50 protein-coding genes, 1 tRNA gene and 2 pseudogenes (2 of these 53 cut by a window edge) are annotated in these 57,671 nt (G+C 68.6%); 20 read left to right on the forward strand and 33 right to left on the reverse strand.

Annotated elements, in window-relative coordinates; all coding sequences use genetic code 11:
• On the reverse strand, positions 1 to 15 hold the start of the coding sequence (gene uvrA, locus A5756_RS13825) for an excinuclease ABC subunit UvrA (RefSeq protein ID WP_066953330.1). It extends 2,889 nt beyond the left edge of the window; the window shows 15 of its 2,904 coding nt (coding positions 1-15); it begins with the start codon at positions 13 to 15; its stop codon lies beyond the left edge, outside the window.
• 111 nt (positions 16 to 126) lie between these two features.
• Between uvrA and A5756_RS13830 the strand changes: the two genes are divergently transcribed.
• Positions 127 to 813 (forward strand): MBL fold metallo-hydrolase, encoded by a 687-nt coding sequence (locus tag A5756_RS13830; RefSeq protein WP_066953136.1) that lies wholly within the window; start codon positions 127 to 129, stop codon positions 811 to 813.
• Positions 814 to 818: 5 nt separating this feature from the next.
• Here A5756_RS13830 and A5756_RS13835 read toward each other — a convergent pair whose 3' ends face one another.
• Positions 819 to 1,262, reverse strand: a complete 444-nt coding sequence (locus A5756_RS13835; protein ID WP_066953138.1) for a universal stress protein — start codon at positions 1,260 to 1,262, stop codon at positions 819 to 821.
• 285 nt (positions 1,263 to 1,547) lie between these two features.
• Between A5756_RS13835 and A5756_RS13840 the strand changes: the two genes are divergently transcribed.
• Positions 1,548 to 3,119, forward strand: a complete 1,572-nt coding sequence (locus A5756_RS13840) for a glycosyltransferase family 39 protein (protein WP_066953140.1) — start codon at positions 1,548 to 1,550, stop codon at positions 3,117 to 3,119.
• 68 nt (positions 3,120 to 3,187) lie between these two features.
• On the opposite strand, the gene A5756_RS13845 is transcribed toward A5756_RS13840, so the two are convergent.
• The 3 genes from A5756_RS13845 to A5756_RS13855 all read right to left on the reverse strand — a co-directional run bounded on the left by A5756_RS13845 (position 3,188) and on the right by A5756_RS13855 (position 8,994).
• Complete coding sequence (locus A5756_RS13845; protein ID WP_066953142.1) at positions 3,188 to 4,597, reverse strand: MFS transporter; 1,410 nt, start codon at positions 4,595 to 4,597, stop codon at positions 3,188 to 3,190.
• A gap of 57 nt (positions 4,598 to 4,654) precedes the next feature.
• Positions 4,655 to 6,814, reverse strand: a complete 2,160-nt coding sequence (gene uvrB / locus A5756_RS13850) for an excinuclease ABC subunit UvrB (RefSeq protein WP_066953144.1) — start codon at positions 6,812 to 6,814, stop codon at positions 4,655 to 4,657.
• Between the two features lie 158 nt (positions 6,815 to 6,972).
• Positions 6,973 to 8,994 carry a serine/threonine-protein kinase gene (locus A5756_RS13855; protein WP_066953146.1) on the reverse strand — a complete coding sequence of 674 codons (2,022 nt, stop codon included), beginning with the start codon at positions 8,992 to 8,994 and terminating at the stop codon, positions 6,973 to 6,975.
• A gap of 283 nt (positions 8,995 to 9,277) precedes the next feature.
• On the opposite strand from A5756_RS13855, the gene A5756_RS13860 reads away from it, so the two are divergent.
• The 4 genes from A5756_RS13860 (at position 9,278) to A5756_RS13875 (ending at position 14,871) form a co-directional block, all read left to right on the forward strand.
• Complete coding sequence (locus A5756_RS13860) at positions 9,278 to 11,938, forward strand: FHA domain-containing protein (protein ID WP_197505773.1); 2,661 nt, start codon at positions 9,278 to 9,280, stop codon at positions 11,936 to 11,938.
• A gap of 75 nt (positions 11,939 to 12,013) precedes the next feature.
• A complete protein-coding gene (locus A5756_RS13865; protein ID WP_066953334.1) occupies positions 12,014 to 12,454 on the forward strand; it encodes a DUF402 domain-containing protein in 441 nt (146 codons plus the stop codon).
• A gap of 117 nt (positions 12,455 to 12,571) precedes the next feature.
• Positions 12,572 to 14,260: an HAD hydrolase family protein gene (locus tag A5756_RS13870; RefSeq protein ID WP_066953148.1), complete on the forward strand. Its 1,689-nt coding sequence runs from the start codon at positions 12,572 to 12,574 to the stop codon at positions 14,258 to 14,260.
• Between the two features lie 194 nt (positions 14,261 to 14,454).
• Positions 14,455 to 14,871, forward strand: coding sequence for a hypothetical protein (locus A5756_RS13875; RefSeq protein ID WP_066953150.1), 417 nt, complete (start codon positions 14,455 to 14,457; stop codon positions 14,869 to 14,871).
• Positions 14,872 to 14,877: 6 nt separating this feature from the next.
• On the opposite strand, the gene coaE is transcribed toward A5756_RS13875, so the two are convergent.
• From coaE to polA, 3 genes are all read right to left on the reverse strand, one after another.
• Entirely contained in the window at positions 14,878 to 16,092 is a 1,215-nt protein-coding gene (gene coaE, locus A5756_RS13880) for a dephospho-CoA kinase (RefSeq protein WP_066953151.1), read from the reverse strand.
• A gap of 12 nt (positions 16,093 to 16,104) precedes the next feature.
• On the reverse strand, positions 16,105 to 17,544 hold the full coding sequence (rpsA, locus tag A5756_RS13885) for a 30S ribosomal protein S1 (RefSeq protein ID WP_066953153.1): 1,440 nt from the start codon (positions 17,542 to 17,544) through the stop codon (positions 16,105 to 16,107).
• A gap of 207 nt (positions 17,545 to 17,751) precedes the next feature.
• Positions 17,752 to 20,412 (reverse strand): DNA polymerase I, encoded by a 2,661-nt coding sequence (gene polA / locus A5756_RS13890; RefSeq protein ID WP_197505777.1) that lies wholly within the window; start codon positions 20,410 to 20,412, stop codon positions 17,752 to 17,754.
• A gap of 145 nt (positions 20,413 to 20,557) precedes the next feature.
• Between polA and A5756_RS13895 the strand changes: the two genes are divergently transcribed.
• Together A5756_RS13895 and A5756_RS13900 are read left to right on the forward strand one after the other, a co-directional pair.
• Positions 20,558 to 20,998, forward strand: a complete 441-nt coding sequence (locus A5756_RS13895) for a Zn-ribbon domain-containing OB-fold protein (protein ID WP_066953157.1) — start codon at positions 20,558 to 20,560, stop codon at positions 20,996 to 20,998.
• Positions 20,998 to 22,194: a lipid-transfer protein gene (locus tag A5756_RS13900; protein WP_066953159.1), complete on the forward strand. Its 1,197-nt coding sequence runs from the start codon at positions 20,998 to 21,000 to the stop codon at positions 22,192 to 22,194. The genes A5756_RS13895 and A5756_RS13900 overlap by 1 nt, the downstream gene beginning before the upstream one ends.
• Positions 22,195 to 22,207: 13 nt before the next feature.
• On the opposite strand, the gene A5756_RS13905 is transcribed toward A5756_RS13900, so the two are convergent.
• Positions 22,208 to 22,825: an ANTAR domain-containing response regulator gene (locus A5756_RS13905; RefSeq protein WP_197505774.1), complete on the reverse strand. Its 618-nt coding sequence runs from the start codon at positions 22,823 to 22,825 to the stop codon at positions 22,208 to 22,210.
• A gap of 113 nt (positions 22,826 to 22,938) precedes the next feature.
• Between A5756_RS13905 and A5756_RS13910 the strand changes: the two genes are divergently transcribed.
• Positions 22,939 to 23,015, forward strand: a tRNA-Leu gene (locus tag A5756_RS13910).
• A gap of 337 nt (positions 23,016 to 23,352) precedes the next feature.
• Here A5756_RS13910 and A5756_RS25905 read toward each other — a convergent pair.
• Positions 23,353 to 23,541 (reverse strand): hypothetical protein, encoded by a 189-nt coding sequence (locus tag A5756_RS25905; RefSeq protein WP_156659506.1) that lies wholly within the window; start codon positions 23,539 to 23,541, stop codon positions 23,353 to 23,355.
• Positions 23,542 to 23,753: 212 nt separating this feature from the next.
• Between A5756_RS25905 and A5756_RS13915 the strand changes: the two genes are divergently transcribed.
• The 6 genes and pseudogenes from A5756_RS13915 to cydC all read left to right on the forward strand — a co-directional run bounded on the left by A5756_RS13915 (position 23,754) and on the right by cydC (position 31,725).
• Positions 23,754 to 25,094 (forward strand): adenylate/guanylate cyclase domain-containing protein, encoded by a 1,341-nt coding sequence (locus A5756_RS13915; protein WP_066953336.1) that lies wholly within the window; start codon positions 23,754 to 23,756, stop codon positions 25,092 to 25,094.
• Positions 25,095 to 25,123: 29 nt separating this feature from the next.
• Positions 25,124 to 25,714, forward strand: a complete 591-nt coding sequence (locus tag A5756_RS13920) for an HdeD family acid-resistance protein (RefSeq protein ID WP_156659508.1) — start codon at positions 25,124 to 25,126, stop codon at positions 25,712 to 25,714.
• 89 nt (positions 25,715 to 25,803) lie between these two features.
• Positions 25,804 to 27,276, forward strand: coding sequence for a cytochrome ubiquinol oxidase subunit I (locus tag A5756_RS13925; RefSeq protein ID WP_066953165.1), 1,473 nt, complete (start codon positions 25,804 to 25,806; stop codon positions 27,274 to 27,276).
• Between the two features lie 34 nt (positions 27,277 to 27,310).
• Positions 27,311 to 28,351, forward strand: a complete 1,041-nt coding sequence (gene cydB, locus A5756_RS13930) for a cytochrome d ubiquinol oxidase subunit II (protein ID WP_066953167.1) — start codon at positions 27,311 to 27,313, stop codon at positions 28,349 to 28,351.
• 98 nt (positions 28,352 to 28,449) lie between these two features.
• Positions 28,450 to 30,039, forward strand: coding sequence for a thiol reductant ABC exporter subunit CydD (gene cydD / locus A5756_RS13935; protein WP_066953169.1), 1,590 nt, complete (start codon positions 28,450 to 28,452; stop codon positions 30,037 to 30,039).
• A pseudogene (gene cydC / locus A5756_RS13940) lies at positions 30,026 to 31,725 on the forward strand (thiol reductant ABC exporter subunit CydC). The gene cydD and the pseudogene cydC overlap by 14 nt, the downstream one beginning before the upstream one ends.
• An 83-nt stretch (positions 31,726 to 31,808) precedes the next feature.
• On the opposite strand, the pseudogene A5756_RS13945 reads toward cydC, so the two are convergent.
• From A5756_RS13945 to A5756_RS13990, 10 genes and pseudogenes are all read right to left on the reverse strand, one after another.
• Positions 31,809 to 32,807: pseudogene (locus A5756_RS13945) on the reverse strand (bifunctional lysylphosphatidylglycerol flippase/synthetase MprF); the annotation flags it as partial.
• Positions 32,808 to 33,208: 401 nt separating this feature from the next.
• Positions 33,209 to 34,084: an acyl-CoA thioesterase II gene (locus A5756_RS13950; protein WP_156659519.1), complete on the reverse strand. Its 876-nt coding sequence runs from the start codon at positions 34,082 to 34,084 to the stop codon at positions 33,209 to 33,211.
• Positions 34,085 to 34,109: 25 nt separating this feature from the next.
• Complete coding sequence (pyk, locus tag A5756_RS13955; RefSeq protein ID WP_066953177.1) at positions 34,110 to 35,528, reverse strand: pyruvate kinase; 1,419 nt, start codon at positions 35,526 to 35,528, stop codon at positions 34,110 to 34,112.
• Between the two features lie 66 nt (positions 35,529 to 35,594).
• On the reverse strand, positions 35,595 to 36,026 hold the full coding sequence (locus tag A5756_RS13960; RefSeq protein ID WP_066953179.1) for a DUF2752 domain-containing protein: 432 nt from the start codon (positions 36,024 to 36,026) through the stop codon (positions 35,595 to 35,597).
• A 28-nt stretch (positions 36,027 to 36,054) separates the two neighbouring features.
• Positions 36,055 to 37,449: a prolipoprotein diacylglyceryl transferase gene (locus A5756_RS13965; RefSeq protein WP_066953181.1), complete on the reverse strand. Its 1,395-nt coding sequence runs from the start codon at positions 37,447 to 37,449 to the stop codon at positions 36,055 to 36,057.
• Positions 37,449 to 38,261 carry a tryptophan synthase subunit alpha gene (gene trpA, locus A5756_RS13970; protein WP_066953183.1) on the reverse strand — a complete coding sequence of 271 codons (813 nt, stop codon included), beginning with the start codon at positions 38,259 to 38,261 and terminating at the stop codon, positions 37,449 to 37,451. The genes A5756_RS13965 and trpA overlap by 1 nt, the downstream gene beginning before the upstream one ends.
• Positions 38,258 to 39,520: a tryptophan synthase subunit beta gene (trpB, locus tag A5756_RS13975; protein WP_066953185.1), complete on the reverse strand. Its 1,263-nt coding sequence runs from the start codon at positions 39,518 to 39,520 to the stop codon at positions 38,258 to 38,260. Before trpB ends, trpA begins: the two co-directional genes overlap by 4 nt.
• 74 nt (positions 39,521 to 39,594) lie before the next feature.
• Entirely contained in the window at positions 39,595 to 40,413 is an 819-nt protein-coding gene (trpC, locus tag A5756_RS13980) for an indole-3-glycerol phosphate synthase TrpC (protein ID WP_066953187.1), read from the reverse strand.
• Positions 40,414 to 40,526: 113 nt separating this feature from the next.
• Entirely contained in the window at positions 40,527 to 41,204 is a 678-nt protein-coding gene (locus tag A5756_RS13985; protein WP_066953189.1) for a TIGR02234 family membrane protein, read from the reverse strand.
• Positions 41,197 to 42,735, reverse strand: a complete 1,539-nt coding sequence (locus tag A5756_RS13990) for an anthranilate synthase component I (protein WP_066953191.1) — start codon at positions 42,733 to 42,735, stop codon at positions 41,197 to 41,199. The genes A5756_RS13985 and A5756_RS13990 overlap by 8 nt, the downstream gene beginning before the upstream one ends.
• Positions 42,736 to 42,788: 53 nt before the next feature.
• Between A5756_RS13990 and A5756_RS13995 the strand changes: the two genes are divergently transcribed.
• On the forward strand, positions 42,789 to 43,259 hold the full coding sequence (locus tag A5756_RS13995) for a peroxiredoxin (RefSeq protein ID WP_066953192.1): 471 nt from the start codon (positions 42,789 to 42,791) through the stop codon (positions 43,257 to 43,259).
• On the opposite strand, the gene A5756_RS14000 is transcribed toward A5756_RS13995, so the two are convergent.
• Positions 43,249 to 44,343, reverse strand: a complete 1,095-nt coding sequence (locus A5756_RS14000; protein WP_066953195.1) for a calcium:proton antiporter — start codon at positions 44,341 to 44,343, stop codon at positions 43,249 to 43,251. The two genes, A5756_RS13995 and A5756_RS14000, sit on opposite strands and share 11 nt — an antisense overlap.
• 265 nt (positions 44,344 to 44,608) lie before the next feature.
• Between A5756_RS14000 and A5756_RS14005 the strand changes: the two genes are divergently transcribed.
• Positions 44,609 to 44,965, forward strand: coding sequence for a WhiB family transcriptional regulator (locus A5756_RS14005; protein ID WP_082960034.1), 357 nt, complete (start codon positions 44,609 to 44,611; stop codon positions 44,963 to 44,965).
• Between the two features lie 30 nt (positions 44,966 to 44,995).
• Here A5756_RS14005 and hisI read toward each other — a convergent pair whose 3' ends face one another.
• The 8 genes from hisI to hisD are packed head-to-tail and all read right to left on the reverse strand — an operon-like array spanning position 44,996 to position 51,376.
• Positions 44,996 to 45,343: a phosphoribosyl-AMP cyclohydrolase gene (gene hisI, locus A5756_RS14010; protein ID WP_066953197.1), complete on the reverse strand. Its 348-nt coding sequence runs from the start codon at positions 45,341 to 45,343 to the stop codon at positions 44,996 to 44,998.
• Positions 45,340 to 46,125 (reverse strand): imidazole glycerol phosphate synthase subunit HisF, encoded by a 786-nt coding sequence (gene hisF, locus A5756_RS14015; protein ID WP_066953198.1) that lies wholly within the window; start codon positions 46,123 to 46,125, stop codon positions 45,340 to 45,342. The genes hisI and hisF overlap by 4 nt, the downstream gene beginning before the upstream one ends.
• Position 46,126: 1 nt before the next feature.
• Positions 46,127 to 46,930 (reverse strand): inositol monophosphatase, encoded by an 804-nt coding sequence (locus A5756_RS14020; RefSeq protein ID WP_066953200.1) that lies wholly within the window; start codon positions 46,928 to 46,930, stop codon positions 46,127 to 46,129.
• A gap of 4 nt (positions 46,931 to 46,934) precedes the next feature.
• Positions 46,935 to 47,678 carry a bifunctional 1-(5-phosphoribosyl)-5-((5-phosphoribosylamino)methylideneamino)imidazole-4-carboxamide isomerase/phosphoribosylanthranilate isomerase PriA gene (gene priA, locus A5756_RS14025; protein ID WP_066953202.1) on the reverse strand — a complete coding sequence of 248 codons (744 nt, stop codon included), beginning with the start codon at positions 47,676 to 47,678 and terminating at the stop codon, positions 46,935 to 46,937.
• A gap of 20 nt (positions 47,679 to 47,698) precedes the next feature.
• On the reverse strand, positions 47,699 to 48,319 hold the full coding sequence (gene hisH / locus A5756_RS14030) for an imidazole glycerol phosphate synthase subunit HisH (protein ID WP_066953204.1): 621 nt from the start codon (positions 48,317 to 48,319) through the stop codon (positions 47,699 to 47,701).
• Positions 48,316 to 48,936, reverse strand: coding sequence for an imidazoleglycerol-phosphate dehydratase HisB (hisB, locus tag A5756_RS14035; RefSeq protein WP_066953206.1), 621 nt, complete (start codon positions 48,934 to 48,936; stop codon positions 48,316 to 48,318). The genes hisH and hisB overlap by 4 nt, the downstream gene beginning before the upstream one ends.
• Positions 48,933 to 50,063 (reverse strand): histidinol-phosphate transaminase, encoded by a 1,131-nt coding sequence (locus A5756_RS14040; protein ID WP_066953208.1) that lies wholly within the window; start codon positions 50,061 to 50,063, stop codon positions 48,933 to 48,935. Before A5756_RS14040 ends, hisB begins: the two co-directional genes overlap by 4 nt.
• Positions 50,060 to 51,376 (reverse strand): histidinol dehydrogenase, encoded by a 1,317-nt coding sequence (gene hisD, locus A5756_RS14045; protein WP_156659521.1) that lies wholly within the window; start codon positions 51,374 to 51,376, stop codon positions 50,060 to 50,062. The genes A5756_RS14040 and hisD overlap by 4 nt, the downstream gene beginning before the upstream one ends.
• Before the next feature lie 115 nt (positions 51,377 to 51,491).
• On the opposite strand from hisD, the gene A5756_RS14050 reads away from it, so the two are divergent.
• On the forward strand, positions 51,492 to 51,914 hold the full coding sequence (locus A5756_RS14050; RefSeq protein ID WP_066953212.1) for a nitroreductase family deazaflavin-dependent oxidoreductase: 423 nt from the start codon (positions 51,492 to 51,494) through the stop codon (positions 51,912 to 51,914).
• Between the two features lie 88 nt (positions 51,915 to 52,002).
• On the opposite strand, the gene A5756_RS14055 is transcribed toward A5756_RS14050, so the two are convergent.
• A complete protein-coding gene (locus tag A5756_RS14055) occupies positions 52,003 to 53,031 on the reverse strand; it encodes a zinc-binding dehydrogenase (protein WP_066953214.1) in 1,029 nt (342 codons plus the stop codon).
• A 40-nt stretch (positions 53,032 to 53,071) separates the two neighbouring features.
• Here A5756_RS14055 and A5756_RS14060 point away from each other — a divergent pair, with 40 nt between their 5' ends.
• Positions 53,072 to 53,638 carry a TetR/AcrR family transcriptional regulator gene (locus A5756_RS14060; RefSeq protein ID WP_066953216.1) on the forward strand — a complete coding sequence of 189 codons (567 nt, stop codon included), beginning with the start codon at positions 53,072 to 53,074 and terminating at the stop codon, positions 53,636 to 53,638.
• A 5-nt stretch (positions 53,639 to 53,643) separates the two neighbouring features.
• Here A5756_RS14060 and nadC read toward each other — a convergent pair whose 3' ends face one another.
• Genes nadC through nadA form a run of 3 tightly spaced genes read right to left on the reverse strand, consistent with a single transcriptional unit; the run spans position 53,644 to position 57,115 of the window.
• Positions 53,644 to 54,495 (reverse strand): carboxylating nicotinate-nucleotide diphosphorylase, encoded by an 852-nt coding sequence (gene nadC, locus A5756_RS14065; RefSeq protein ID WP_066953218.1) that lies wholly within the window; start codon positions 54,493 to 54,495, stop codon positions 53,644 to 53,646.
• On the reverse strand, positions 54,495 to 56,069 hold the full coding sequence (locus tag A5756_RS14070) for an L-aspartate oxidase (protein ID WP_066953220.1): 1,575 nt from the start codon (positions 56,067 to 56,069) through the stop codon (positions 54,495 to 54,497). Before A5756_RS14070 ends, nadC begins: the two co-directional genes overlap by 1 nt.
• The gene (nadA, locus tag A5756_RS14075; protein WP_066953221.1) at positions 56,066 to 57,115 is read right to left on the reverse strand and encodes a quinolinate synthase NadA; all 1,050 of its coding nucleotides are present in this window, start codon (positions 57,113 to 57,115) and stop codon (positions 56,066 to 56,068) included. The genes A5756_RS14070 and nadA overlap by 4 nt, the downstream gene beginning before the upstream one ends.
• A 46-nt stretch (positions 57,116 to 57,161) precedes the next feature.
• On the opposite strand from nadA, the gene A5756_RS14080 reads away from it, so the two are divergent.
• Positions 57,162 to 57,671 carry the 5' portion of an NUDIX domain-containing protein gene (locus tag A5756_RS14080; RefSeq protein ID WP_066953223.1) on the forward strand. It continues 207 nt past the right edge of the window, so only the first 510 of its 717 coding nucleotides appear in the window; its start codon is at positions 57,162 to 57,164; its stop codon lies beyond the right edge, outside the window.

Here is a 57,671-nt window from a genome sequence, read left to right on the forward strand (position 1 = left end):
CAGGCGGTCAGCCACGCTGCCCTCTTTCAGTGGATCTTTTACGTACTGCAGCCGGTAATGCGCACGGCGCATTCCATGCTATGTGCCCGTACCGACAACAAACGTTTGACCAGTAACGTGGCCGCTATGACTGCCCCCGACAAGGTAAGCGACAACTACTCCGGACACGTCGACCCTGGCACTGCGGCCCGCCGGACCCTACCCGGCGCCACGATCCTAAAGGCGTCGGTGGGCCCTATGGACAACAATGCGTATCTGGTGACATGTTCCGCGACCGGGGAGACGTTGTTGATCGACGCCGCCAACGACGCGGACGTCCTGATCGGGCTGATCCGGCAGAACGCACCCAAGGTGTCGCTGATCGTGACCAGCCATCAGCACTTCGACCACTGGCAGGCGCTGGAGGCCGTGGCCGCGGCCACCGGGGCGCCGACCGCCGCCAACCAGATCGACGCCGAGGCACTGCCGGTCAAACCAGACCGTTTGCTGGCGGGCGGCGACACGGTGCAGATCGGCGAGCTGCAATTCAAGGTCATCCACCTGCGCGGGCACACGCCCGGCTCGATCGCGCTCGCCCTCGACGGGCCCGCCACGGGCGGGGTCACTCAGCTGTTCACCGGCGACTGCCTGTTCCCGGGCGGCGTCGGCAAGACATGGCAGCCGGGCGATTTCGCGCAGCTCCTGGACGACGTCACCACCCGGGTGTTCGACGTGTACGACGACGCCACCGTCATCTATCCCGGTCACGGCGACGACACGGTGCTCGGCGCCGAACGCCCTCACCTCGGCGAATGGCGCGAACGAGGCTGGTAGGCGAGCTACGAAGTGGTGTGGACGATCAGCACGTCCACCTTGGCGCGCCGCGACACGTTGGCGGGCACCGATCCGAGCAACCGGCCCGCGATGGTGCTCAGTCCGACGTTTCCGACGACCAGCAGGTCGGCCTTCTCGTCCTCGGCCAGCTTGACCAGCGCGTCGACCGGGGCGCCTTCGATCGGGCGCTCTTCGACGTTCTTGGCCCCGGCCTTGTGCGCCCGCTCCTTGGCGTCCTGCAGGATCGCATAGATCGGCGCGGTGCCGGACACCTTGTAGCTCTCGTTGCGCAGCGCGTCGGCGGCCCGGCTGTCCTCATGCTGGGGCAGGTATGCCGAAGCGACAATCAGCCTGGCGTCCGGCCCGGCGATCTGCGCCGCCTTGTCCACCGCACGCATTGACGAGTCCGAGCCATCGGTTCCCACCACCACAGTCTGATAGGCGCCCATTAACCCTCCCAGTTTCGGTTGGTCAGCCAACCCAAGACACTATCGCGTTTGCCCGGCGTAAAGGGAACTGATTAGCGACACCGCGTGGCGCGGCGTGTCGACAATTTGCGGGGCCGCGCCGCGCCAGCGGACAATATCGCCGATGGCGAAACAATCAAATGCTCAGGTCCGACGCGGAAAGCGTTGCATAACGCAGCTTTTCGCCGAATGCGGACGCGTGGCGCGAATGGCCGGGGCGCGATTTGTGAGCCGGCCCCACGACTCGGCTTTACAGTGACAAGCATCATGTCCATGCCCACCATCGAGCAGCGCGCCGCGGACGGAGTCGAGGAGCCCGCGCCCGCGCGTTCGTCCGGGCGGTTGCTCGATCCGTGGGCGATCGCCGTGTTCGCGGCCGTGGTCAGCGGCGCGTGGGCCTGTAGGCCCTCCCTGTGGTTCGACGAGGGGGCGACCATCTCGGCCGCCGGGAGCCGGACGCTGGCGGAGCTGTGGCGGCTGCTGGGCCACATCGACGCCGTGCACGGGCTGTACTACCTGCTGATGCACGGTTGGTTCGCCCTGTTCCCGCCGACGGAGTTCTGGTCGCGAGCGCCCAGCGCCCTGGCGGTGGGCGCCGCCGCCGCGGGCGTCACGGTGTTCACCAGGCAGTTCTCGACCCGGCCGGCCGCGGTTTGCGCGGGTGTCGTGTTCGCCATCCTGCCGCGCACCACCTGGGCGGGCATGGAGGCGCGGCCCTACGCCTTCGCGGCCGCCGCGGCGGTCTGGTTGACCGTATTGCTCGTCGTCGCCGCCCGGCGCAACAGACCGCGACTGTGGGTTTGCTACGCGCTGGCGTTGATGCTCTCGATTCTGCTCAATCTGAACATGGTGCTGTTGGTGCCGGTCTACGCCGTAATGGTGCCGCTATTGGCGCCCGAAAAGGCGCGCAAATCCGCGGTTATTCGGTGGGCGATCAGCTCGTCCGTCGCGGTCGCGGCCATGACGCCGTTCCTCGTGTTCGCCCACGCGCAGGTATGGCAGGTCAACTGGATTTACCCGGTCAGCTGGCATTACGCGTTCGACATCATCCTGCGCCAGTATTTCGACCACAGCGTCCCGTTCGCCATCCTGTCCGCCGTCCTCATCGTGGCGGCGGTCGCGGCCCGGCTGGCCGGCGTTCGGCCCCCCGCCGGCGACACGCGTCGGCTCTTGATCGTCTGCTCGGCGTGGCTGGTCATCCCCACCGCGCTCGTGGTCATCTATTCGGCGGTCAGCGAGCCGATCTACTACCCGCGCTACCTGATCTTCACCGCGCCCGCGATGGCCGTGGTCCTGGCCGTCTGCATCGTGACGGTCGCCCGCAAACCCTGGCCCATCGCCGGAGTCGTGCTGGCCTGCGCCGTCGCCGCGGTGCCGAACTACCTGTTCGTCCAGCGCTGGCCGTACGCCAAGGAGGGCTGGGACTACAGCCAGGTGGCCGATCTGATCAGCTCCCATGCCGCGCCGGGTGACTGCCTGCTGGTCGACAACACGGTGCCGTGGCGGCCCGGGCCGATCCGCGCCCTGCTGGCCACCCGGCCCGCGGCCTTCCGGTCACTCATCGACGTCGAACGCGGCGCCTACGGGCCGAAGGTGGGGTCGCTGTGGGACGGCCACGTCGCCGTGTGGCTGACCACGGCCAAAATCAACAAATGTCCCGCAATCTGGACAATTACCAATAAAGAACCATCGCTGCCCGACCATCAATCCGGACCGTCATTGCCGCCGGGACCTGCATTCGGGCGCGCCCCGGCTTATCGGTTCCCGAGTTATCTCGGTTTCCGCATTGTCGAACGTTGGCAGTTCCATTACTCCCAAGTGGTGAAGTCCACGCGCTGATTGCCGCTTTGCCGACGGCGTGAACCGCCAATTGTCGGGTAGTTGACGGGGCAAGAGCTCAGCGCGGACTAGCCGACCGGCAGCGCCTCGCGCACGCCGCGGGTCGCGCGGTAGGAAACCGCCACACCCGCGGCGCTCAGCGCGGTGAACACCGTGAACAGCCAGTGCGCCGCCATCCCGTCGCCGCCCTTGGCGGTGTTGACCACCACCCCCGCCAGACCGGCGGCGATCGCCGCGGAAATCAGCTGGACGGTGTTGATGGCCGCCGAGGCGGCGCTGCCCTCGGCGGGGTCGTCGACCGAGGCCATCGCGCGCGCCGACAGATGCGGCCAGGCCATTCCGATCCCGGTCCCGGCCACCAGCAGCGCCACGGCCCACAGCGCGGCCGTCCAGGGGGACGTGTCGCCGCGCCGTGCGACGGCGGCCAGGGCCAGGCCGGAAGCGGCGACGAGCGGCGCCGCCACGATCACCCGCCTGACCGTGCGCGGGCTCTCCAGCGACGCGCTGACGATCTCGCTGACCGTCCAGCCGAGCGCCAGCGCGGCTCCCAGGAACCCGGCCGCGATCGGGGTCAGATGCGCCAACCGCTGCCCGAACAGCGGCACGTAGGTGTTCACCATCGCGGCACCCATCAGCGCGCCCATGGTCAGGTAGATCCACTTCAACGGCCCGGGACCGAACACGCTGGGCGGCAATATCGCCGCGTGCGTCCGCCAGTCGACGACCACGAACACCCCGACAAGCGCGATGCCGGCGGCGAGCAGCGCGAATGTCGCCAGGGTGTCGCGCGGAATCTGGGCGACGCTGACCGCCAGCGCGGCAGCACCGATCAGCAGCAGCGACCGCACCGGCACCTTCTTCGACGGCATGGCGGTGCTGGGCTCGACGCGGGCCAGCGCGACCGGCACCAACATGGCCATCAGGCCGGTCAGCACCGCCATCGCCACGAAGGCCCAGCGCCAAAGGCCGAGCTGGGCGAACAGGCCACCCGTCGTGGGGCCGACCACCGTCGCCACGCCCCACATCGCCGACACCAGTGCGGAGCCACGCGTCCACAGCGCGCGCGGCAGGGCGGAATTGATCACGGCGTATCCGAGGCCGGCCAGCAGCCCACCGGCCACGCCCTGCAGGGCGCGCCCAGCTATCAAAACCTGCATGTTCGGCGCCGCCGCGCAAACCAGGCTGGAGACGCCGAACACGGCGAGTCCGGTCAGGTAGGACGAGCGCGCCCCCGCGCGCAGCAGCATCGGATTGACCATCGCCGCCGCGACCACGGACCCCACCAGGTACAAGGTCGTCACCCAGGCGTAGAGCCGGCTGCCGCCGATTTCGGCGATGGTGTTGGGCAACAAGCTGGTGGTCAGGAACTCGTTGGTGGCGTACAGCGCCACTCCGCCGGCCAGCAGGATGGAAGTCCTCAGATACCTGGCTCCCAGCAGCTGGTCCCAGCCGCCGGTGACGGTCGCGGTGTCGGTCACCCTTCTACCGTATGGGGTGTCGTGAGAGTGACGATCTGAGATCCGCTGCCAGCAAACTCATTTCAGGCCGGCGGCGTCCATCCCCCGCAGTTCCTTCTTCAGGTCGGCGATCTCGTCGCGGAACCGTGCGGCCAGCTCGAACTGCAAGTCACGCGCGGCGGCCATCATCTGCTCGGTGAGGTCCTTGATCAGGTCGGCCAGTTCGGCGCGCGGCATGCTGGTCGTGTCGCGGCCCTCGAACACGCCCGCGCTGACGGCGCGGCCCGGCTCGCCCTGGGCGCGCCTGCCCCGGGAGGAGTTGCGTCCGGAGCCGCCGATCCCCACCGTTTCGCTGTCGTCGGCCTCGCGATAGACCTGGTCGAGGATGTCGGCGATCTTCTTGCGCAGCGGCTGCGGGTCGATGCCGTGGGCCTCGTTGTAGGCCACCTGCTTGGCCCGCCGCCGTTCGGTCTCGTCGATCGCCTCCTTCATCGAGTCAGTGATGGAGTCCGCGTACATGTGCACTTCGCCGGAGACGTTGCGGGCGGCGCGGCCGATGGTCTGGATGAGGCTGCGCGAGGACCGCAGGAAGCCCTCCTTGTCGGCGTCCAGGATCGCCACCAACGACACCTCGGGAAGGTCCAGGCCCTCCCGGAGCAGGTTGATGCCGACGAGCACGTCGTACTCGCCCAGCCGCAGCTGGCGCAGCAGTTCCACCCGGCGCAGGGTGTCGACCTCGGAGTGCAGATAGCGCACCCGGATGCCCATCTCCAGCAGGTAATCGGTGAGGTCTTCGGCCATCTTCTTGGTCAGCGTCGTCACCAGCACCCGCTCGTCGGCCTCGGTGCGCTTGCGGATCTCGCCGATCAGGTCGTCGATCTGCCCCTTGGTCGGCTTGACCACCACCTTCGGGTCCACCAGTCCGGTCGGCCGGATCACCTGCTCGACGAATTCGCCGCCGGCCTGGCTGAGTTCGTACGGGCCGGGGGTGGCCGACAGGTACACCGTCTGCCCGATCCGGTCGGCGAATTCCTCCCACGTCAGCGGGCGGTTATCGCATGCGGAGGGCAGGCGGAACCCGTATTCGACCAGGTTGCGCTTGCGGGACATGTCGCCCTCGTACATGCCGCCGATCTGGGGCACCGTGACGTGTGACTCGTCGATGACGAGCAGAAAGTCGTCCGGGAAGTAGTCGAGCAGGGTCGCCGGCGGCGAGCCCGGTCCGCGGCCATCGATGTGCCGCGAGTAGTTCTCGATGCCCGAGCAGAAGCCGACCTGGCGCATCATCTCGATGTCGTAGTTGGTGCGCATCCGCAGCCGCTGCGCCTCCAGCAGCTTGCCCTGGCCCTCCAGCTCGGCCAGCCGTGCCGCCAGCTCCTCCTCGATCGTCGAGATCGCGTGGGCCATCCGCTCCGGGCCGGCGACGTAGTGGGTGGCCGGGAAGATCCGCAGCGAGTCGACCTCGCGGATCACGTCGCCGGTCAGCGGGTGCAGGTAGTACAGCGCCTCGACCTCGTCGCCGAAGAACTCGATGCGCACCGCCAGTTCCTCGTAGGAGGGGATGATCTCGACGGTGTCGCCGCGCACCCGGAAGGAGCCGCGGGTGAAGGACAGGTCGTTGCGGGTGTACTGCACGTCGACCAGCAGCCGCAGCAGGGCGTCGCGGGGCACCTCGGTGCCGACGCTGAGTTCCACGGAGCGGTCCAGATACGACTGCGGCGTGCCCAGGCCGTAGATGCACGACACCGAGGCCACCACGACGACGTCGCGCCGCGACAGCAGTGACGACGTCGCGGAATGCCTCAGCCGCTCCACGTCGTCATTGATCGAGCTGTCCTTCTCTATGTAGGTGTCGGTCTGGGCGATGTACGCCTCTGGCTGGTAATAGTCGTAGTACGACACGAAGTACTCAACGGCGTTGTGCGGCAACATCTCTCGCAGTTCGTTGGCCAGCTGGGCGGCCAGCGTCTTGTTCGGCGCCATGACCAGCGTGGGCCGCTGCAGCCGCTCGATGAGCCAGGCGGTGGTGGCCGACTTGCCCGTGCCGGTGGCACCGAGCAGCACCACGTCACGCTCCCCCGCCCTGATGCGCCGTTCCAGCTCGTCGATGGCGGCCGGCTGGTCGCCGGCGGGCGCGTGCGGGCTGACCACCTCGAAGTGGCCGCCGACGCGCACGACCTCGTCGACCGCGCGGTATTCCGAATGGGCGAGTACCGGATGTTCCGTGGCGAAAGCCATGCCAACAGGTTAGAACCGCGCACCGACAAGTGTCGCGTGCCCGGCGAGCACAGCCACATCCGTCACAGGAGTACCGGGGCGAATGGACAAGACGATCCGCGAACTTGCTAGCGCCGGTGATATCAGATTCGAAAGGCGGCTATTGGTGCGGACAGCCGCTATCCCGCGGGACGGGTCCACGTCCGCGTGACCGGGTCACACTGCAGCAGGTAGCCGTCGTTCGAGGTGGTCATGGCGAACACCGAGGTGCCCGGCCGGTCGCACGAGCTGCCGGAAGCGTGCACGCCCATCGTGATCGGGGCCTTGGCCCAGCTGTTGCCCTCGCAGACGATCTGCTCGCTGTTGGTGGGGTCGTAGGCCAGCTTGCCGACGTCGCCGCACACCGCGCCGAGCACGGGCGGCGCCGGGGCCGAGGCGGCCGTCGACGTGGCGACGGCCTGGGCGGGGTCGCCCAGGTTCACGCCGGCCGGCACGTCGCCGACCCGGGTCGCCACCACGGGCACCCGCACCACCGCGCCCTGCGCACCACACTCGTTGTTCAGCACGGTCTCGGTCACGGTGCCGCGCAACGTGCCGTCGGCCTGGGGCGCCAGCGACCACACCAGCGTCTCCTGCTGGGTCGCAGTGGCCTGGCCGTTGGGCGGCGTGCAGTCCATCCGCTCCTGTTGAGGCGCGCCCTGCCAGTAGCCGCCGACGAAGTGCAGCGTGTCAGTCTTGCCTCCGTCGGCCGTTTGGTGGGTGGCGTTGTCCAGCCGGGTCCCGGTGGCCGCGCATCCGTTGGTGGTGCACGCCGAGCTGAAAGCCCACCAGCCGGTGGCGGGGCCGTCGTGACGGATCGCGACGCCGTTGGTGGTCCGCTTGCTCTGGTCGTAGTCCAGCTTGTAGCTCCCGTTGAGTACCGGTCCGCCGGATCTTGCCGGCGCGGCACTCGGCGTGGGGACGGACGGCTTCGACGCGAGCGCCGGGTTGGCCGGCGGGGTGTCCGGCTCGAAGGAGTACAGCACCGACCAGGTGGCCGCCACGGCGATCAGCATCGCGCACACCAACCCGACCGCCCACCGCGTCCGCGCCGAGAGCCGGTGGTTCATCGCCGCAGCGACGGTGCGGGGCCGGGCGCGTGGGCCGGCTTGCGCGGCGCCGTCGGATCGCTCACTGACGGCGGCGGCGAACGCGCGGCACCGCTCGAACCTGTCCCCGGGTTGCTTGGCCAAGGCCTGGTGGAACACCTCATCGAGATGCGCCAACTCCGGGCGGTAATCGCTGAGCCGGGGCGGATCCTCGTGCAGGTGCTGGCTGATCACCGCGATCGGATTCGAGTGCTGAAACGGCGGCGCACCGGTGAGCAGATGGAAAGCCGTTGCGGCCAAGGCATATTGGTCTGCCCGCCCGTCGATGTTGGACCCGGTCAGCTGTTCCGGCGCGGCGTAGGCCACCGTCCCCACGGCGACGTTGGTCTCGGTGATCCCGCTGATGTCGCCCAGGTGACGTGCGACCCCGAAGTCCGCCAACAGAATTCGGCGTTCGCCGTCTTCCGGGTGGGTGAGCAGGATGTTGGCCGGTTTGACGTCGCGGTGCAGCAGCCCGCGGTCGTGCGCGTAGTCGAGCGCGCCCGCGACGGCGTGGACAATGGCGCACACCTCCTGGATCGGCATTCCGTCCTGGTAGCGCTCTTTGACCAGCCGGGAGGCGTCGGTGCCCTCGACGTAGTCCATGGAAATCCAAAGGTGGCCGTTGAATTCGCCGCGGTCGTGCACGCCGACGACGTGGGGATGCCACAGCGTTGCGGCGAGATCGGCCTCGCGGTTGAACCTTTCGCGGAATTCGGGATCGGCCGTGACCGCCTCCGCCAGCACCTTGATCACGTCGCGGCGCGGCAACCGGGGATGCAGGGCCAGATACACCTCGGCCATGCCGCCGGCGCCCAGCTGCCGCAGAATCGTGTAGCCCGCGAACGGCGCCCCGCCGGTTATCGACGGGCGGGACCCGTCGGCCTGCCGCGCGGCCTCGGGCTCCACGCTCGGGCGCGAGCTGACCGGGGGAACGCGGCGGAACAGATGGGAGATCGTCACCGCGGGCAGCGAGTGAAAGCCCGCACGCATCGCCGCACCGGCCTGACGTCGGCTGCTCAGCAGCCGCCGCCCGGCGCCGATGCGCCGGGTAGTCCCCCGGTGTTCATCCATCTATCCCCTCGTCCCTGTCCGCTGCCCCAGCCTTCGACGCGGCCCGCCTCCCTGGGCACCTGCATCACGACTGGGGCCGTGCGTCGCCTCGGCGCTGCGGGCCGGCACCACGGTGTGCCCGGCGCGCCCCGAAAACTCCCCCTCCGTTCAGATCATGCCGGATCCCGGTGGGGGGTTCGCCTCAGCAAGCTATGAAACGGTTATGAGTGGCCGAACCGAAACATAGCGAAATCACAGGCGATCCCAATAGAGACCACTCACCGAACGCACCGATACTTGAGTAGTGACTCGACCCGCCCCGCCCATCCTGACGATTCGGCACGACGGGTCCCAACGATCCTTCGCGGCCGGCCACGAGGTGGTCATCGGCCGCGACACCCAGGCCGACGTGCGCATCGCCGATCCACGGATCTCGCGGGCCCACCTGATCCTGCGTTTCGATCAAGGCCGATGGCTGGCAATAGACAACGGGTCGCTGAACGGCACCTATCTCAACGGCTACCGGATGCCGGTCATCGATATCCACGACGGCCAGAGCATTCACGTCGGCAATCCGCGGGGACCGCGGCTGACCTTCGCGATCGGACCGCAGCAGGGCTACACCGATCGGCCCGGCAGGTCGCGGCCGAGCCCGGAGGCCGGACCGCCGACGCTGGCCTGGTCGGCGCTTCCCGAGCAAACGAATCCCGTCAGGAATCCCGGCCGCGGCGGCGGCGACGCGGCGCCGGCCCGGCCGGTGCCCCCCAGGCCGTCGGGCGGGCCGCCGAATTCACCGCCCCGCCAGCCGGTTTCGCCGCCGCGTCAGATGCCGAACAGGCCCGTGCCCGCGCCGGGCGTCCGCGGCACACCGCTCGACGAGCGCACCGTCGTGCACGCCGCGCCGCCCCAGCCGGTCGCGACGCCACCCGCCGAACTCACCGTGGTCGACGCCAAGACGGCCGACGTGTCGAACCTGGCAACGCGGTTTGTGAAGCTGCTCTCACCGCGCGCGTCGGCCGCCGCGGGAACCCCGGGCGCCAAGACGATCGGCCGGGCCGCGGAGAACGACATCGTGGTCTCCGACGTGTTGGCCTCACGCCAGCATGCGACGCTGGTGCAGACGCCGCTCGGCAGCGAAATCCGGGACAACAGCATCAACGGAACCTTCGTCAACGGCACCCGGGTCGGGTCGGCGATCCTGTCCGATGACGACGTCGTCACCATCGGCAACGTCGACCTCGTTTTTCGCGACGGCACCCTGACCCCACGCAGCGAGGCCGCGACGCGCACCGGCGGTCTGGAGGTGCGCAACGTCAGGTACGTCGTCGACAACGGCAAACAACTGCTGGACGACATCTCGCTGATCGCGCGCCCCGGCACCCTGACCGCCGTCATCGGCGGGTCGGGCGCCGGCAAGAGCACCCTGGCCAGGCTCATCGCCGGTTACACCACCCCCAGCTCCGGCTCGGTTACATTCGAGGGTCACGACATTCACACCGAGTACGCGTCGTTGCGCAGCCGCATCGGCATGGTCCCGCAGGACGACGTGGTGCACCGGCAGCTGACGATCAACCAAGCCCTCGGCTACGCCGCCGAACTGCGCCTGCCGCCCGACACCAGCAAATCTGACCGGGCCAAGATCGTCGCTCAGGTCCTCGAAGAGCTCGACCTGACCAAACACGCCGACACCCGGGTGGACAAGCTGTCCGGCGGTCAGCGCAAGCGCGCCTCGGTGGCGCTCGAGTTGCTCACCGGCCCGTCGCTGTTGATCCTCGACGAGCCGACTTCCGGCCTCGACCCGGCGCTGGATCACCAGGTCATGATGATGCTGCGGCAGCTGGCCGACGCCGGTCGGGTGGTGATCGTGGTGACGCACATGCTGTCCTACCTGGAGACCTGCGATCAGCTGCTGTTGGTGGCCCCGGGCGGCAAGACGGCCTATTGCGGCCCGCCGGACCAGATCGGCGAAGCCATGGGAACCACCAACTGGGCGAAGATCTTCACGAAGGTGGGTGCCGATCCCGACGAGGCCAACCGGCGCTTCGTGGAGCAACGTGACGCCGAGAAGCGGCCGCAGAAACTGTTGCCGGACAAGGCCGATGAGCCTGGGGTTCTGGGCGAACCGGTGCATACCAGTGTGCGACGCCAGATTTCGACGGTCGCCCGGCGGCAGATCCGCCTGGTGGTGGCCGACCGGGCGTACTTCGTCTTCCTGGCCCTGTTGCCGTTCATCCTGGGCTCGCTGTCCCTGACCGTTCCCGGCAGCAACGGATTCCATCTGCCCGGCGCGAACGCCGGGACGCCCGACGAAGCGGCGCAGATCCTGGCCCTGCTGATGCCGGCCGCGGCATTCATGGGCACCGCGCTGACCATCCGCGACCTGGTCGGCGAACGCCCGATCTTCCAGCGCGAGCAAGCGGTCGGGCTGTCGACCACGGCGTATCTGCTCGCGAAGACCGCCGTGTACTGCGGGTTCGCGGTCCTGCAGTCGGCGATCATCACCGCGATCGTGGTGATCGGCAAGAGCGCACCGACCCGCGGCGGCGTCCTGCTCGGCCATTCGACCATCGGGGCGACCGTCGAACTGTTCGCCACCGTCGCGGCGACCTGTCTGGCTTCGGCGATTCTCGGCCTGGCGATCTCGTCGCTGGTCCGCTCCAGCGAGCAGATCATGCCGCTGTTCGTGGTGACGGTGATGGCCCAGCTGGTGCTGTGCGGCGGCATGGTCCCCGTGACCGGACGGATCGGGCTGGACCAGCTGTCCTTCGGGATGCCCGCGCGGTGGGGCTACGCCGCGGCGGCGTCGACGGTCGACCTGCGGCACCTGGTGCCCGATTCGCTGCTGTCCCAGGACCGGTTCTGGCAGCACACGTCGAAGGTCTGGCTGCTCGACATGGCCATGCTCGCGGCGTTGTCGCTGTTCTATGCCGGTTTCGTGCGGTGGAGAATCCGGCTTCGACGTTAGAGTTGCATGATCCATCCGCCGAAGCACGAGACGTTCGACCTCGTCGCCCGCACCAACACCGATCCCAAAGGCATCGTGCGGGCCGTGGACGACTATGCGGTGCATCCGTGGGGCCTCTACGTGGCCCGGCCCACTCCCGGCCGCGCCCAGTTCCACTACCTCGAGTCGTGGCTGCTGCCTTCGCTCGGCTTGCGCGCCACGGTCTTTCACTTCAACCCGGGCCATGAACGCGACCACGACTACTACCTCGATGTCGGTGAGTACACGCCCGGCCCCGACGTCTGGCGTTCCGAAGATCACTACCTCGACATCGAGGTCCGCACCGGCGACGGCGCTGACCTGGCCGACGTCGACGAGTTGCTGGATGCCGTCCGGCTCGGCTTGTTGACCCCGGACGACGCCGAGCGGGCGGTGCGGCGCGCCGTGGACGCCGTGGCCGGGTTGGCCCGCAACGGTTATGACCTGTCCCGCTGGCTGGCCGGCCACGGGATGGAACTCACCTGGCGCGAGAGGTAAGCCGCGGCAAGGCTGAACCAAGGTCTAACGGCCCTATCCTCGGCGCGCCCGCGGCCCTAATTTCGGCAGTGCCAAGCCGACAAACGCCGACGTCCGGCGAACGGATCTGAGGAAGCCGTGGCGTTTTTCCAAGTGATAGCAGTCGATCTCGACGGCACATTGACCTTGGACGGTCAGCTGTCGCCCCAAACGCTGGACGCCATCTACGGTGCTCGGCACAAAGGATTGACCGCCGTCCTGGTCACCGGCCGCATCCGAACTGAACTGCAGGCGGAATTCCCCCACATCGCGGACCACTTCGACGCGCTGGTGCTGGAAAACGGTGCCGTGATGGTGATCAAGGGACGCACGTCGAGGTTGGCCGACCCGGTGGACAGCAGCCTTGACGACGCGCTCGGTGAACGAGGGGTGCCGTCCCGCCGGGGCGAGGTCATGGTCGCCACCGACGGTGAGCATGCCTCGAGCGTCGTGGACGTGATCGGCGAACTGGAACTGGATTGCCAGGTCATCCGGAACCGGTCCGCACTCATGGTGCTGCCGGCGGGTGTCACGAAAGGCAGCGGGCTGCGCGCGGTCCTGACCGAGCTGAACATGTCACCGCACAACACCGTCGCTATCGGCGATGCGGAGAACGACTTGTCGCTGTTCGGCATCGCCGAGATCGGCGCCGCGGTGGCCAATGCCATTTCGTCCGTGCGCCGGCGGGCCGATCTCGTCCTTACCGAACCGGACGGCGCCGGCGTCGCGGAGCTGCTGACCGGGCCGTACCTGAGTGGGGCACAACGCTGGTGCCCGCCGCGACGATGGGTCGACATCGGCACCTTCGACGACCACACCCCCACCCGGGTGCCGGGGAGCCAGGGCCGCATCCTCGTGACCGGCCCTGCCGGCTCGGGGAAAAGCTACCTTGTCGGCCTGCTGGCAGAGCGATGGATTTCGGCCGGCTACTGCGTCCTGGTCATCGATCCCGAGGGTGACCACACACAACTACGGGAACTCAGCGGGGTCGAGGTGATCGATGGCCGCAACTACCTTCCCGAACCCACCGAATTGGTCAACAGCCTCAACCCGCATTCCAGTGTGGTGGTGGACATGTCCGGGATCGTCGAGCCAGATAAGGCCGAGTACTTGCACCTGCTGCGATCGACCGCGGAGGCGCATCGTGAAGAACACGGATTCCCGCACTGGGTGATTTACGACGAGGCGCACCTCCTCGGCACCAACGAGGAAGCACGCTGGGCACGACGCGGCGGCTATGTGTTGTCGTCGTTCGCGCCCGCCGCACTGCCCGCCCAGGAGATCGACAACAGTGACGTGGTGCTGACCCTCACCACCAGTGGCGACGCCGCAGCCCTGACCGCGGTGCGACGGGCCACCGTCAGCCTCGGCGGCGGGCCGTCTCGCGCGTTCACCATCGCTGAGCGCCAGACCGGCCACGTGCGGCACCGCCACAAATATGCCGATGTCCGCCTTCCGGATGACCGCCGGTTCTACTTCCACACCATCAATGACCGATCCGTCCGGCCGGCCGCGACGATGCACGAATTCCGTTCCGCGATAAGCCATATCGATTACCAGGCGCTGCAGTACCATCTCGAACGCGGGGATTTCTCCCGCTGGCTGGCCTCGACCATCACCGACAGGGACCTGGCGAAGCAGGTCGCGGCCTGGGAGGACGAGGTAGTGGCCCGCCGCGCCGCCGATGTGGAACACATCCGGCACGAACTGATCCGCGCGGTGGAAGAACGGTACCTGCTGCACGGCGCCGCCGAGGGGCACCAGCCACCCGCTCGAGGGAGCGACTAGTCCGGCGGGACCGGGAGGCCGGGGCAGACCGCGATGTAGGGGACATCCGGTGAGACCCAGTCGTTCCACTGCCGGTGGCTCATGTTCGCAGAAAGCTTGTCGCAGAGCAGCGCCGGCCAGTCCGCCTTGGGTGGCGCGGGCCACGGGCCTGACCGCTTGGTCCATGGATAACCTTGAGCGTAATGTCGGCAACTATGAGCTGCACCGGCCGCAGGCTGCTGCCCATCACCGCGGTAACGATCATCGCCGTTGGCTCCCAACTGAGTCCGGCGACCGCGCGGGCGGACCTGCACAACATCACCTACCGCGCCCGCATCGACGCGCTCACCACCGGCAGTCAGGCCACCTTCATCATCAACGGCGGCCAGACGAACACCACCAACCTTCCGTCCATGCCCGGCAACGCATTCGAGGCAAACACGGTGCTGCCCGACCCGCAGCAGGCCGGCATGCGGATAGTGCTTCGTTTTCCGTATTCGGCGAACGTGCACTGCGAGATCGACGTCGACGACAACGTTTTCACCCAGGCCGACCAGGTGGTGAAACCGGCGCCCGGAAATGCCGAGCCCAACAACGGCGCGCTGCAGTGCGGTGCACCGCTGCCCGGCTGATCCGGGCTAGGGTCGCCAGCCCGTCGAATCCGCCCACTCCCAGGCGCGCCGGTAGGCGTCAGGGAACCATTGCTCCTTGGCGTCGGCGTAGGACGCGGCGTCGCCGCCGGCCTGAGCTTCGGCCGACCGCTTGGCGGACAGGTAGTCGGCCCGCGCCTCGGGGCTGGCCGACAGCCAGGCGACGAACAGCAGCGCGAACTGCTGGTTGGGCCAGCCATCGACCCGGATATGCACGTTGGTCGGGCGACCCGGGTCGGCCGAGGCGTGAATCCGCTTGTCCCACAGCGCCGCATCGTCACTGTGGTTGTAGCGCTCGACGGCGCTGCGCGCACCGGGCTTGGCGACATCGGAGGTGATGCGCTCGATGCGGGGGTAGCCGGCGGCCAGCAGGGGCTCGACGAGTTCGTCGGCGGCCGCCAAGGATTCCACGGTGATCTGCACGTCGATCACGTCCTTCGCCGGAAAGTCCGGCACGGCGGTCGAACCGACGTGGTCCACGCGAATCGCCCGGTGGCCGCAGGCGGTCCGCAACCGGTTCACGATCCGCCGCGCCTGATCCGGCCAACTCGGGTCGGGCGACACTAACCGCGCCGGCGCCGGGACGACCCGATGCTGAGTCAGGTTGTGCGCGAAGGGCAGTATCCGGTGGTCCCACACGTCATGGGCCCGCTGCACCAACTCCTCCGGACTGCCGGAGTTATCCACCCAGATGTCGGCGACTGCGCGGCGCTGCTCGTCGCTGGCCTGCGCGGCGATCCGGGCGCGGGCGTCGGATTCGGGCATGCCGCGCTGATCGACCAGCCGTCGCAGCCGGACCTCGACGTCGGCGTACACGATGACGACGAGCGGGAACAGCGGCGCCATGCCGGACTCCACCAGCAGCGGGATGTCTTCGACGACAACCGAATCCTCGGGCACCGAGGCGATGATCTCGGCGCGGCGCTTGCCAACCAGCGGGTGGACGATGCCGTTCAGCCGCTGGCGCGCCTCGTCGTCCCGGAAGGCCTTGGCGGCCAACGCGGGACGATCCAGCGATCCGTCGGGAAGCAGGATGTCGTCACCGAACGCCTCGACCAGCGCCGCCAATCCCTCGGTGCCCGGCTGGACCACCTCGCGCGAGATGACGTCGCCGTCGACGATCACCGCACCGCATTTCGCGAAGGTGGCCGACAGCGCCGACTTGCCGGCGCCGATGCCACCGGTCAACCCGATGCGCAGCATTCGTGCAGCGAATTACGCGTTGCCGGCGAGCTTTTCCCGCAGGGCGGCCAATTGGGCGTCGCTGGCCAGCGACCCGCCGGCCGCCTTCTCCTGCGGCGCGCCGTTGCCCGACGACTGCTCGGCGTGACCGGCCGCCTCGGCCGCGGCGAACTTCTCCATCTGCGCGGTGTGCATCTTGTGCCGGCGCTCGGCCTCGGCGTAGCGGGCCTCCCACTCGGTGCGCTGCGTGTCGAAGCCCTCGAGCCATTCGTTGGTCTCGGCGTCGAAGCCTTCGGGGAAGATGTAGTTGCCCTGCTCGTCGTAGCTGTCGGCCATGCCGTACTTCGCCGGGTCGAACTCGTCGGTGTAGTCCTCGTTGGCTTGCTTGAGCGACAACGAGATCCGGCGACGCTCCAGGTCGATGTCGATGACCTTGACCATGGCGTCGTCGCCGACGGCCACCACCTGGTCGGGCACCTCGACGTGGCGCTCGGCCAGCTCGGAGATGTGCACCAGGCCCTCGATGCCCTCCTCGACGCGGACGAACGCGCCGAACGGCACCAGCTTGGTGACCTTTCCGGGCACGATCTGGCCGATGGCGTGCGTGCGGGCGAAGTGGCGCCAGGGGTCTTCCTGGGTTGCCTTGAGCGACAACGAAACCCGCTCGCGGTCCATGTCGACGTCGAGCACCTCGACGGTGACCTCGTCACCGACCTGGACCACCTCGGACGGGTGGTCGATGTGCTTCCAGGACAGCTCGGAGACGTGCACCAGACCGTCCACACCACCAAGGTCGACGAACGCGCCGAAGTTGACGATGGACGAGACGACACCCTTGCGGATGGCGCCCTTCTGCAGCTGGTTGAGGAACTCGCTGCGCACCTCGGACTGGGTCTGCTCCAGCCAGGCCCGGCGCGACAGCACGACGTTGTTGCGATTCTTGTCCAGCTCGATGATCTTGGCCTCGATCTCCTTGCCGATGTACGGCTGCAGATCGCGGACCCGACGCATCTCGACCAGCGACGCGGGCAGGAAGCCACGCAGGCCGATGTCGAGGATCAGGCCACCCTTGACCACCTCGATGACGGTGCCCTTGACGGCCTCGTCCTTCTCCTTGAGCTCCTCGATGGTGCCCCAGGCGCGCTCGTACTGCGCGCGCTTCTTGGACAGGATCAGGCGGCCCTCTTTGTCCTCCTTGGTGAGAACAAGGGCTTCGACCTCATCACCGACGGAAACGACCTCGCTGGGGTCGACATCGTGCTTGATGGAGAGCTCGCGGGCGGGGATGACGCCCTCGGTCTTGTAGCCGATGTCGAGGAGCACCTCGTCCCGGTCCACTTTGACGATCGTCCCCTCGACGATGTCGCCATCGTTGAAGTACTTGATCGTTTTGTCTATTGCGGCAAGAAAGTCCTCGCTGGAGCCAATGTCGTTGACGGCTACTTGGGGCGAGGTGACGGTGGGACTCGGCATGTGGTGGGTTGCTCCGGACAGGTTGGGTCGTAGGGACAAAACTGGGATTTATCTATTGAGGTTACTCGACTGCGTACACGCTGGCCAAACCCGGGCGGCCCGCCACTTGCGCGACACCGGGCATTTGCCCAAGGCGAAAGTGACGGCAACGCGAATTTCGCGGCAATTTTCTCTCCGCCAGATCATCCTCGTCCACTGACGCCGCCGTCAATGCGCTGCCGCGTCCCATGAACGGCCGTAGCCCACCGAGACCTCCAGCGGGACATCGAGCGGATAGGCGCCGCCCATCTTCTCGCGGGCCAGCGCCTCGAGCTGGTCCCGCTCGCCCGGGGCGATTTCGAACAGGAGTTCGTCATGCACCTGCAGCAACATGCGGGACTTCAGTCCGGCGTCTTTGATCGCCTTGTCGACCTCGATCATCGCGACCTTGATGATGTCGGCGGCGCTGCCCTGGATGGGCGCGTTGAGCGCCGCCCGCTCGGCGGCCTCCCGCACCTGGCGATTGCTGCTGTCCAGCTCGGGAAGGTAGCGGCGGCGGCCCAGCACCGTCGAGGTGTAGCCGTCCTTGCGGGCCTGCTCCACGATGTTCATCAGGTAGTCGCGCACCCCGCCGAACCGGGCGAAGTAGGCGTCCATCTGTTCCTTCGCCTCTTCGGTGGAGATCTTCAGCTGCTGCGACAGGCCGTAGGCGCTCAATCCGTAGGCCAGCCCATACGACATCGCCTTGACCCGGCGGCGCAGCTCGGCGGTGACCTCGTCGATCGGCACGCCGAATGCGCGGGACGCGACGAACGAGTGCAGGTCCTCCCCCGTGTTGAACGCCTCGATCAGGCCCTCGTCCCGGGACAGGTGCGCCATGATCCGCATCTCGATCTGGCTGTAGTCGGCGGTCATCAGCTCGCTGTAGCCGTCGCCGACCACGAATGCGTCGCGGATCCTCCGGCCGGCCTCGGTACGGATCGGAATGTTCTGCAGGTTCGGCTCGGTCGACGACAGCCGGCCCGTCGCCGCGATGGTCTGGTTGAACGTGGTGTGGATACGCCCGTCCGAGGCCACCGAATTCAGCAAACCATCGACGGTCACCTTGAGCCGGGTGGCGTCGCGGTGGGTCAGCAAGTGCTGCAGGAACGGATGGCCCGTCTTGTCGAACAGTGACTGCAGGGCGTCGGCGTCGGTGGTGTAGCCGGTCTTGGTGCGCTTGGTCTTCGGCATCTCCAGCTCGTCGAAGAGCACCGCCTGCAGCTGTTTCGGCGAGCCCAGGTTGATCTGTTTGCCGATGACCGCGTAGGCCGCTTCGGCCGCGTCGCGGATCTGGTGGGCGAAATCGCTCTGCAGCTCGCCGAGCAGATCCAAATCGACTGCGATACCGGTGTGTTCCATCCCGGCCAGCACCCGCTGCACCGGCAGCTCCATGCCGCCGAGCAGCGACGTGGAGTTGATGCGGGCGAGCTCTTCGTCGAGCGCGTCGGACAGATCCAGCACCGCCACGGCCCGCAGGATCAGCGTCTGCACCGCCTGGTCGTCCGTTCCTTCGGAATCGTCCAGCAGCGAAAGCTGTTGCTGCTCAGGGGTTTCCGCGCGCAACTCCCTGCGCAGGTAGCGCAGCGACAGGTCCTCAAGGGAAAAGCTGCGCTGCCCGGGCCGCACCAGGTAGGCGGCCAGCGCGGTATCGGAGGTGACGCCGGCCAGCGTCCAGCCCCGGCCGGCGAGGTCGTGCATCGCCAGCTTGGCCTCGTGCAGCGCCTTGGGCGGACCCGGGTCGGCCAGCCAGGACGCCAGCGCCGCCTCGTCGTCGGGATCCAGCGTCGAGGTGTCGATGTAGCGGCCCTCACCGTCGGCGGAGACGATGGCCACCGCGGTGGCGTCGGCGTCGTAGGCCAAATGCGTGCCGACGACGGCCAGCCCGAACCGCTTGCCCGAGCTGTGCTCCGCCAGCCACACCGCCAGCTCGCCGGGCTGCAGCGCGCCCCCGCGGACATCGAAACCGGCGTCGACCTCGGGCTCTGCCGCCGCCAGGGTGTCGAACAACCGGTCGCGCAACACCCGGAACTCCAGGTCGTCGAAGAGCCGGTGAATGTGGTCGCGGTCCCAGGGCTGCATGCGCAGCGTGTCCGGGGTCTGCGCCAGCGGCACGTCCTTGACGAGATCGGTCAGCTCGCGGTTGCGGATCACGCTGGCCAGGTTGGCCCGCAGCGCGTCGCCGACCTTGCCGCGCACTGAGTCGACATTGTCCACCAGCCCCTGCAGCGAGCCGTATTCGACGATCCATTTGGACGCGGTCTTCTCCCCGACCCCTGGGATGCCTGGCAGGTTGTCGCTCGGATCGCCACGCAGGGCCGCGAAGTCCGGGTATTGCGTGGGGGTCAGCCCGTACTTCTCGACGACCGCGTCCGGCGTGAACCGGGTGAGTTCGCTGACGCCCTTGCGCGGGTAGAGGACGGTGACGTCGTCGCTGACGAGCTGCAGGGAGTCCCGGTCCCCCGTGACCACCAGGACGCGGAAGCCCTCGTTCTCGGCCTGGGTGGCCAGCGTCGCGATGAGGTCGTCGGCCTCGAAGCCCGGCTCGGCCAGCACCGTGATGCCCAGCGCGTTAAGCACCTCTTTGGTGATGTCGATCTGGCCGTGAAACTCGTCCGGCGTCGACGAGCGGTTCGCCTTGTACTCGGGGTAGCGCTCGGAACGGAAGGTCTGCCGGGACACGTCGAACGCGGCGGCGACGTGGGTCGGGCCCTCGTCGCGCAACAGGTTGATCAGCATTGCGGTGAAGCCGTACACCGCGTTAGTGGTCAGGCCGCCGCGGGTCTTGAAGTTCTCGGCGGGCAGCGCGTAGAAGGCGCGGAAGGCCAGCGAATTGCCGTCCAGCAGCATCAGCGTCGGCTTGGTCTGCTCCTCGCTGGCGATACTCACGGCTCACACTCTAGGCATCCGGTACGACGAGGCATGCGCCCCAACCACCCGGGGCCAGAACTGCAACACGTTTCAGTTTTGTATCGGGGCTGGGTAGTCTGGCCGAGTGCCAGAGGTCACCAGCCAAGAGCCCGCTATCGACGGATGGTTCGCCATCGACGCCACCAGAAGCGCCCACTTGATCGGCGGTAAGTGCCCCGAGTGCGGCACCTATGTCTTCCCGCCGCGCGAGAACAACTGCCCCAACCCGGGCTGCGCCAGCGACACACTGGAGCCCGTCGCGTTGTCCACCCGGGGAACGTTGTGGAGCTACACCGAGAACCGGTATCCGCCGCCACCGCCCTACCCGGCCCCGGATCCCTTCGAGCCGTTCGCCATCGCCGCGGTCGAGCTGGCCGACGAGGGAATCATCGTGCTGGGCAAGGTGGTTGAGGGCACGCTGGCCGCCGATTTGAAGGTCGGCATGGAGATGGAGCTGACCACCATGCCGCTGTTCACCGACGACGACGGCGTACAGCGCCTCGTCTATGCGTGGAGGATTGCCTGATGCCCGAACCGCTGTACATTCTCGGCGCCGGCATGCACCCCTGGGGCAAGTGGGGCCGCGACTTCACTGAGTACGGGGTGGTCGCCGCGCGCGCCGCGCTGGCCGAGGCCGGCCTGGACTGGACACAGATCCAGTTGGTCGCCGGCGCGGACACCATCCGTAACGGCTACCCGGGCTTCATCGCCGGGTCGACGTTCGCCCAGAAGCTGGGCTGGAACGGCGTCCCGGTCAGCTCGAGCTACGCCGCGTGTGCGAGCGGTTCCCAGGCGCTGCAGAGCGCGCGGGCCCAAATCCTGGCCGGTTTTTGCGACGTCGCGCTGGTGATCGGCGCCGACACCACCCCGAAGGGCGCGTTCGCTCCCGTCGGCGGAGAACGCAAGAACGACCCAGACTGGCAGCGGTTCCACCTGATCGGCGCGATGAACCCGGTGTACTTCGCGCTGCTGGCGCGTCGCCGGATGGACCTCTACGGCGCGACGGCCGAGGACTTCGCCCAGGTGAAGGTGAAGAACTCGCGGCACGGCCTGCAGAACCCGAATGCCCGCTACCGCAAGGAAGCTTCGGCCGACGACGTGTTCGCCAGCCCGGTGGTGGCCGACCCGTTGCGACAGCTCGACATCTGCGCCACCTCCGACGGTGCGGCCGCCCTGATCGTCGCCAGCGCCGAGTTCGCCCGCAAGCACCTCGGCTCGCTCGACGGCGTTCCATCGGTGCGCGCGGTCAGCACGGTCACCCCCCGCTACCCGCAGCACCTGCCCGAATTACCGGACATTGCAACGGATTCCACCGCCGCGGTGCCCGCGCCGGAGCGGGTGTTCAAGGATCAGATCCTGGATGCGGCCTACGCCGAGGCGGGCATCGGTCCCGAGGATGTCAGCCTGGCCGAGGTCTACGACCTGTCGACCGCGCTCGAGCTCGACTGGTACGAGCACCTCGGGCTGTGCCCCAAGGGCGAGGCCGAGGCGCTGTTGCGCAGCGGCGCGACCACCATCGGCGGCAAGGTCCCGGTCAACCCGTCGGGCGGTCTGGCCTGCTTCGGCGAGGCCATCCCCGCCCAGGCCATCGCGCAGGTCTGCGAGCTGACCTGGCAGCTGCGCGGTCAGGCGACCGGCCGGCAGGTGGAGAACGCCACCGTCGGCGTCACCGCCAACCAGGGCCTGTTCGGACACGGCTCGTCGGTGATCGTGGCGCGCTGAACGACGCGCAGGGCTACTCGTCGGGGGTGTCGAGGGTTTCCAGGACGACTTCGGCGACCCGCTTCATCGTGGTGCGCCGGTCCATGGCGGCGCGCTGAATCCACTTGAACGCCTCGGGCTCGGTCATGCCCTGCTTGGTCTGCAGCAGGCCCTTGGCGCGTTCGACGAGCTTGCGGGTCTCCAGCCGCTCGGACAACGTCGCCACTTCGCGTTCCAGCTCGGTGACCTCACTGAAGCGGCTGACCGCCAACTCGATCGCCGGAATCAGGTCGCTGATCGTGAAGGGCTTCACCAGGTAGGCCATCGCCCCGGCATCGCGGGCGCGCTCGACCAAATCGCGCTGGCTGAACGCGGTCAGCACCACGATTGGTGCGATGCGCTTGCTGGCGATCTCGGACGCCGCGTCGATCCCGTCGCGGCGAGGCATCTTCACGTCCATGATCACGAGGTCGGGTCGATGTCGTTCGGCCAACTCGACGGCCTCCTGTCCGTCGCCGGCCTCCCCGACGATGTCGTAACCCTCCTCCCGCAGCATCTCGGCGAGGTCCATTCGGATCAGCGCTTCGTCTTCCGCGATCAGGACCCGGCGCGGCACAGCGGCGTCGGTGGTGTCGGTCGTGGCGCCTGTCATGCCGGACATTCTCTCGTGAACGTGCGAGGCCAGCGACCTCGGGGCGGTGAGAAGGGTGTCTACGCCGAATCCTCTATGGTGGGAGGCTGCCTCTAAGGTAGGAGGCCGAGTAAGCCCTCGTATCCCAACTGGCAGAGGAAACGGACTCAAAACCCGTCCAGTGTGGGTTCGAATCCCACCGAGGGCACCACAGGCGGGAGAGCCAAGCAACGGCCCGTCAGGGCGTACCGGTGGCCCGGATCGAGTTGCCTCGCATACCGATGCCAGCCGCCGGCGACCCTGGCCCGGCATCCCCGCCCCTCCGGGGAAACCGGTGCCTCCAAGCCCCAGGTTTGTTAAATGCGGAAAATCCGTGCCAAAGGTATGAACTCGCCCGAATTTAAATACCGCGCGCAATAAAGGGCACAGTTGCATTCAAATAGAATCGCGCCGGTTACACGATGAATTCATGCCATTTTCGGGGCCCCGCCGAGGCGCCAATCAGCGACCTATGACGCGCCAAGCGCGGCCGGGTTGCGACTGCCGCGTTAGCGGCTAATGCACACTTGTTCTTCCGAGTGCACCACGTTGACCTGCATCGGATCGTTCTGCATCGAGTCGGTGGCCACCCGCAACAACGAGCCCGCCCCGCCGCATCCGACCCCACAGGCGGGGGTTGCCGCCGCGGTGCACGCCAGCATTAGCGCGATCCCGATCCTGCTGCTGAGACTTGCCACACCGCACCCCCGCATTAGAGGAACACATGACCCACATCACAGCCCGACATATGTTTAATAACACGTCGGATAATTTTGTAAACCCCTTCAGCGGAAAATCTTTTTTTAATTTTCCGATGCCCCGAAGCGCCAGCCTGTCGACGGGCATCCGGCGCGTCGTCGGGACCCATTGACTGGCCCACGAACCGAGCTCAGCGGTTACGCTTTTGAATGTGGCGGCTAAGAAGTGCGGCGCCCCACCCGTGTCAGCCGGCTCGGCGAGACGCCCGGACTGCGTAGCCGCAGTGCGGGCGCAGACCCGCGACCGCAATCAGCACTACGCCGCCAGCGCCGCCCGCCGGGCCCGGATCCTGACTATCACCTCGTGGCTGGCCGTCATGGTGAGCGTGAGCTTCGTGCTCGTGCAGATCCTGGGCGGCACCTGGCTGTGGCAGGTCAGCTCGATCAACATCCTCGGCGCGATGATCTTTGCGATGGTCCCGTGGCTGCAGCGATTCGGCGAACTGGTTGCCCCGCTTACCTTTATGGGCGCGGCGTACGTGTCCGTCGTTGCCAGCTGCGTGGACGTCGGCACCGGGTCGGGCGCCCAGTTCTTCTTCCTGGTGGGCGCCTGCATCGTCGTGTTGTTACTGGGGATCGAACACATCGTGCTGGCGTCCGCGCTGGCCGCCATCGCCGCCGGCCTCATCGTCGCCGTCGAGTTCCTGGTCCCCCGCGACACCGGGCTGCAGCCGGCCTGGGCCCAATCGACCGGTTTCATCGTCACGGCGATTTCCAGCGTCGTGATGGTGGTCGTGACGGTGTGGTTCGCCCTGCGTGACACCGCGCGCGCCGAGGCCATGATGGAAACGCAGTACGAGCGTTCGGAGGCGTTGCTGGCCAACATGTTGCCGGCCAGCATCGCCGAGCGGCTCAAGGAGCCAGACCGCAGCGTCATCGCCGACAAGTTCGACGACGCCTCCGTCCTGTTCGCCGATATCGTCGGATTCACCGAGCGGGCCAGCGGCACGGCCCCGGCCGACCTGGTGCGGTTCCTGGACCGGTTGTACAGCGCCTTCGACGCACTGGTGGACAGGCACGGACTCGAGAAGATCAAAGTCAGCGGCGACTCCTACATGGTGGTCAGCGGCGTTCCGCGCGCCCGGTCCGACCACGCGCAGGCCCTCGCGGACTTCGCGCTCGACATGGCCAATGTTGCGGCCGGACTGCAGGATCCGCACGGCAACGCGGTTCCGCTGCGGGTGGGCATGGCATGCGGACCGGTGGTCGCCGGCGTGGTTGGTTCCCGGCGCTTCTTCTATGACGTGTGGGGTGACGCGGTCAATGTCGCCTCCCGGATGGAATCCACCGACTCGGTCGGCCGAATTCAGGTGCCCGAAGCCATGTACGAGCGCCTCAAGGACGACTTCGTGCTGCAGGAGCGCGGCCACATCGACGTCAAGGGCAAAGGCCTCATGCGCACCTGGTATCTGATCGGGCGCAAGGCGGCCGGCGAAACCACCGAGGAAACCACCGATCTGCTGGCAGGGGATTCGCGCACGGCCCACGTGTAGCCCAAAGTGCCCTATACCCAAGGCAGCGTTTGTGTCACACTGCGGCCATGCAAACCACACCTGGATCTCCCCCTGCTCCAAGTTTGTTGCCGCATCTGTGGAAATCGACCCTGTTGTCGGGAATTCTGTCGCTGGCCCTCGGTGTACTGATCTTGGCTTGGCCCGGAAGAACCATCGTCGTTGCCGCCATCTTCTTCGGCGCCTACCTTCTGATCACCGGTGTTGCGCAGGTGATCTTCGCGTTCAGCCTGCACGTCTCGGCGGGCAGCCGGATCTTATTGTTCATCAGCGGCGCGGCGTCGCTGATCCTGGCAATCTTGGCATTCCGCCATTTCGGCAACGCAATCCTGTTGTTAGCCATCTGGATTGGCATCGGGTTCATCTTCCGCGGCGTCGCCACGACGGTCTCGGCCATTCAGGACCCGCACCTGCCGGGGCGGGGATGGGCGATCTTCATCGGCCTCATCAGTCTGCTCGCCGGCATCGTCGTCCTGGCGTCACCGCTCGAATCGATTGTCACGCTGGCGCTGGTTGTCGGGGTCTGGTTCGTGGTCCTCGGCATCTTCGAGATCGTGTCGTCCTTCGGCATCCGCAAGGCCTCGAAGACACTGACCCCCTGAGGCGGCTCTGAAGTAGCGCCGCCCCTGGCTCTTCTACTACACTTCGTAGTAGCCGTGTCGTACGGCTCTGCAGTCTCGGGAGATGACAGATGAATGTCGTCGATATTTCGCGGTGGCAGTTCGGTATCACTACCGTCTACCACTTCATCTTCGTGCCGCTCACCATCGGTTTGGCGCCCCTGCTTGCGGTCATGCAGACGGTATGGGTGGTCACGGATAACACCGCGTGGTACCGGCTCACCAAGTTCTTCGGCAAGTTGTTCCTGATCAACTTCGCCATCGGCGTGGCGACGGGGATCGTCCAGGAATTCCAGTTCGGCATGAACTGGAGCGAGTATTCGCGGTTCGTCGGCGACATCTTCGGCGCGCCGCTGGCCATGGAGGGCCTGTTCGCCTTCTTCTTCGAGTCCACCTTTATCGGGTTGTGGATTTTCGGTTGGGGACGGCTGCCGAAGCTGATCCATCTGGCCTGCATCTGGATCGTCGCGATCGGCGTCAATGTGTCCGCGTTCTTCATCATCGTCGCGAACTCGTTCATGCAGCATCCAGTTGGCGCGCACTACAACCCGGCAACACATCGTGCCGAGCTGGACAGCATCACCGCGCTGCTCGGCAATAACACTGCGCGGTGGGCGTTTACCCACACGGTCACCGGTGCATTGCTGACCGCTGCGACGTTCGTCGCGGCCATCAGCGCGTGGTTCCTGGTCCGTTCGCGCCGCCCGGCGACCGCCACCCCCGCCGCGGAATCGGACGCGCGCTCCATGTTTCGGCCGGCGGCCGTCCTGGGGTGCTGGGTGGTGTTGCTCGCGGCCGTCGGCCTGTTCTTCACCGGTGACCGCCAGGGCAAGCTGATGTTCGTCCAGCAACCGATGAAGATGGCGTCGGCGGAGTCGTTGTGTGGCACCGAGACCGACCCCGACTTCTCGATTCTCACCGTCGGCACGCACAACAACTGCGACAGCATCACCCGCGTCATCGAGGTCCCCTACGTGCTGCCGTTCCTCGCGGAGGGACGGACCAGCGACGTGACGTTGCAGGGCGTGCGCAATATCCAGCAGGACTTCGAGCAACGATTCGGCCCAAACGACTACCGGCCCAACCTGTTTGTCACCTACTGGTCGTTCCGCGCGATGATCGGGTTCCTGGCCGTTCCGATATTGTTCGCGCTGGCCGCGCTCTGGCTCACCCGCGGTGGCCGAGTGCCCAACCAGCGGTGGTTCTCCTGGCTGGCGCTGCTGACCATTCCCACGCCGTTCCTGGCGAACATTTCCGGGTGGGTGTTCACCGAAATGGGACGGCAACCCTGGATCGTCGCACCGAATCCGACCGGCGACCAACAGGTTCGGTTCACCGTCCGTGAGGCCGTCTCACACCATGCGCCCGGCATGGTCGTCACCTCCCTGGTGACGTTCACCCTCGTCTACGCGGTGCTCGCGGTCATCTGGTTCTGGCTGCTCAAGCGGTACGTCACCGAAGGGCCGCGGGAACACGACGCCGAACCGGCTCCCCCGCCGGCACCCCATGACGACGAGGTGGCGCCGCTCTCGTTCGCCTACTAGGCCGGGACCGACAAACTCAGAAAGGGGCTGACCGATGGGACTCCAGCAGTTGTGGTTCGGCATCATCGGGTTGCTGTTCCTCGGTTTCTTCGTTCTGGAGGGCTTCGATTTCGGCGTAGGCATGCTGATGGAACCGCTCGCCCGCGTGGGAATCGGCGAGGCCGAACCCATTCGGCGCACGGCGCTCAACACCATCGGCCCGGTCTGGGACGGCAACGAAGTGTGGCTGATCGTGGGTGGCGCGGGCATGTTCGCCGCGTTTCCCGGCTGGTATGCCACCGTGTTCTCCACCCTGTACCTGCCGCTGCTGGCCATCCTGTTCGGGATGATCCTGCGCGCTGTGGCGATCGAGTGGCGCGGCAAGGTCGATGACACAAAGTGGCGCGGCTGGGCCGATTTCGGCATCGCCGCCGGTTCCTGGCTGCCCGCCGTTTTGTGGGGCGTCGCCTTCGCCATCCTCGTCCGCGGCCTGCCGGTGGACGCCGACGGGCAGGTCAACCTGTCGATCACCGACGTCCTCAACGCTTACACGCTGCTGGGCGGCTTGGCCACGGCCGGACTGTTTCTGCTCTACGGAGCGGTGTTCATCTCGCTGAAGACCTCCGGGGCCATCCGCGAAGACGCCCACCGGCTGGCGGTCTGGCTGTCGCTGCCGGTGACCGGACTGGTTGCGGGCTTTGGCATCTGGACACAACTGGCCTACGGCAAGGGCTGGACCTGGCTGGTACTCGCCGCCGCCGTGGTGGCGCAGCTGGCGGCGGTGTTGCTGGTGTGGCGGCGCATCTCCGACGGCTGGGCGTTCGCCTGCACCGCGGCCGTCGTTGTTGCGGTGGTAATCCTGTTGTTCGGCGCGCTGTACCCGAACCTGGTGCCGTCCACGCTGAACAAGCAGTGGAGCCTGACGATTTACAACGCCTCGTCGACGCCGTACACCCTCAAGGTCATGACGTGGGTGACCGCGTTCATGGCTCCGCTGACGGTGGTATACCAAGCGTGGTCGTACTGGGTGTTCCGGCAACGGATCTCGGCGGACCGGATACCGCCGTCCATCGGCCTGGCGAGGCGGGTGCCCTGAGCGCGACCGATTCGCCGCCCGGCTCGAGAGCGCGGGGCCCACTGGACCCGCGACTGTGGCAGGCATCTAGCGCCCTGCGCCGCTACCTGACCGCGACGGTGTGCTGCGGGGCGGTGATCTCCGGCTGCGCGGTCGGCTCGGCGATCGTGCTGGCGGGTGTGGTTGCCCGAGCCGTCAGCGATCGCTCGGCGCACGGCCTGCGCGTCTGGCTCGTGCCGCTGTCGGTCCTGTTGCTGCTGTGGACCATTCGCACGTTGGCGCACTGGTTGCAGGCCCGGTTGGGTCAACGCGGCGCCAGCGCGGTCATCGCCGATCTGTCCGGTCAGGTGCTCACGGCGGTGACCGCCCGCCAGCCCGGTGAGCTCGCCGGCCAGCGGGATGCCGCCGCGGTGGTGGTCACGCGAGGCCTCGACGGCCTACGCCCCTACTTCACCGGATACCTGCCCACGTTGCTGCTCGCCGGGATCCTCACCCCGGCCACCGTCGCCGTCATCGCTCTCTACGACCTGAAATCGGCGGCGATCGTGGCGATCACCTTGCCGCTCATACCGATTTTCATGGTCCTGATCGGGCTGGCAACCGCCGACCGGTCGGCGGCGGCCCTGGCCGCGATGACGACACTGCAGGGGCGCTTGCTCGATCTCATCGCCGGCATCCCCACCCTGCGGGCGCTGGGACGCGGTCGGGGCCCGGAGCGCCGCATCGCCGAACTGGCTGCCGCCCATCGCCGCTCGGCCATGGCGACGCTCCGGATCGCGTTCCTGTCAGCACTGGTGCTGGAACTGCTGGCGACGCTGGGCGTGGCTCTGATCGCGGTGGGGATCGGATTCCGCCTGGTGTTCGGCGAGATGACGCTCGCGACCGGCCTCACTGTGCTGTTGCTGGCGCCCGATGTCTACTGGCCGCTGCGCCGCATCGGCGTGGAATTCCATGCCGCACAGGACGGAAGAACCGCCGCAGACAAGGCCTTTGCCCTCATCGGCGAGCCAGCCCCAGCAAAGGCCCGAGGTGAGACGGTCACCGCCCGCGGGGCGGAAATCCGCCTCGACAGGCTCAGCGTCGCCGGTCGCGACGGCAACGCGCCGCACGACCTCGCCGGGCCCATCGAACCGGGCGCGGTGACGGTGCTGACCGGGCGCAACGGTGCCGGCAAAAGCACGACCCTGCAGGCGATCACCGGGGTCACCGTCCCGTCCTCGGGCCGGGTCACCGTGGCCGGCGTCGACGTCGCCGATCTGGAGCCGGGCGCCTGGTGGCGGCAGTTGTCGTGGCTTCCGCAGCGCCCGGCGCTCGTCCCGGGCACGGTGCGGGACAACCTGGTCCTGTTCGGCGAGCTGGACCACCTCGAAACGGCTTGTGCAGCATCCGATTTCGATACGGTGCTGGCCGAACTGCCCGATGGGCTGGACACGGTGCTCGGCCGTGGCGGCGTCGGCCTGTCACTGGGGCAGCGGCAACGGCTCGGCCTCGCCCGAGCGCTCGGATCGTCCGCGCCCGTGCTGCTGCTCGACGAGCCCACCGCGCACCTCGACGCGAACGCCGAGGAACGCGTGTTGCGGGCCATCGTGGAGCGCGCCCGTTCGGGTGCGACCGTCGTCGTTGTCGGGCACCGCGCACCGGTTCTGGCGATCGGTGACCGGGTGGTCGAGGTGGTCGCCGACAGTGGGGTGCGTTATGTCCCGGCCTGATCCGCTGTTGGCGGCCGCGCCCCTGCTGCGGCCCCGACTTCCCCGGCTATTTGCGGCGATCGCGCTGGGTGTGCTTTCGCTGGGCAGCGCGCTCGCACTGGCCGGTGTCTCGGCCTGGCTCATCACGCGGGCCTGGCAGATGCCGCCGGTGCTGGACCTGTCGGTCGCGGCCGTCGCGGTGCGCGCTTTCGCGATTTCGCGGGGGGTGTTGCACTACTGCGAGCGGCTGGTCACCCACGACGCCGCGCTGCGCGCGGCCGGCACCGCCCGGGCGGGGATCTATCACCGGCTGGCCCACGGGCCGGCGGCGGCCGCCGTCCGGCTGCACAGCGGCGAGCTCGTCACCCGCGTGGGCTCCGATGTCGAAGAACTGGCCAACGTGCTGGTGCGTGCCGTGGTGCCGATCGGGGTCGCGGCGGTGCTGGGGCTGGCGGCGACCGTGGTGGTCGCGGCCATCTCGCTGCCGGCGGCGGCGGTACTGGCGATCTGCCTGCTGGTCGCGGGCCTCGTCGCACCGCGGTCGGCGGCGAGGGCCGCGGCCAGCCAGGAAAGCCTCGCCCGGCAGCATCATTCCGACCGCGATACATCTGCGATGATCGCTCTGGAACACGCACCCGAGCTCCGTGTCGCCGGCCTGCTCCCCCGCATCATCGCCGAATCGCAACGCCGCCAACGCGCGTGGGGCGCGGCGCTCGACGCGGCCGCCAGGCCTGCCGCCCTCGCCGAGGCCGCGCCGACGGCCGCAATCGGGGCCAGCGTGCTCGGCTCGGTGGTGGCCGGTATCTGGCTGGCCCCTTCGGTCGCGCCCACGACGCTCGCCGTCCTGATGTTGTTGCCGCTGTCCGCCTTCGAGGCGATGACATCCTTGCCCGCCGCCGCGGTCCAGCTGACGCGATCGCGCATCGCCGCCCGCCGCCTGCTGGACCTGACGGTGAGCGACCGCCCGCATCAGCCCGAATCGCCTGCGGCCCAACCGCGCCCCGGCGCCGCGCTGTCCGCCAACATTCGGGCCGGGCACGCCGGAGCCGCCCGCTCGAACCGCATCACGCTGGAGCTGCCCCAGGGTGCCCGGCTGGCGGTCACCGGCGCCAGCGGGTGCGGCAAGACCACGCTGCTGATGACGCTCGCCGGGCTGCTTCCGCCGCTCGAGGGGCGGGTGCGGCTCGGCGGCACCGATCTGACCGCCTTCCACGAAGACGACTTGCGCGGCGCCGTCAGCTTTTTCGCCGAGGACGCGCATATCTTCGCCACCACGGTTCGAGACAACCTGCTGGTGGCCCGCGGCGACTGCCGGGACGCCGAACTGGAGGTCGCGCTGGGCGCGGTCGGGCTGGGCGCCTGGCTCGCCGGTCTGCCCGAGAACCTGTCGACGGTGTTGACCGGTGGCGCGCAGGCGCTTTCGGGCGGTCAGCGCAGGAGGTTGCTACTGGCGCGGGCGATGCTCTCGCCCGCCCGGATCGTGCTGCTCGACGAGCCGACCGAACACCTGGATGCCGCCGACGCCGAACCGATACTCCGCGACCTGCTGGGGCCGAATTCCCCGCTGATGTCGGCCGATCGGACCGTGGTGGTGGCCACCCACCACCTGCCCGAAGGCATCGGGTGTCGCGAACTGCACCTCGGTGCGCTCAGAGGTGACGCCGGCGCGGCATGAACTCCAGCGACAGCAACACGATCAACAACTGAACGATCTGAGTCATGGAGACCAGCGCGTAGCGCTGGGAGTCCAGCGCGTGGAACTTGCGCACATAGCGGTACAGCGACTCGAGCGCGATCAGCGGGTCGAGGACATGGATCAACCGATAGAAGACGCGCTGGATGCGGCTGCGATTCTTCTCGTCGAAGATTTCCGGGAACGCGGCGAACGCGAGGGAAAGCCGTTGGGCGCCATTCTCTTTGCCGGCCATGATCATGTCCACGCTGAGGCGTTCGTCGATGCCATTGGGGGCTCCGCGCCGGCGCCACGGCACGTCGAGCGTGATGTCGCTGCCGCCACCGGCGGTCGCGTAGCGGTGGAATCCCTGCACCTTGCCCGAGGCGTCCCGGGCGAGGATCAGCTGGATGCCGGGGAACCGGCCCTCCAGCACGCCGTCGAGGTTCATGTGGAATCCGCGCTCGGTGTGGGCCGCCTTACTCGACGCGCGGACCACCTCGGTCAGCTCGGCCAGTTGCTCATCGCTGAGTTCCTGCTCCCCGACGATCTCGGTCGTGATGCCGCAGTTGTGGGAGCGCTTCACCGCCTGGCGCAGGTTGCGGAACTTGCGTCCCACCATGTCGAAACCGGTGACGTCGACGACGACGTCACGCCCTATCGGCACCGCCCGCAGCGACTGTCCGAGCACCGCGGCGTCGTTCCACAATTCGAGACGTCGCTCGCCGCAACCGACCACCGCGATTCGCCAGCCGTGGGTATGGCACATGGCGGCGAAGTCGGCGACCAGCTCGGGGAATCGAGACTCGTCACCGATCGGGTCACCGCCGACCACGGCGATACCCAGGCGCGTCCGGTAGGCCAGCGCGGCGGTGCCGTCCGCGGTGAAGTGGTAACTCTTGCCGGTCTGCATCGCGAAGGGCGCGAGCGGATCATCCCGGGTGGCCTGGATCAATTGCCACACCCGGGGCAGATCCTCCGGACGCGGATGCGACGACGTCGGCCACATCAACACCATGCCGGAGCTGGCGATCACCAGGTCGCCGAGAAGATCGAAGGACAGCACGTGCAGGCCCAGCCCGGCCAGCACGAACAACAACGCCGCGACGGCGTGCATGGCCGTCACGGGACGCCCCAGGAAGATGCCGCGTGCGATCCACGCCACCGCGACCAGGACGGTCAGCGACCAGGCCAACCGATCGGTGTAGTGCCACGCCGGCTGGTGATGGTGGCGGACAAGGATTTCGGCCAGCCAGCAGGTGGCGCTCAACAGCGCCAGCGCACCGATCAGCCGGGCCGCCCGCGAATCGACCGAGACGACCACGCGTTCCCGCGCGCGCCCCTTCGCAGAGACGTCGACCAACGGCCCGCTCACACTCACCTCCCGATGCGCTGAAATCCCAGCTGGGCGGCTGTTTGCCGCCTCTGCACCGAATACCCGGCAGCTAAAAACTTACGCGCGATACCGGCCCTGACGGGCCGATTTCACCGCGATGTCCTGCGGGTACTCCGCCCTGTCTATCGGCGGGCGGGCGGAAAGTATTTCAGCACTCCTTCTTGGACCACCGTGGCGAGGAGCTGCCCGGAGCGATCGAAGAAGTGGCCGGTGCCGAGCCCGCGCGAATCGGCGGCCACCGGCGACGACGTCGAATACAAGACCCAGTCGTCGAAGTCGACCTGCCGGTGAAACCACACCGAGTGGTTGGCGGAGGCGGCGAAGATGCGGTCGAAACCCCACGACAGTCCATGGGTGGTGATCACCGAGTCCAGCACCGTGGTGTCCGAGGAGTACACCATGGTCGCGGTGTGCAGCACCGGGTCGTCGGGCATGGTGCCGCCGGCCTTCATCCACACCCGGTTGTGCGGAAGCCGGTCGCCCTTCTCGCGCATCACCCAGGCCGGGTCGTTGGTGTAGCGCCACTCGATCGGCTGCAGCGCGTTGACGAAGTGCGGGACGGTCTCCTCGTAGCCGCGAAGCAGCTCGCTGATCGGCGGCTGCGTCTCGGGCTCGCCCACCTGCGGCGGGTCGACGGCGTGCTCGAGGCCGCGCCCGCCGGACATGTAAGAGATCATCGCCGAGGACAACAGAACGCCGTCCTGCACCGCGTCCACGCGCCGGTTGGCGAAGCGCCGCTCGTCACGCAGCCGGGTGACGTGGAATTCGATGTCCCTGGCGGTGTCACCGCCGTTGATGAAGTGCACCGACAGCGCGCTGGGCGGCAGGTCGTCGCGGACCAGCGAGCGGCTGCTCGCGACGAACGACTGGGCCATCAGCTGCCCGCCGAACGTCCGCAGCGGGTTCTTGCTGGGATGAGACCCGATGAAACGGTCGTCGTCGACCCGATTGAGGTCGAGGGTCGCAAGCAGTTCCTTGAAGTCGGAATCGGTGCTGATTGCGGCCTCTCCTTGGCTCAATTGCTTAGACGTCGTCCTCACCGATCCGGTGCACATGGATGAGGTTGGTCGACCCTACAGTGCCAGGTGGCGCGCCGGCCACGATCACCACCAGATCACCGCGCTTGTAGCGACCGAGTTCCAGCAGCGACTTGTCGACCTGGCGGATCATGCCGTCGGTGGAGGTCATCATCGGGACGATGAACGTCTCGGTGCCCCACGTCATGGCAAGTTGGCTGCGGACCTCGGGCCACGCGGTGAAGGCCAGCAGCGGCAGCGGGGTGTGCAGGCGCGCCAGCCGCTTGACGGTGTCGCCGGACTGGGTGAAGGCGACCAGCGCCTTGGCGTCCAGGCGCTCGCCGATGTCGCGGGCGGCGTAGGAGATCACCCCGCGCTTGGTGCGCGGCACGTGCGTCAGCGGCGGAGCGGCGGTGGAATTGTCTTCGACGGCGCAGATGATCCGCGACATGGTCCGCACGGCCGCCAGCGGGTACTTCCCGACCGACGTCTCGCCGGACAGCATCACCGCGTCGGCGCCGTCGAGCACGGCGTTGGCCACGTCGGACGCCTCGGCGCGCGTCGGCCGGGAGTTCTCGATCATGGAGTCGAGCATCTGGGTCGCCACGATGACGGGTTTGGCGTTCTCCCGGGCCATCTGGATGGCCCGCTTCTGCACCAGCGGCACCTCTTCCAGCGGCAGCTCGACGCCGAGGTCGCCGCGGGCCACCATGATGGCGTCGAAGGCCAGCACGATCGCTTCCAGATTGTCCACGGCTTCCGGCTTTTCCAGCTTGGCGATCACCGGCACCCGCCGCCCGACCCGGTCCATCACTTCGTGCACCAGCTCGACGTCGGACGGCGAGCGCACGAAGGACAGTGCGACCAGGTCGACACCGAGGTCCAGCGCGAACGTGAGATCCTCGATGTCCTTCTCCGACAAGGCCGGAGCGGTCACATTCATCCCCGGCAGTGACATGCCCTTGTTGTTGCTGACCGGGCCACCTTCGGTGACGGTGCAGATCACGTCGTCGCCATCGATGCCTGAAACGACCAGCCCGATGTTGCCGTCGTCGACCAGCACCCGGTCACCGACCGCGGCGTCCGTCGCCAGCCTCTTGTAAGTGGTCGACACGCGGTCGTGGCTGCCTTCGCAGTCGGCGACGGTGATGCACACGGTTTCGCCGTCGGCCCAGTACGTGGCCCCGGTGGCGAACCGGCCCAGCCTGATCTTCGGGCCCTGCAGGTCGGCGAGGACACCGACCGCGCGGCCGGTGGTGTCGGAAGCGGCCCGTACCCGCTCATAGGCGGCCTTGTGGTCGGAGTAGTCGCCGTGACTGAAGTTCAACCGGGCGACGTCCATTCCCGCCTCGACCAGCGCCAGGATCAGCTCGTCCGAATTTGTCGCAGGGCCAAGGGTGCAGACGATCTTCCCGCGTCTACTCACGCCGACCCAGCATAGTCGCGTGGGTCCGCCACGGTCCGACCGAACGGGGTGTCGCGCTGTGCGTGGTTAACCACTATTAATCGCCGGAAACAGGGGGAAGCCCGGCAGGTTACGCAGCACGGTCCAAGCGATGATCGCCACCACCATCGTCAGCCACGCCGGCGTCGAGAGCGCCGGTCTGCCACGGCCCCGGCGGATCAGCAGCCATCCGGCCAGCATCGGGATGCCGACCAAGAGGAAAACGTTGTCGTTGACGGCGGCGAACAGGTCGCCGTGCAGCAGATCGTGCGTCATCCGCAGGCCACCGCAGAACGGGCAGTTCCAGCCGGTGAGCAATTTGAAGGGGCACTGGGGATACAACGAATTGGTGTTGTGCGGGTCGACCAGGCCGACGTAGCCGAGCGCGCCGCCGAGCACGACGGCGGTGCCGGCCGCGACGTACCGACGTGGGCGGTGACACTGATCCGCCGCGGTCCCGGCGGAATTGGGTTGCGTCACGTGTTCAGCATGCCAGACCGCGCTGCCGCTAGGGGTTCGACGACCGATTCCTTCGCAGCCGCCACCGGCTGCGTGGTGTCTTGTACGGCTCGGCGGCCGAAGCCGGTTCGGCCGAGTCCGGTGACCGCTCTGGCTCGGGTTCTGCTGTTTCGGCTTCGGCCTCTTCGGGTTCTTCCTCGTCGGCCTCTTCGGCTTCGGGCTCTTCGGCTTCGGCTTCTTCGGCTTCGGCGTCTTCCGCTTCGGCTTCGGCCTCGGGCTCTTCGGCTTCGGCTTCGGGCTCTTCGGCTTCGGCTTCGGCGTCGGGCTCTTCGGCTTCGGGCTCTTCGGCTTCGGCGTCTTCCGCCTCGGGCTCCTCGGCCCCGCCTTCGTCGGGCTCCGCCGCCTCCGCACTGACCGTCTCGGCCTCCGCGGTTTCCGGCTCGTCGGCTTCGTCGGCGTTATCCGTTTCGGCTGCGTCGGCGGATTCGGTGCCGGCCGCGCCCGCCGCGGTCGATGCCCCGGCGGCGGCGACGGTCGCGAGCTCTTCCGCGGGCTCCGCTTCCGCGGATTCCTCGGCCTCCTTGCCGCGCAGGCTTTCGGGGGCCTCGCGTCCCTTCGGGGCCACCATGAGGTACACCACGGCCCCGATGAACACGAACGTCGAAGTGAACGAATTGATCCGGATGCCCGCGATGTGGGTGGCGGTGTCGTCGCGCAGCAACTCGACACCGAAGCGCCCGACGCAGTAGCTGGCCACGTATAACGCAAAGAGTCGCCCGTGGCCCAACGTGAATCGTCGGTCCGCGTAGATCAATACGGCGAACACCAGGACGTTCCAGATCAATTCGTACAGGAACGTCGGTTGCACGACGAGTGCCACCTGGCCCGTCGACACACCGTCCAGCGAATGGGGGTCGACGTATCCCGACGGGTCACGGCGGTAGAAGATCTCCAGACCCCACGGCAGGGTGGTCTCCCGGCCATAGAGCTCCTGGTTGAAATAGTTGCCGAGCCGGCCGATGGCCTGCGCCAAGATGATTCCCGGCGCAATCGCGTCGGCGAATGCCGGCAGCGGAATCCCGTGACGCCGGCAGGCGATCCACGCGCCGACGCCGCCCAGGGCCACCGCGCCCCAGATGCCCAGGCCGCCGTCCCAAATGCGTACGGCCCCGGCCAATCCGGCGCCGCCCGGCCCCCAATAGGTCCGCCAGTCGGTGGCCAGGTGATAAAGGCGGCCGCCCACCAACCCGAATGGCACCACCCACAACGCGATGTCGTAGATCACCCCGCGCTGCCCACCGCGGGCCTCCCAGCGGCGGTCGCCGATCAGCAGCGCCGCCACGATGCCGGTGATGATGAACAGCGCGTAGGCGCGAATGGGCAGCGGCCCGAGGTGCCAAACACCCTGGGGCGGGCTGGGAAAATACGTCGGCAGCATCGTCATCAGGCGGATGCCTTCTGCCGAACGCCTGCGGCCAGCTCCTCGGTCAACGCCCGCAACGCGGGCAACCCGCCCTCACCGAGCGCCGACACCAGCGCGGAGCCGACGATGACGCCGTCGGCGTAGCTGCCGATCTGCGCCGCTTGCTCTCGCGACCGCACGCCCAGGCCGACACCGACGGGTATGTCCGACACCGCCTTTACCCGTTGCACCAGTTCGGGCGCGGCGTTCGACACCGCGTCACGTGCCCCGGTGACCCCCATCGTGGAAGCAGCGTAGACGAACCCGCGCGACGCCTCGACCGTCATCGCCAGCCGTTGCGGCGTCGACGAGGGCGCCACCAGGAAAATGCGATCCAACCGATGCTCCTCAGCTGCGGCCAGCCACTGGCCGGCTTCGTCGGGGATGAGGTCTGGGGTGATCATGCCCTCCCCACCGGCCGACGCGAGATCCCGCGCGAACGCGTCGACCCCATACCGCAGCACCGGATTCCAATAGGTCATCACCACAGCGCGGCCGCCGGCCGCACTGATCGCCTCGACCGCGGCCAGCGTGTCCCGCACCCGCACTCCCCCGTGCAGCGCGACCTCGGTCGCCCGGGCGATGGTCGGCCCGTCCATGCCGGGATCCGAATACGGCACCCCGACTTCGATGATGTCGCAGCCGGATTCGACCAGGGCGAGCATTCCGTCGACCGAACCCGGCACGTCGGGGTAACCGGTGGGCAGATAACCGATCAGGGCCGCGCGATTGTCTTTGCGGCACATCTCGAAAACCGGCCCGAGCCGGCTGGCTTGCTTTTGTTCCACGGTCATCGCTCGCCGGGCCCCATCAGGCCGAACCATTTCGCGGCCGTCTCGACGTCCTTGTCCCCCCGGCCTGACAGGTTCACCACGATGATGGTGCCCTGCCCCAATTCGAGGCCGAGCTTGACCGCACCGGCGACCGCGTGCGCAGATTCGATGGCCGGGATGATTCCCTCGGTGCGGCACAGCAGCGCGAACGCATCCATCGCCTCGGAGTCGGTGATCGGCCGGTATTCGGCACGCCCGATCTCCTTGAGATACGCGTGTTCGGGGCCCACCCCCGGATAATCGAGACCCGCTGAGATCGAATGGGATTCGATGGTCTGGCCGTCCTCGTCCTGCAGCAGGTAAGAGAACGACCCCTGGAAAGCCCCCGGCGAGCCGCCGGCGAATGTCGCGGCGTGCCTTCCCGTTTCGACGCCGTCGCCGGCCGCCTCGAAGCCGACCAGGCGCACGCCCGGGTCGTCGATGAACGGGTGGAAGATACCGATGGCGTTGGATCCGCCCCCGACACAGGCCACGACCGCGTCGGGCAACCGGCCCGCCTGGGCCTGAATCTGCACGCGCGTCTCCAAGCCGATGATGCGCTGAAAATCGCGGACCATTGCCGGAAAGGGGTGCGGCCCCGCCGCGGTACCGAAACAGTAGTAGGTGTTGTGGGCGTTGGTCACCCAGTCTCGAAACGCCTCGTTGATGGCATCTTTGAGCGTTTTCGAGCCGCTCTGGACCGACACGACCTCGGCGCCCAGCAGCCGCATCCGCGCCACGTTGAGCGCCTGACGTGCGGTGTCCACGGCGCCCATGTAGATGACGCATTCCAGGCCGAGCAGCGCGCACGCGGTGGCCGTGGCGACGCCGTGCTGGCCGGCGCCGGTCTCGGCGATGACCCGGTTCTTGCCCATTCTCTTGGCCAGCAATGCCTGACCGAGGACATTGTTGATCTTGTGAGAACCGGTGTGGTTCAGGTCTTCTCGCTTGAGAAAGATGCGCGCCGAGCCGGCATGCTCGGACAGCCGCCTGGCCTCGTACAGCGGCGACGGCCGGCCGGCGTAGTTGACTTGCAGGTCGTCCAGGGTGTCCAGGAAATCGGGGTTGATGCGCTCCTTCTCGTAAGCGGCGGTGACCTCCTCGATCACCGCCATCAACGCCTCCGCGACGTAGCGTCCGCCGTAGAGACCGAAATGACCACCGGCGTCGGGTTCGTGACGGGTGGGTTCGGCGACGGCTGCACTCGGAAGGGGAAGGTCCGGGCGGGACAGGTTGACCATCACCAAGGCTCTACGCGGGGACGGCTCATGGGGTTCAACGTTTCAGCGCCGGGGCTCTTCAACTGACTTAACGATTAGCGAGACGGTTTCGGGCAGGACGGGTGGGTACCCGCGGTGACCAGGTCGGCGACCGCGGCGCGCGGGTCACCGCTTTTGACCAGACCCTCGCCGACCAAGACGGCGTCCGCACCGGCGCCGGCATAGGCCAAGAGATCCCCGGTGCCACGGACGCCGGACTCGGCGATCCTGATCACGTTGCTGGGCAGCCCGGGCGCGATCCGCGCGAAGCAATCCCGGTCGACCTCCAGCGTGGCGAGATCGCGCGCGTTGACACCGATTACGTTGGCCCCGGCCTTCAGCGCGCGGTCGGCCTCCTCCTCGGTGTGCACCTCGACAAGGGCTGTCATGCCCAGTGATTCGGTGCGGTCGAGCATCGACACCAAAGCCGACTGGTCCAGCGCGGCCACGATGAGCAACAGCATGTCGGCGCCGTGGGCACGGGCCTCGTGGATCTGATATGGCTGCACGACAAAGTCTTTGCGCAACACCGGTATCGAGACCGCGGCCCGAACGGCGTCGAGGTCGTCGAGGGAGCCGTGGAAACGGCGCTCCTCGGTGAGAACGCTGATGATCCGCGCTCCGCCGTCCTCGTACGCCCGGGCCAGTTTTGCCGGATCGGCAATGGTCGCCAGGGATCCCGCGGACGGACTGGCGCGCTTCACTTCGGCGATGACGCCGATGCCGGGCTCGCGCAGGGCGGCCATCACGTCACGCGGCGGCGCGGCGGCGGCAGCGGCGGCCTTGATTTCGGACAGGCTGATGAGGGCTTCGCGCGCGGCAACGTCGGCCCGGACTCCCTCGAGGATGGAGTCAAGCACGGTAGCCGGACTCATGCCTGTTGCTTCCCTTCGTGCCGTTACCCATCGCGACCCCACGGCCTGCCTGACAAACTCCAGCCGAACGCGACGACGTGAATGAAGGGTAGCGGCCCTCGGCTGGCGGCCCGTCACCGACCCTCGGTGTCCGAGCCGTGCGGCCGATCGGTTGGGTCCCGGCCCTCGTCAAGCGCGTCCCAGATCATCCGCTCCGACATTTCCGGCGTCTCCGGCTTCTCCAGCATCGCCCCATCGGTGCCCTCGCGTAGCGCATTTGAGCGGCGCGTCGCCGGCGCCGCATACTTTTCCGCGCTCAACCGGGCCGACCCGGAATCTGCGGCGGACCGCAGCAACAGGACGGCCGCGACCAGGGTGCACGCCGCCGCGGCCACCGCGATGCCCGCTCCCCAATAGCGTCGCTCGCTGCCCACCAGCGACATCAGTGCGACGTGCGCCAGATCGGCCCCGCGCACGGCGACGTCCGGCAGCACCCACAGGCTGACCCCCAGATATCCGACCGCCAGGCTGGCCACCGCCAGCAGCCCCGCCAGCACGCGCAACGGCCAGCCGCGCACCGCGATCGCCGCCACGGCCGTCGCCAGCATGAGCACCGCCAACGGCAACAACGCCGTCGACCATGAGGCGCCGGCCAGCGTCACCTCGCGCGGCGGACCCAGCCCGTCGAACGACCGGATCACCACCCACGGCAGCCGGGACGCCGCCCACAGCGCCGCCGCGGCCAGCACCAGCAACACCTGGGCCACCCCGACGAACAGCCTGGCCCGCCGACTCGGCCGGGCCTCAGTCATGGCCGCCGGTCTCCGGGGCGGTCAGCGTCTCGGCGGCGGCGATCGCGTTGAGCACCGCGCGCGCCTTGTTGGCGGCCTCGGTGTACTCGTAGGGCCCGTTCGAGTCGGCCACCACACCGCCGCCGGCCTGCACATAGGCGGTGCCGTCGCGCATCAGCGCGGTGCGGATGGCGATCGCGAAGTCGGCGTTGCCGGCGAAGTCGAGGTAGCCGACGACGCCGCCGTAGAGGCCGCGACGCGTCTTCTCCACCTCCTCGATCAGCTCCATCGCCCGCACCTTCGGTGCGCCCGACAGCGTCCCCGCCGGGAAGCAGGCCGTCACCGCATCCAGGGCGGTCCGACCCTCGGCGAGCATCCCGGTCACGGTCGACACCAGGTGCATGACGTGGCTGTAGCGCTCGATGTGGCTGTAATCCTCGACGCGTACGGTGCCCGGCGCGCAGACCCGGCCGAGGTCGTTGCGGCCCAGGTCCACCAGCATCAGGTGCTCGGCGCGCTCCTTCTCGTCGGCCAGCAGTTCCTTTTCCAGCAGCTGATCCTCTTCCTCGGTCTGCCCGCGCCACCGCGTGCCGGCGATCGGGTGCGTCGTCGCCCAGCCCTCGGTGACGGTGACCAGTGCCTCCGGGCTGGACCCGACGACCGAAAAGTCGGTCCCGCCAGTGCCATTCGGCACATGCAGCAGGTACATGTACGGGCTCGGGTTGGTGACCCGCAACATCCGGTACACGTCGATCGGGTCGACAACGGTATCCATCTCGAAGCGCTGGGAGGGGACGACCTGGAACGCCTCGCCTGCGGCGATCTGCTCGACGAGGTAGTCGACGATCTTCCCGTACTCCTCGACGGTGCGCTGCGAGCGGTACCGCGGCTCGGGCCGGTCGAACGTGGCGACCGTCGACGGCAGCGGCTGGCCGAGCGCCGAGGTCATCACGTCCAGGCGCGCGAGCGCGTCGTCGTAGGCCTCGTCGACCCGTTCGTCGGTGCCGTTCCAGTTCACCGCGTTGGCGATCAGCGTGATGGTGCCCTCGTGGTGATCGACCGCCGCCACGTCGGTGGCCAGCAGCAGCAACATGTCGGGCAACTGCAGGTCGTCGACGGCCAGCTCGGGCAGGCGTTCCAGGCGTCGCACCATGTCGTAGGCGAACAAACCGACCATGCCGCCGGACAGCGGCGGCAGTCCGGGCAGGGTGCCGGTGGCCAGCAGCTCCAGGGTGGCCCGCAGCGCGTGCAACGGGTCGCCGCCGGTGGGCGCGTCCTGCGGCACGGCGCCCAGCCAAACCGCTTCCCCGTCGCGGACGGTCAGGGCCGACGGCGCCCCGGCGCCGATGAACGACCACCGCGACCAGGATCGGCCGTGCTCGGCGGATTCCAGCAGGAACGTGCCCGGGCGATTGGCGGCCAGCTTGCGGTAGGCCGACAGCGGCGTCTCGCTGTCGGCCAGCACCTTGCGGGTCACCGGAACCACGCGGTGCTCGGCTGCGAGCTGGCGGAAGTCCTCTCGGGAGGTCGTCGCGGCGAGGTGGGCGTGCACCGAACCATCCTCCCAGACGGGTTGCCGGGGCTCGCGGGCGTAGCGTGGCGCCCATGAAACCTGGTGACACCGTCGAGGACTTCGAACTTCCCGATCAGACGGGGACGCCGCGCAAGCTCAGCGAGTTGCTCTCCGGCGGACCGGTGGTGCTGTTCTTCTACCCCGCCGCGATGACGCCCGGCTGCACCAAGGAAGCCTGTCATTTCCGCGACCTGGCCGCGGAATTCGCCGCCGTGGGCGCCAACCGGGTCGGCATCAGCGCCGATCCCGTGCAGAAGCAGGCCAAGTTCGCCGAGCTGCAGAAGTTCGATTACCCGCTGCTGTCGGACACCGAGGGCACCGTCGCCGCGCAGTTCGGCGTCAAGCGTGGCCTGCTCGCCAAGCTGCTGCCGGTCAAGCGCACCACCTTCGTCATCGACACCGATCGCACCGTGCTCAACGTCATTTCCAGCGAGTTCAGCATGGACACCCACGCCGATAAGGCGCTGGAGACCCTGCACGGCCGGTCAGCGCCTACGGGCTGATCGCCAGGAACACGTAGGCGGCGAGCAGCACCAGGTGCAACTCGCCCTGCAGCCGGGTGGCCCGCCCGGGGACGACCGTCAGCATGCTGATCACGACGGTCAGCGCCAGCAGCACCAGCTGAATGGGGCCCAGGCCGAGCACCAGCGGTCCCCTGAGCCAGATGGACGCCAGGGCGATCGCCGGGATGGTGAGTCCGATGCTGGCCATCGCCGAGCCGTACGCCAGGTTGAGGCTGGTCTGGATGCGGCCCTGCCGCGCGGTGCGCGCGGCCGCCAGGGTCTCCGGCAGCAGCACCAGCGTGGCGATCACCACGCCGACGAATGACTGCGGGAACCCGACCGCGGTCACCGCGCGCTCGACGGCCGGCGATTCCTCCTCGGCCAGTCCGACGACCGCGACGAGGGCGACCAGCAGCAGCCCGAGGCTGCCGAGCGCGGCGCCGCGGCTCGGCGGCTCGGCGTGGCTTTCATCCTCGAACAGCCGCTTCTTCTGGCCTTTCTGCGCGACCGGCAGGAAGAAGTCGCGGTGGCGCACCGTCTGCGTGAATACGAAGACCAGATAGACCAGCAATGACGCGACCGCCGCGAACGTCAGTTGGCCCCGGGAGAACTCCCGGCCCACTTGGCTGGTGGTGAACGCGGGCAGCACCAGGCTCAGCGTCGCCAGCGTGGTGACGGTGGCCAGCGCGGCGCCGCTGCCCTCGGCATTGAACAGCGTCACGCCGTAGCGCCGCGAGCCGAGCAGCAGCGACAGCCCTGCGATGCCGTTGGTGGTGATCATCGCCGCCGCGAACACGGTGTCCCTGGCCAGGGTCGCGGCCTCGTTGCCGCCGGATGCCATAAGCGAGACGATGAGCGCCACCTCGATCACCGTCACCGCGGCCGCGAGCACCAGCGAGCCGAATGGCTCACCGACCCGGGCCGCGACCACCTCCGCGTGGTGCACCGCGGCCAGCACGGCTCCGATGAGCAACGCCGCGGCCAACGCGACCAATGCCGGGCCCAGCTTCTCGCCCCAGATCACGGCCAGCACGGCGACGGCGAGCAGCGGCACGACCGCGGTCCACGACACCCGTCTCAACATCGCCCGCCATTCTCATCCACGGCTCGCGATCGGGCGACTTCGGCCTCGGTCCTGGTTTTCTCGGCCCGCACGACGGCGATGCCGCGACGTCCTTGAGCCGAAAGTCCTCGGACGTCCGCGACCAAAGTCCCTACGTTTGGCCGGCGGCGTTTCGTACGGTCCCAACATTCGCCTCGGCTTTACACGGGCTCGGCCGGAGGGAAGTCAGGACAGGCATATGTCCGGACGCTGAACTCTCAGCGCGGCCGGAGCAAAGGGGGAAGCAGTGTCAGCTACCCGAACCACCGCAGAAAGCGGCACCAACGGTCCGATTCGAAACCATCTCCGCAGTGTGCAGACCCGGGATCGCGACGCCTGGGTTTCCAAAGCGCTCTGTCGCACCGGCGACCCGGATGAATTGTTCGTTCGCGGCGCCGCCCAGAGAAGGGCCGCGACGATCTGCCGGCACTGTCCGGTGGTCCTGGAGTGCGGCGCCGACGCGCTGCAAAACCGGGTCGAGTGGGGAGTCTGGGGCGGCATGACGGAACGCCAGCGACGCGCGCTGCTCAGGCAGCACTCCGACGTGGTGTCATGGGTCGACTTCCTGGCCGCCGCCCGGCGGCAGCGTCGCACCGCGATTTAGCGCCGGGGCGCTCGCTCGGACCGCAGCAGCCTACGACTCTGGTGCCAGCAGCAGGTCGGCGTCGAAGCAGCTGTGGTCGCCGGTGTGGCAGGCGGCGCCCACCTGGTCGACCGTCAGCAGCACGGTGTCGCCGTCGCAATCCAGGCGCACCGAGTGCACGTGTTGGGTGTGGCCGGACGTCGCGCCCTTGACCCACTGCTCGCCGCGGGACCGCGAATAATAGGTCGCCTCACGGGTTGCCAGGGTGCGGGCCAGCGCCGCGTCGTCCATCCAGGCGACCATCAGCACGTCGCCGGTGCCACGCTCCTGCACGACGGCGGTGAACAGGCCGTCGGCGTTGCGCTTCAGCCGCGCGGCAATCTGCGGGTCGAGCGTCATCGGACCGTGATCCCCTCCGCGGCCATGGCGGCCTTCACCTGGCCGATGGTCAGCTCCCGGAAGTGAAACACGCTGGCCGCCAACACCGCATCGGCGCCGGCGGCGACCGCGGGCGCGAAGTGTTCGGCCGCGCCGGCACCACCGCTGGCGATCACCGGCACCGTGACCGCCGAGCGCACCGCTTGCAGCATCGGCAGGTCGAACCCGGCCTTGGTGCCGTCGGCGTCCATCGAGTTCAGCAGGATCTCCCCCACGCCCAGATCGGCGCCGCGGGAAGCCCATTCGACGGCATCGATTCCCGTCCCACGCCGTCCGCCGTGGGTGGTGACCTCCCAACCGGACGGTGTGGGCACCGACTCCGGGGGGACCGTGCGGGCGTCGACCGACAGCACGATGCATTGCGAGCCGAACTGCCGCGCCATTTCTTCCAGCAGGTCGGGGCGGGCGATCGCGGCCGTGTTGATCGAAACCTTGTCGGCGCCCGCGCGCAGCAAGACGTCGACGTCGGCCACCGTGCGAACCCCGCCACCGACGGTCAGCGGAATGAAAACCTGCTCGGCCGTGCGGCGCACCACGTCCAGCATGGTGGCCCGGCCCGACGACGAGGCGGTGACGTCGAGAAAGGTGAGCTCGTCGGCGCCCTCGGCGTCGTAGGCGGCCGCGAGCTCGACGGGATCGCCCGCGTCGCGGAGGTTTTCGAAGTTGACCCCCTTGACGACCCGTCCGGCGTCGACGTCCAGGCACGGAATCACCCGCACCGCAAGGCCATTAGCGGAGGACATCTCAGAAGTCCTCCGGTCGGCCCGTTTTGCGCAGGATCTCGAGTATCTCGGCGTGTGCGCGGGGGCCCGCGGCCAGTGCGGAATCCGACGCGGGGCTCCACGGCTGCCCGTGGGTGTCGGTCACGACACCGCCCGCCGCCCGCACCAGCGCGACGCCGGCGGCGTGGTCCCACACATGACCGCCGAAACTGATCGAGCCACCGAGGACCCCGTCGGCGACGTAGGCCAGGTCGAGCCCGGTGGACCCGTGCATCCGCAACCGCGACGAGACCCGACTCAGATTCTCCAGCACCGCGATCCGGTAGCGCCCCGGGAACCGGCCCCGCGCGTCGGCGCTGAACGAGCCGGCGCCGATCAGGGCGTCGGCCAGGTCGATGTCGGCCAGGGGCGGTTGCGCGACACCGTTTTTCATCAGTGGGCCGTCCACCACAGCGGTGTAGCGCTGGTCGACGAAGGGCAGCCAGGTCAGCCCGGCCACCGGGTCGCCGTGATGCAGCAGGCCCAGCAGGATCCCCGCCATCGGCGAGCCCGCCGCGTAGTTGAACGTGCCGTCGACGGGGTCGAGCACCCACACCCACTCCGAGTCGACTTCGGCACCGCCGAACTCCTCACCGTGCACACCGATGCCGGTCGCCTCTTCCAGCGCGCCGACCACCTGCCGCTCGATCGCGAGGTCGACGTCGGTGGCGAAGTCGTTGCCCTTCTTCTGGACCGCCGAATCGGCGCGATGGCCGGCGAGGAACGGCTCGGTGGCGTCGTCCAGAATCGCCGAGGCCTTCTCCACCAATGCGTCCAGATCCGCCACGGCCCTACCCCGCAACCGCGGCCAGCGCCTGTGGCAGGGTGAACCGCCCGGCGTAGAGGGCTTTGCCCACGATGGCGCCCTCGACCCCGCGGTCGGTGAGAGTGGCGATCGCGCGCAGGTCGTCCAGGCTCGACACGCCACCGGAGGCGATCACCGGGGCGTCGGTGCGCTCGGCGACGGCGGCCAGCAGGTCGAGGTTGGGGCCGCCCAGCGTGCCGTCCTTGGTGACGTCGGTGACGACGAACCGCGAACACCCTTCTCCGTCAAGGCGTTCCAGCACTTCCCACAGGTCGCCGCCGTCGGTTTCCCAGCCGCGTCCGCGCAGTCGGTGCTGCCCCGCCGGCCTGGTTTTGTCGATCTGGACGTCCAGTCCCACGGCCACCTTGTCGCCGTGTTCGCTGATCGCGCGGGCACACCACTGGGGGTTCTCCAAGGCCGCCGTACCCAGGTTGACCCGGGCGCAGCCGGTGGCCAGCGCCGCGGCCAGCGAGCCGTCGTCACGGATCCCCCCGGACAGCTCGACCTGCACGTCGAGCTTGCCGACCACCTCGGCCAGCAGTTCGCGGTTCGAGCCGCGCCCGAACGCCGCGTCCAGGTCGACCAGGTGGATCCATTCCGCCCCGTCGCGCTGCCAGTTCAGCGCCGCGTCCAGTGCCGAGCCGTATTCGGTTTCGCTACCCGCCTTGCCCTGGACCAGCCGCACGGCACGGCCGTCGACCACGTCGACCGCGGGCAACAAGATCAACACATTCCCTCCCAAGCCGCTCGTCACAGTGCCTCAATCCAGTTGCGCAGCACGGCCGCGCCCGCATCCCCGCTCTTTTCGGGGTGAAACTGGGTGGCCGACAGCGCACCCTGCTCGACGGCGGCCAGAAAGGGCACCCGGTGGGTGGCCCAGGTGAGCACGGCCTCGGGCGGACCCTCCCAGCGCTGCGCGGCATAGGAGTGCACGAAATAGAAGCGGGTATCGGAGTCCAGCCCCTTGAACAGGGTGGTGCCTCCCCCGGCGTCGACGACGTTCCAGCCCATGTGCGGGATCACCGGAGCATCCAGCCGGGTGACCTCTCCCGGCCACTGGCCGCAACCCGTTGTCTGCACACCGAATTCGACGCCGCTGGCGAACAGGATCTGCATGCCCACGCAGACGCCCAGCACCGGGTGCCCGGCGGCGACCCGGTCGGCGATGATGCGGTCCCCCTTGACTCTGCGCAGGCCCGTCATGCAGGCCTCGAAGGCCCCGACGCCGGGCACCACCAGCCCGTCGGCGGCGGCCGCCGCGGCGGCGTCGGCGGTCACCTCGACCGATGCACCCGCCCGCTCGAGCGCGCGCTGGGCCGACCGTAGGTTGCCCGAGCCGTAATCCAGGACGACAACGGATGGTTTTGTCACAGAACACCTTTGGTGGACGGCACGTCCGACACCCGGGGATCGGGCTCGACGGCCTGACGCAACGCTCGCGCCACCGCCTTGTACTGCGCCTCGGTGACGTGGTGCGGGTCGCGCCCGTACAGGACGCGCACGTGCAGCGCGATGCGGGCGTTCATGGCCAGCGACTCGAACACGTGCCGGTTGATCACGGTGTGGTAGGGCACCGAGCTGCCGGCAATGGTGGTGTGCCGCAGGTGATCCGGCTCCCCGGTGTGCACGCAGTAGGGCCGGCCGGACACGTCGACGACGGCGTGGGCCAGCGTCTCGTCCATCGGGATGAAAGCGTCGCCGAACCGGCGGATGCCCCGCTTGTCGCCCAGGGCCTGGCCGAGCGCCTGCCCCAGCACTATGGCGGTGTCCTCGATGGTGTGGTGGCCCTCGATCTCGACGTCGCCCTTGGTGCGGACGTTCAGGTCGAAGCTGGCGTGGGTGCCCAGCGCCGTCAGCATGTGGTCGTAGAACGGCACGCCGGTGTCGACGTGGACCTGCCCGGTGCCGTCGAGGTCGAGCTCGATGACGATGTCGGATTCCTTGGTGCGACGCTCGATACGCGCGCGCCGGGTCGCAATAGTGGTCACGGGGCTCCTACTGGGGTGGCTGGGGCCAGTTCGGTGGCGGCGATTTGGGCGCTGGCCCGCAGGAACGCGTCGTTCTCCTGGGCCAGTCCGGTCGTGGCCCGCAGGTAGCCGGCAATCCCGACGTCGCGGATCAAGACGCCGGCGTCCAAGTAGCGCTGCCACGCGGCCGGAGCGTCGGCGAACTGTCCGAACAGCACGAAGTTCGCATCGCTGGGGATCACGCGAAAACCCATGCCGGTCAGGGCGGTTGTGACCCGTTCCCGTTCGGCGATCAGCGCCGCAACGCTACTCAGGGTGTCCTCGGCGTGTCGCAGCGCGGCCCGGGCCGCGGCCTGCGTGATCGACGACAGGTGATACGGCAGCCGGACCAGCAGCATCGCGTCGATCACCGCGGGCGTGGCGATCAGGTAGCCGAGCCGCCCGCCGGCGAAGGCGAACGCCTTGCTCATTGTGCGGGTGACGATGAGCTTGGTCGGATACTCCCGCACCAGCCCGACGGCACTCGGCTCGGAGGAGAACTCGCCGTAGGCCTCGTCCACGATCAAGATTCCCGGCACCGCGTCGAGCAGCCGCCGCAGAGCCGGCAGCGAAACGCTCTGCCCGGACGGGTTGTTCGGGCTGGCGATAAAGACCACATCGGGTTGATGTTCGGCGACGGCGGCGACCGCCCTGTCCACGTCGAGGTTGAAGTCGTCGGCGCGGACACCCTCCAGCCATTCCGTGCGCGTGGCGCCGGCGATGATCGGGTGCATCGAGTAGGACGGGGCGAACCCGATCGCGGTGCGCCCGGGCCCACCGAATGCCTGCAGCAGCTGTTGCAGGATCTCGTTGGATCCGTTTGCGGCCCAAATGTTTTCCAGCCCGAGCTGCACGCCGGTCTGCGCCGTGAGGTAGCCGGCGAGATCGCGGCGCAGGTCCACCGCGTCGCGATCGGGATAGCGGTGCAGGTCGGCGGCCGCCTCGGCCACCGACCGCACCACATCGTCCACCAGCGCCCGGCTGGGCGGGTGCGGGTTCTCGTTGGTGTTCAGCCGCATCGGGACGGCCAGTTGCGGTGCGCCGTAAGGTGATTTGCCGCGCAGGTCCTCGCGCAGGGGCAGGTCGTCCAGCGTGGGGTGTTCGGTCATCGCTCGAACCTCCGCCGGATCGCCTCGCCGTGCGCCGGCAGGTCTTCGGCCGTGGCCAGCGTGACCACGTGTCCCGAGACGTCCTTGAGGGCGGCCTCGGTGTAGTCGACGACGTGGATGCCGCGCAGGAAGGTCTGCACCGACAGGCCGCTGGAATGGCGCGCCGAGCCCGCCGTGGGCAGCACGTGATTGGATCCGGCGCAGTAGTCGCCGAGGCTCACCGGCGAGTACGGGCCGACGAAAATGGCTCCGGCCGAACGTATTCGGCCGGCGACCTCCGGCGCGTCGGCGGTCTGGATCTCCAGGTGCTCGGCGGCGTAGGCGTTGACCACCTGGATGCCGGCGTCGAGATCGTCGACCAGGATGATCGCCGACTGGCGGCCGCCGAGCGCCGCGGTCACCCGGTCGCGATGCACCGTGGTCCGTAGCTGGGCGGCCACCTCGGCTTCGGTCGCGGTGGCCAGGCCCTCGCTAGCGGTGACCAGAACGCTGCCCGCCATCTCGTCGTGTTCGGCCTGGCTGATCAGGTCGGCGGCCACATGCGCCGGGTCGGCGGTGTGGTCGGCGAGGATGGCGATCTCGGTGGGCCCGGCCTCGGCGTCGATGCCGACGCGCGAGCGGCACAGCCGCTTCGCGGCGGTGACGTAGATGTTGCCGGGCCCGGTGATCAGGTCGACCGGCGCCAGCTCGGAGCCGTCCGTGTCGGTGCCGCCGTGGGCCAGCAGCGCCACCGCCTGCGCGCCGCCGACCGCCCACACCTCGTCGACCCCGAGCAGCCGGGCGGCGGCCAGGATCGTCGGATGGGGCAGGCCGTCAAAGCGGGCCTGCGGCGGGCTGGCCACCACCAGCGAGTCGACGCCGGCGGCCTGCGCGGGCACCACGTTCATCACCACGCTGGACGGGTACACCGCGTTGCCGCCGGGCACGTACAGGCCCACCCGCTCGACCGGCACCCACCGCTCGGTGACCGTCGCGCCCGGGCCGAGCGTGGTGGTGACGTCGGCGCGCCGCTGGTCGGCGTGCACTTTGCGGGTGCGTTCGATCATCATCCGCAGGGCGTCCACAACGTCGGGTTCCAGGCCGGCCAGCGCCGCCTCCAGAGCCTCCTCGGGCACCCGGACGGCCGCGGGCCGCACGCCGTCGAACGACGCCCCGAACTCCAGCGCCGCCTCGGCGCCGCGCTCGGCCACGGCCTGCACGATCGGCCGCACCTTGGGCAGCACGCTCTCCACGTCGGCGCCGCCGCGCGGGAGCGCGGTCCGCAATCGGGCAGCCGTCAGCTCGACGCCCCGCAGGTCTATGCGGGCCATCACGGGTGCTGAAGCGGTAGTCATTGCCTCCATTGTCCCAGAGCAACTCAAGTCGATATCCGCCCGGTACAGTGCCCTTGAAAAGCCGGGTTAGGCCCACAAAAGTCAGGGAGTTGTCATGTCCGCGAAGGATCACCCCAATAACGCCCCGGGCGTCCCGATGGTGTTCCCGCCCTGGTTCGAGCGCTTCCAGATCAAGTATTTCAACCCGGCGGTCAAGCCGATCGCCCGCTTTCTGCCCGGCACGGCGACCATCAAGCACCGCGGCCGCACCTCCGGCACGCCGTACGAGACGATCATCACCCCCTACCGCAAGGGAAACGTGCTGGCGATCGCGCTGGGCCACGGCAAGACGAACTGGGCCAAGAACGTCCTGGCGGCCGGCGAGGCCGACGTGCAGTTCAGCCGCAACCGCGTGGTGCACATCACCAACCCGCGGATTCTGCCGGCCGGCACCGAGGGTCCCGACGCCGAACGCCTGCCGCGGATGGCCCGCATGCAGCTGCGGCGAATCGGCGTGTTCGTCGGCGACATCGCCTAAAGGCCCGGGCGCCTCTCGCGCGTGCGCTCACGGCGGCGACGCGCCGTTTGGGCGCGCACTCGCCGCCCGGAACGCACACTCCGGCGGACTACGCCCTGGTGAAGACCGTCTTACCGGTCATCGTCGGCCAGGCCGAGGGGGCGTCCTCCCACGCGACGACGCGGTCGACGGCCGGCGACACGTCCAGGCCGCCCGCGAGCAGCTCGAGTACCCGCGGGATGACCGTGCGCGCGCTGACGCGTCCGGTGATGAACCGCACGCCGCGCGAGTACATCGGCAGCAACGGCATCTCGACCCGATATTCGGGGTAGATCCCGGTGTCGGTGCACACGCCGTCCGGCCAGGTGGCACGCAGCGTCGCCGCTAGCAACGCGGGATCGCTGGTGGTGTGCACGGTGACCGGGTAAGGGCCCCAAGACTTGTCGGGTTTGGCGACGTCGTGGACCGCCGCGCCGAGCTTCTCGGCTGCGGCCAGCCGCTGCGGGTCGGTGTCGACGTAATCGACGTGGGCGCCCAGCGCCGCGGCGATCGCGGCCGAGTAGAGGCCGATCGACAGCCGCCCGAGCACCAGGACGCGGCGATCGACGGGATCGAGCGCGTCCAGTTCCGCACTGAACGGCCCGACGGTGCGCCAGCCGTCGGGGATGTTGTCCGACAGCGAGGCCACAGCGACTGGGTCGGCGGCGTCGGGAAAAGGGACGAGCATCGCGTCGGCGTACGGGACCAGCACCAGGTCCGACATGAAGCCGCCGCCGTCCAGGCCGGCGATCGGAGCCATCCCGTAGGCCGCCATCAGCGGCACCGCGCCGCACGAGCCGGTCACGCCGCGGCGGCATTCGCGGCAGTCCCCGCAGTTGATCTGAAATGGCACCACGACCCGGTCGCCGACCCGGGCGCCCCTGACGTCGTCGCCGACGGCGACGACCTCGGCCAATCCTTCGTGGCCCACCGCGTACCCCGGCGGCAGCGGCAGCCGCCCGTTGCACACCGCGACGTCGAGATCGCAACACGCCACCGCCAGCGGCCGCACGAGCGCCTGCCCGGGCTCGGTGAGCTGCGGCTCGGGCACCTCGCGCCACGCGTATCGCCCGGCTTCTTCGTAGGTCAGCTGCCTCATCTCTGCATTCTTGAGTGATCACTCAAGTAAAGTCAAGAGCGTGCCGAGACCCGACCGCAGCCGCCCCGCATTGATCGATACGGCAGCCACGCTGTTTCGCCGCCAGGGCTACGCGGCGACCGGCCTGAACCAGATCCTCGACGAGGCCGGCGTCAAGCCCGGTTCGCTGTATCACCACTTTCCGCAGGGCAAGCAACAACTGGCCGCGGCGGTCGTCGAGACCGAAGGCGCCGGCATCGAGCAACTGCTGCGCCGCTTCCTGGCGACGGGCCGGCCGGCGGCCGACATCGTCGACCGCTGGATCGACCTGCTGGCGGCGGGGCTGGCCGGCGACCGGCGCGACGGCTGCCCGATCGAGCCGATCGCCACCGAGTCGGTGCACGCGAGCCCGCTGGTGCGCGAGGCGTCGGCCCGCGCCTTCGGTGGCTGGTGTGCGGCCCTCGAGGAGCGGCTGCGCTCCGACGGCTGGCCCGCAGCCGAGGCCAAAGACGTTGCGCTGGCGGTGATCTCGTTGATCGAGGGGGCGCTGATCCTGTCCCGGATCTCCGGGAACGCGGGCGCGCTGGACGCCGCCAAGCCCGCCGCACGCACGCTGCTGCGCGGCTGAGGGCCCTACATGTCCAGGCCGATGTCGAGCGCGCGCACGGAATGCGTCAGCGCGCCGACGGCCAGGTAATCGACCCCGGTGGCGGCGTAGGTGGCGGCGTTCTCCAAGCTGAGCCCGCCGGACGACTCGAGCAGCACCGCCGGCGCGCGCGCCTCGCGCCGCTGCACGGCCATCTGCGTCTGCCACACCGGGAAGTTGTCCAGCAGCACCAGTTCCGGCTTTTCGCCCAGCACCTCGTCGAGCTGCTCGAGGGAGTCCACCTCCACCTCGCACGGTAGATCCGGCGCCGCGTCGCGCACCGCCCGCAGCGCGTCGACCACCGAGCCCGCGGCCACCACGTGGTTGTCCTTGATCAGCGCCGCATCGCCGAGCCCCATCCGGTGGTTGACGCCGCCGCCGACCCGCACCGCGTACTTCTGCAGCGCGCGCAGCCCGGGCAGGGTTTTGCGGGTGTCGCGGACCTTGGCCTTGGTGCCGTCCACGGCCTCGACCCAGGCCGCCGTTGTGGTGGCGATGCCCGAAAGGTGACAGACCAGGTTAAGCATGGTCCGCTCTGCGGTCAGCAGGCCGCGGGCGTCCGCGCGCACGGTCAGGGCCGGCTCGCCCGGTTGCAGCCGGGCGCCGTCCTCGACGCTGTGCACCACTTCGTAGCCCCCGGCGAGGACCGCGTCGAGGACCAGCAGCGCGACCTCGACGCCGGCGATCACGCCCGGCTCCCGGGGCACCATCGACGCCGTCGCCATCGCACCGGCGGGCACCGTCGCGAGGGTGGTGATGTCGGGGCCGTAGCGCAGGTCCTCTTCCAGACCGCGCCGGATGATGTCCTGAGCGGCGCTTCGTTCGTCGGGCAGCATCATCAGCCCACTGCCTCCAGCGCCTCCACCAGCACCGAGTTCTGGTCCTCGGCCAGCCGCAGCATGCTGCTGCGCGCCTGTTCCGGTGCGGGGTCCGGGTATTCGGCGCGATGGTGGCAGCCCCGGCTCTCGTTGCGGGCCAGGGCGGCGGCCGTCACCGCGCGGGCGGCGACGGCCAGCGCGACATCCTCGAAGTCGCGGCGGCCGGAGATGGGGCGCACCCGCGCCCCCGACAGCGTGTCGGACAAACGATGCAGCCCGGCGGCGTCGCGCACCACCGAGGCGTCGCGGCTCATCGCGGCCTGCAATGCGCCGCGCTCCGGGGCGGTGTGGGCGATGGGCTCGGGCTCGACAGCCCTGACGCGCCCGGCCGCCATCGCGTGCGCGGCCGCGGCTTTCCCGGCGCGGCCACCGACCACCAGGCCCTCCAGCAGGCTGTTGGACGCCAGCCGGTTGGCACCGTGCAGTCCGGTGCGCGCCACCTCGCCGGCGGCGAACAGGCCGGGCAATTCAGTCTGGCCGTGCACATCGGTGACGACGCCGCCGCAGCTGTAGTGCGCCCCCGGCACGACCGGGATGGGTTCGCGGACGGGGTCGATGCCGGCTGCGCGGCACGCGGCGGTCACGGTAGGGAACCGGGCCGCGAAACCGTCGATGCCGCGCGCGTCGAGGAAAACGCATGGGTCGCCGGTGGCCTTCAGCCGGGTGTCGATGGCCGCGGCGACGACGTCACGCGGCGCCAGGTCTCCCATCGGGTGCACACCGGCCGTCACCGAATTACCTTGCCGATCAAGGAGTATCGCGCCCTCACCGCGGATGGCCTCGGTGACCAGCGGGCGCCGCCCGCCGCTCCCGCCGAACAGCATCGTCGGGTGGAACTGGATGAACTCCAGGTCGCTGACCGCGACGCCGGCCCACAGTGCCAGCGCGATTCCGTCACCGGTGGAGCCCTCCGGATTGGTGGTCGCGCCGTAGAGGTGCCCGAGACCTCCGGAGGCCAGGATCACCGCGGGCGCGTTGATGATTCCGTAGCCGTCCACGCTGCCCAGCAGGACCCCGGTGACGGCGGCATCGTTGTGCAGCACCCGCAGGGCCACGTGGCCGGCGCGGATGTCCAGCCTGGCCGCGGCGTGGTCGAGCGCCCGCTGCACCTCGGCTCCGGTGGCGTCGCCGCCGGCGTGCACGATCCGCCGCCGCGAGTGCCCGCCCTCGCGCGTCACGTCCCAGCGGCCCGGGTATGCCTCGTCGAATCGCGCTCCGGCACCGACCAATTCGGACACCGCCCGGTACCCGTCGGCGACGATGGAATACACCGCGTCGGGGTCGCAGAGGCCGGCGCCGGCCGTCAAGGTGTCAGCGACGTGGGCCTCCACCGAGTCATCGTTGTCGGGCAAGACCACCGCGATGCCGCCCTGCGCGTAGTGGGTCGCGGTCCCCCCCTTCGCCTGGTCGGCCTTGCTGAGCACGACGACGCTGCGGCCGGCGCGATGGGCGGCCAGCGCCGCGGCCAATCCCGCGACACCGGTACCGATGACGACGACGTCGGCGCTGTGGGTCCAGGCGGGGCGGACGGTCATTCGCCGCCGCCCGGCTGACCGATTTCGATCATTCGCTGCACGCTGCGGCGGCCCGCCGCCGCGATCTCCGGGTCGACATCGACTTCGTCGGCCCCGTCCACCAGGCAGCGCAGCAGGGCCGCGGGCGTGATCATCTTCATGTACTTGCAGGACGCCCGGTCGTTGACCGGGCGGAAGTCGACCTGCGGGGCGGCCCGGCGCAGCTGATGCAACATGCCGACCTCGGTGGCGACCAGCACCTTGCGGGCCCGGGTCTGGTGCGCGGCGTCGAGCATGCCGCCGGTGGACAGGATCTTCACCCGATCCGCCGGGAAGGCGCCCTCGCCGGCGAGGTACAACGCCGAAGTGGCACAACCGCATTCGGGATGGACATAGAGGTCGGCGTCGGGGTTCGCCCGCGCCTGCTCGGACAGCTCGTCGCCGTTGATCCCGGCGTGCACGTGGCATTCGCCGGCCCACACGTGCATGTTCGTGCGGCCGGTCACCCGGCGCACGTGGGCGCCGAGAAACTGGTCCGGGCAGAACAGCACCTCGCGGTCGGGGTCGATGGACTCGACCACGTCGACCGCGTTGGACGACGTGCAGCAGATGTCGGTGAGCGCCTTCACGGCGGCGGTGGTGTTGACGTAGGAGACGACGACGGCGCCGGGGTGCTCGTCACGCCAGGCGCGCAGCTCGTCGGGGGTGATGGAGTCGGCCAGTGAGCAGCCGGCCCGCTGGTCCGGGATTAGGACCGTCTTGTCGGGGCTGAGGATCTTGGCGGTCTCGGCCATGAAGTGCACCCCGCAGAACACGATGGTGTCCTCGGGCGCCTCGGCGGCGATCCGCGACAGCGCCAGTGAGTCTCCGACGTGGTCGGCGACGTCCTGAATCGCGGGCAGCTGGTAGTTGTGCGCGAGCACGGTGGCGCCGCGCAGCTTCGCCAGTCGGCGAATCTCGGCGGCCCACTGCTCGTTGCCTTCCACACCGGCGTAACCGGCCGGTGAATCCGTGACGTCGGCCATCATGTCTTCGGCGAGCGTGTCCATGCGATTTATAACCGTCACGGCGGCTCCTTTCAGCCCAGGAGGTTTTCGACTTATAATCGAAAACATGGTCCATGGTAACACCGCCCACGAAGTGCTCGCGGTCGTATTCCAGGTTCGCCATGTCACCGAGCAGGTTACGAAGGGCCGGCCGACGGAAAAACCGCAGCTTAACGTGCTGTTATGGCAGCGTGCCAAGGATCCGCAGCGGGGCGCCTGGTCGCTGCCGGGAGGACAGCTGCGCAACGACGAGGACATGACCACCTCGGTGCTGCGACAGCTGGCCGAAAAGGTGGACCTCAAAGAGCTCGCGCACCTGGAACAGCTGGCGGTGTTCTCCGACCCCGACCGGGTGCCGGGTGCCCGGGTGATCGCGTCGACGTTCCTGGGGTTGGTGCCCTCCCCCGCCACCCCCGAGCTGCCGCCGGACACCCGCTGGCATCCGGTGAGCTGCCTGCCGCCGATGGCCTTCGACCACGGCCCGATGGTGACCCACGCGCACACCCGGCTGATCGCCAAGCTGTCCTACACCAACCTCGGGTTCGCCTTGGCCCCAAAGGAATTCGCGCTTTCTACG

The sequence above is a fragment of the Mycobacterium sp. 852002-53434_SCH5985345 genome, assembly GCF_001667155.1.
GTDB lineage: Bacteria > Actinomycetota > Actinomycetes > Mycobacteriales > Mycobacteriaceae > Mycobacterium.

What these genes read in the sequence shown, in the direction of transcription:
- A5756_RS13830 (WP_066953136.1), top strand. Translation starts at nt 127, where the DNA reads ATGACTGCCCCCGACAAGGTAAGCGACAACTACTCCGGACACGTCGAC.
- A5756_RS13835 (WP_066953138.1), bottom strand. Translation starts at nt 1,262, where the DNA reads ATGGGCGCCTATCAGACTGTGGTGGTGGGAACCGATGGCTCGGACTCG.
- A5756_RS13840 (WP_066953140.1), top strand. Translation starts at nt 1,548, where the DNA reads ATGTCCATGCCCACCATCGAGCAGCGCGCCGCGGACGGAGTCGAGGAG.
- uvrB (WP_066953144.1), bottom strand. Translation starts at nt 6,814, where the DNA reads ATGGCTTTCGCCACGGAACATCCGGTACTCGCCCATTCGGAATACCGC.
- A5756_RS13855 (WP_066953146.1), bottom strand. Translation starts at nt 8,994, where the DNA reads ATGGATGAACACCGGGGGACTACCCGGCGCATCGGCGCCGGGCGGCGG.
- A5756_RS13875 (WP_066953150.1), top strand. Translation starts at nt 14,455, where the DNA reads ATGAGCTGCACCGGCCGCAGGCTGCTGCCCATCACCGCGGTAACGATC.
- coaE (WP_066953151.1), bottom strand. Translation starts at nt 16,092, where the DNA reads ATGCTGCGCATCGGGTTGACCGGTGGCATCGGCGCCGGCAAGTCGGCG.
- rpsA (WP_066953153.1), bottom strand. Translation starts at nt 17,544, where the DNA reads ATGCCGAGTCCCACCGTCACCTCGCCCCAAGTAGCCGTCAACGACATT.
- polA (WP_197505777.1), bottom strand. Translation starts at nt 20,412, where the DNA reads ATGCTGCTGGACGGCAATTCGCTGGCCTTCCGCGCCTTCTACGCGCTG.
- A5756_RS13900 (WP_066953159.1), top strand. Translation starts at nt 20,998, where the DNA reads ATGCCCGAACCGCTGTACATTCTCGGCGCCGGCATGCACCCCTGGGGC.
- A5756_RS13905 (WP_197505774.1), bottom strand. Translation starts at nt 22,825, where the DNA reads ATGACAGGCGCCACGACCGACACCACCGACGCCGCTGTGCCGCGCCGG.
- A5756_RS13925 (WP_066953165.1), top strand. Translation starts at nt 25,804, where the DNA reads ATGAATGTCGTCGATATTTCGCGGTGGCAGTTCGGTATCACTACCGTC.
- cydB (WP_066953167.1), top strand. Translation starts at nt 27,311, where the DNA reads ATGGGACTCCAGCAGTTGTGGTTCGGCATCATCGGGTTGCTGTTCCTC.
- A5756_RS13965 (WP_066953181.1), bottom strand. Translation starts at nt 37,449, where the DNA reads ATGACGATGCTGCCGACGTATTTTCCCAGCCCGCCCCAGGGTGTTTGG.
- trpA (WP_066953183.1), bottom strand. Translation starts at nt 38,261, where the DNA reads ATGACCGTGGAACAAAAGCAAGCCAGCCGGCTCGGGCCGGTTTTCGAG.
- trpB (WP_066953185.1), bottom strand. Translation starts at nt 39,520, where the DNA reads ATGGTCAACCTGTCCCGCCCGGACCTTCCCCTTCCGAGTGCAGCCGTC.
- trpC (WP_066953187.1), bottom strand. Translation starts at nt 40,413, where the DNA reads ATGAGTCCGGCTACCGTGCTTGACTCCATCCTCGAGGGAGTCCGGGCC.
- A5756_RS13985 (WP_066953189.1), bottom strand. Translation starts at nt 41,204, where the DNA reads ATGACTGAGGCCCGGCCGAGTCGGCGGGCCAGGCTGTTCGTCGGGGTG.
- A5756_RS13995 (WP_066953192.1), top strand. Translation starts at nt 42,789, where the DNA reads ATGAAACCTGGTGACACCGTCGAGGACTTCGAACTTCCCGATCAGACG.
- A5756_RS14000 (WP_066953195.1), bottom strand. Translation starts at nt 44,343, where the DNA reads ATGTTGAGACGGGTGTCGTGGACCGCGGTCGTGCCGCTGCTCGCCGTC.
- hisI (WP_066953197.1), bottom strand. Translation starts at nt 45,343, where the DNA reads ATGACGCTCGACCCGCAGATTGCCGCGCGGCTGAAGCGCAACGCCGAC.
- hisF (WP_066953198.1), bottom strand. Translation starts at nt 46,125, where the DNA reads ATGTCCTCCGCTAATGGCCTTGCGGTGCGGGTGATTCCGTGCCTGGAC.
- A5756_RS14040 (WP_066953208.1), bottom strand. Translation starts at nt 50,063, where the DNA reads ATGACCGAACACCCCACGCTGGACGACCTGCCCCTGCGCGAGGACCTG.
- A5756_RS14050 (WP_066953212.1), top strand. Translation starts at nt 51,492, where the DNA reads ATGTCCGCGAAGGATCACCCCAATAACGCCCCGGGCGTCCCGATGGTG.
- A5756_RS14055 (WP_066953214.1), bottom strand. Translation starts at nt 53,031, where the DNA reads ATGAGGCAGCTGACCTACGAAGAAGCCGGGCGATACGCGTGGCGCGAG.
- nadC (WP_066953218.1), bottom strand. Translation starts at nt 54,495, where the DNA reads ATGATGCTGCCCGACGAACGAAGCGCCGCTCAGGACATCATCCGGCGC.
- A5756_RS14070 (WP_066953220.1), bottom strand. Translation starts at nt 56,069, where the DNA reads ATGACCGTCCGCCCCGCCTGGACCCACAGCGCCGACGTCGTCGTCATC.